Source organism: Oceanobacter kriegii DSM 6294 (assembly GCF_000422845.1).
GTDB classification, from domain to species: domain Bacteria; phylum Pseudomonadota; class Gammaproteobacteria; order Pseudomonadales; family Oceanobacteraceae; genus Oceanobacter; species Oceanobacter kriegii.
The window spans coordinates 172,495-230,165 of the sequence record NZ_AUGV01000008.1; the positions used below are offsets into that span (position 1 = coordinate 172,495).

Here is a 57,671-nt window from a genome sequence, read left to right on the forward strand (position 1 = left end):
AACAGGTGGTTGGCCAGCTGAAACAGGGGTTGGCGGTTGCCAATGCATTCCACCATGGCCTTGTAACAGGCAAAGCCGTTGTCGTCTTTTTGCAGTGGCTGTTCGTCAAACCGAACCACCTGCAAACAACTCATACCGGCAGAGCTGGCCAGAAAGCTGTCGAGCTGCTCGAATTGCTGATGCTGGTCTTTCATCGCCAACCAGTCGCTGTAATCGCGCCCGGGGTGATGGTCGGTGGCGGCCTCAAACACGCAGATGCAATAGTCGCGGCTGACCGAGCTGATGGCTGCCCACATGGCGCAAGGCTGGCCATTGTGGGCGTGCAGACTGAAATAGCCCAGCCAGGAATGGCCAGCTTCAACCTGGCGGGTCAATTCGGTTTCCAGCGCCACCGGCATCTGGCTGATCTGGTTGCTGAACAGGTTGCGGCCAACCAGATTGCTTTCGGTTTCGCCCAGCAATTCACAAATGGAGTCGTTGGCCAGTCGGATAACCCAGTTGCGATCGGTCAGCAGGGTGCACATATCCGGCTTGATGGAGGTCTTCAGCCGAATCAGCTTGTGCAGCAGTGACGCCTGACGGGCGCCTTCCTGAATGTCGCGCAAGAGGCTGTTGGGCAATACCGGGCTGACCACAAACTTGTGCAGCAGGCCTTCCTGGCGCGCAGCATGTACGTGTTGATAGTCGAGGTCATTGGCCATCAGCATGCGGTAGCTGGATGGACTGATGTCACGCAGGTGACTGGCGATCTGACGCCAGTTAGCCTTGCCGTTAATGGCGCCAAACACCACAACCTGAATTTTGTAGGTGCTGAATATCGACTCGGCTTCTTTCAGGTTGTGTGCAAGATGCACATCAACGTCCCGGGATATCAGCGCCTGATAGGCTGTGTGCAGTGAGGCCGTGCCATCGTTTATGAATAACACTTGTTGAGCCATGCCGGTTAAATCCTCCCTGGCCACCGGTTTCTGGTTCATATGTCATGCGTTGGGTACAGCACTTACACAGAGAATACTGTTTTGGACTTGCAAAGGCCAAAGGCTATCTATACTGAGTTTAAAGTATCAGACAGGCTGGGCGGTGTCGTGAGGGGAAAACAAGCTCTTACCACAGGCGAAGTTGCCAAATATTGTGGTGTTAATTTCAGAACAGTCATCCGTTGGATTGAGCGCGGTCATCTGGAAGCATACAAGTTGCCGGGACGCGGGGATAACCGCATTCCATTGCCGGGATTCATCAGTTTCCTGCAAAGCAACCATATGCCGGTTCCGGACGAGTTGCGCCAGCACGGCCGTACCCTGTTGATTCTGGCAGAGCCCGAAGATCTGGCCGCCGAGTTGGCCTCGACGGCGCGACGGGCAGGCTGGGAACCCATGGTGGCCAGTGATGCGATGCAGTTTGGTTATGTGTTCTCGGAACAACAGCCAACCGCGGTGGTGGTGTCCAGCGAAGAAATGGTCGCGGCTGTGAACCGGGTACGACGGGAATCCGAAAGTCAGGATATTCTGTGTATTGTGGCCGGTGGCGATATTCCGACCGGGGTCAGCACGGATGGCTGGTGTCGAATACAATGGCCGGTGGAGCAAAAACGCTTTGTCGGGCTACTGGATTTGAGCGAAAGTCACACCCAGCGCCCGGTATAAGGTACGCCAACCGGGCCTGTTGAGCCGGGCCAATACGATGACCCGAAAGGCCGCCAACCGGAGCGCAAACATCGGACGTTATGGCAGACCTATTTACCTATCAATGGCTACAGGCGTTGTTCATTCTGGTTGTGGCCGGCATGTTTCTGATGCTGTTGTCGGCCCTGCGAGTGACGCGGGCAGAAAACAACCGCCTCAAGCGCGCCAACCGCAGTCGCAATTTGTGGTGGTGGCAACACCCCGACGTACTGGTCAGTCTGGACAGTCGCGGCCGGGTGGTGGAAGCCAACCGCCCCTTCTTTGATCACGATCTTGCTCCCGAATCCGAATTTGCCATTCTGTTCCCGGTGGCATTGCGTCAGCAGTTCTTGCAAGCGCTGGAAACCACATTGGCCGGTGGCGACGCCGGGGTTCTGGAATTTGAGCTGCCGGAATTGGAGGCCAGTGGCCGGATTCGGCTGAGCCGGGACACCAGTAAACCCGGCTACGTGATGATGTTCATTCAGGACACCAGCGAACGGTTTGAGGAGTTGCAGCAACTGCGCCAGGACAAACTGGCGGCCGAGCAATCGAATAACGCCAAAAGCCGCTTTCTGGCTAATATGAGTCACGAAATCCGCACTCCTATGACCGGCTTGCTGGGCATGGTGTCATTGATGGAACAGACGCCGCTGGACGAAGAGCAACAGGGTTATCAGCGGGTGATTCACAGCTCCTCCGAACACCTGTTAGCGATCATCAACGACATTCTCGATATCTCCAAAATCGACGCTGGCAAACTCAGCATCGAGCAGGAAGAATTTGATCTCCACGAACTGGTGCAAAGCCTACTGGACATGGTCTCAGCCAAGGCGCAGGAAAAGCGTCTGACGCTGCAATCCTTTGTGGATGACAAGCTGCCGCAACAACTGATTGGCGATCCGATGCGAATTCGCCAAATCCTGATGAACTACCTCAACAACGCCATCAAATTCACCGAGCAAGGCCATGTGCTGTTGCGAGCGGTGCTGGTGCGCGATCACGACAGCAACGTTGCCATCCGGTTTTCGGTCGAAGACACCGGCATTGGCATTGGTGCCAGTCGCGCGGTGGCACTGTTTGAAGAGTACAGCTTTGCTCATGGCCGCATTTCCACCGAAGCGGGCGGAACCGGTTTGGGGCTGAGTATTTGCCAACGCCTGGCGAAGCTGATGGATGGCAAGGTCGGCGTGGTCAGCACCCCGGGCTCGGGCTCGAATTTCTGGTTTGATGTGAGCTTGCCTGTGGCATTTCGGGCCGATGTGCCACGACCATCGGAGCCGGGCAGTGTCAGCGGTGATATGTGGATCTGTGACGATCAACGTGTGCATCGCACCTTGCTGGCATCGGTGGCCCGTAGCATGAACATGCTGGCGCGTGAATTCAGCAGTACGGCCAAGGTGCTGGAAGCGCTGCAACAGAATCCGCCGCCAGCGTTACTGGTGATGTCGCAGCAATGCTGGCGCGAGAGCGACGACAACTTCCGGCTGCAGTTACGTCAGCGTCGCTTGCTGGTGGCGATGACCTCCTCGGATGGCATCTGGGAGCCGCGGGACGTGTTGCTGCAACAGGGCATTCGAGCCTGTTGGGAATGGCCAATGAGTCAGGCCAACGTCAAATCGCTACTGCGACGGCTGCTGGTGGCCGCGCCAGAGCAGTTGATTACCCGCGTTCATCTGTTCAATGGCGGTGAGCGCAGTACTTCTTCGCCAGCGGCAGAGCCCGGTATGGCCATGCAGAAATCACTGCCGCTGGATCAGCCGCAGCAGGCACTCGTGCCGCATTCGGCTGCGCCTGTATCAGACGCCGGGCTGCTGGAAGGCTGTCGGGTGTTGCTGGCGGAAGACAATCCGGTCAACCAGAAGGTTGCCAGCCAGATGCTCAAACGCCTCGGTTGTGAGGTTGAACTGGCGGTGGATGGTTTGCAGGCGGTTGCGATAACCGCCGAGCAGTCGTTCGATCTGGTGTTGATGGACTGCCATATGCCGAACATGGATGGCCTCGAAGCCAGCCGCAAGATTCGCCAGCGGGAACAACAACAGGATCAGTCGCCGCTATTGATCGTGGCGCTGTCAGCCGATGTGATGGCCGACCGCAAAGGCGCTTGTGAAGCAGCCGGGATGAACGGCTATTTGGCCAAGCCTATTCGGCTGGAAGACCTCAAGCGTGAGCTGCCGGTGTTTTTGGCAGCCCATAATCCCCGTAACAATCGCTGAAGCGGGTCGCTTTAAAGTACGCTGATTTACAGCACGCTGCCGTAAGGAATAAAGCGGTTGTCGGTCAGTTTCTTGATGGCCTTGATCTGATCTTTGGGCACCGGTGTGCCACGCTTTTTCAACATGCGGAAGACCCAGATGGCCGGGTTCTTGTCGGCCAGTTGCCAGTCGTCCAGCTGTTGCTCGGCCAGTACGTAAAACAGCGCAATGTTCCACAGCGTCTGGTCGTCCAGCTCGCCCCAGCCGTCCGCCCATTGTTCTTCGTTTAATTGCGTCCACAGCTTGGCCTGTTGCAGCAGGGCGGCGTCGAGGGCGCTTTCATTGATTGAAGGCTCGGCGCTGTCGCTGTTAACCAGAGCCGCAGGCAGTTGCTGTAACTGGTCGGCTTTGGGAAGGGAGGCGTTGCTGGCGCTGGCCGGTTGCCATTGTTCAATCATGGGAGTTCTCTCAACAGGACGGTTGCAGGCTATGTGGGGGCAAAAGCCCGACTTTTAAAGAGGCTGCGGTCAATTTCAGCCGACACGGTAACACAGTCCTGAATTTGCCTTAAGGCGGCCAACTCAGGCATCATCCCCGCCGCCGATGACTACCCAGACCCTGAACCCTCCATGCAAGATTTATACGCCGACATCCGCCCTTATCAGGACAGCGAAGTTGCTGCCGTTCTCGACCGCATTTGTCAGTCCGACACCGTTCACCGCGCGCTGTTGAAGTATCGTTTGCCGCTGCTGCCAGGCTGGCTGCGTGAGTTGATGTTGCCGCTGGCCAAACGGGTGCTGATCAAGCAAATGGCCGATGTCCACACGGTGCAGGATTTCCAGATCTGGATGGAAAACTGGATTGGCCGCTTGTTGGCCAAAACCGCCACCGATGTGGTGGTGCGTGGTCTGGATCAAATGAACCCGCAACAAGGGCACCTGTGGATATCCAACCACCGTGATATCGCCATGGACCCGACCCTGATCAACTACTCGTTGCACAACGCAGGTTGGCCAACCAGTCGCATTGCCATCGGCGACAACCTGCTCAGTCACCCGGATGTGGGCGACGTGATGCGCTTGAACAAGTCTTTCATTGTTAAACGAAACATTACCAACAAGCGTGAGAAACTGGCGGCTTTGCAACAGCTGTCGAACTACATTCGCCATACCCTCGATGAGCAGGAATCGGTGTGGATTGCCCAGCGTGAAGGGCGCGCCAAAAACGCCATCGACATGACCGACACTGCGGTGCTGAAAATGATGGCGCTGCACGGCCGTGAGCGGAAGGAAAGCTTTGCCGAGAGTATGGGCCACTTGCGTCCGGTGCCGGTATGCATTCAATACGAATGGGACCCTTGTGATGTGATGAAGGCCCGTGAACTGGTCGCCAAGGCCCGTTACGGTACCTACAGCAAGGAAGAAGGCGAAGATACCCGCAGCCTGCTGACCGGCATTACCGGCAACAAGGGTGTGATTCACATCGACTTTGGCCGGCCGCTGACGGACGAGGAAATGGCCAGCGCCGACGTGATGGCCGCCGCCATTGACCAGCAGCTGCGTGACATGACTGAAATATTACCCGTGCATCATGCGGCGCTGGGGTTGTTGCAGCGGCAGTTTGACTGTCACACCGACCTGCCTGCGGAAGCCGTCAGTGCGGAACTCGAACAACAAATGCGCGACCGCTTTGAATCCGAAGAACGTGACGTTCAGAAACAGGTGCTGCTGGCTTACGCCATGCCAATTCTGTTGCAACACGGACGTTCTGAATAACCGAATTGACCGCGCCCCGGGCGCAACGGAACACCATGTCTGCAATCATCAAACGGCTGTTAGGGCTAACCCTGTTGGCCAGCACGGCTCTGACTCTTGTTGCCTGCCAGGGGCTGGGTCGTCATTGGGATGACGAAACCACCACACTCTACATCGACTACTACAAACAGCAGTGCGATGACGAAGACAGCAGCCTGTGTTTCCGCATTCGGGAAGATGAAGACGACAGTTGGGAAGTGGCGGATGTGCCGTTTTCCAACTTTGATGATTTCCAATGGGGCTACCGTTACACCGCCACGGTGACCATTTCCTATGACGACAGCGGCGACCCGGACAGCTACAGCTTCGACAGCACGCAGTCGATGGAAGCGGTGAGCGCCAGTGAAGAAGCTTTCTCTCTGACTCTCTACACCAACACCGGCATTCTTTACGCCCTTGACGACAGCAGCTGGAACCTGGGTGGCGAAATCGACTTCGACTGCAGTGCCAGCAGCAGCTGTGAGGCGCTGGATGCGGCGGTGGCCAACAGCTACGAAACCGAGCTGCAATTTGTGGTGGATGGCAGTGGCGGCATTGCCCTCGACAGTGTGATTTGTGCCGCTGCCGAAGACGACTACGCCAGCGACTGCGAAGGCGAAACCGATGTGTCCTGGTACATTGCTCCGGTAATGAGCGACTGCGGTTTGTCGGAAGCCATGTTGTGTCAGCTGTTCAAGGTGAATGCATCCGGCGATTACGAGCTGCTGCAACTGGAAGACGGCATCAGCAACTGGAGTTTCAGCTGGGGTTACCGTTACCACATTGATGTGGTCAAAACCGTCAGCAACGGCGGCATCATCACGGCCGTCGACCTTGATGAGGACGACGACAGCCCGGACGACCGCTTTGGCTCCTCCTACAAATTCCGCATTGTGCTACGCGCCAGTGCCTTGCCGTCGCAAAACAGCAACTTCACCCTTTACGACACCATTGCCCTCGACTGCGAACAGTACTCCCAGTGCGACGACATCGAAGACGTGGTGGAAGACTACGAAGACGATGACGACCGCGCCGAGCGTTACCTGCTGGTGCGGGTTTACGTGGACGACGATGGTAGCCTGATTGCCGATCGGGTGGATTGTGAAGACGAAACCACGCTGGATGCCTTCCGCAGTTGCGTTGAAGACGACTACGACGATGTAAACTGGATGTTCTGAACAATTCCCTGGGCTCGTTTCCGAAGGACATTTACCGCTACAATTCTTTACTCCAATCGGTGGCCAGACGGCCGATTGGCAGCCGTTTGGAGACAGCGGTTAACCCGCTGTTAACCGCTTTGTAAGATAATATCGCCCTTATCATCAGGTGGAGTTTTCAGAATGCCGATCCGGCCCGTCCCGCTGTCTGCTATCCCATGTACCCGGAGTGCCCTTACCACACCGTACACGCGTTCCCAAACGCAGGCCGCCGGTCGTCGTGCGTCCTTGCTGATGGCTGCCGCTGCGGTGCTGCTGTCCGGTTGTTCGGCCTTGTCCGGCTCGCAGCAAAGCGATAAGCAAGCACTGTTGGATGAGCGCAATGCCCTTCGCCAATGGCAAGTCGATACGGGCCAATGGCAGGTAGACAGCGCTGCTGCTTCGGAAACCACAGATACCACCAACACCAGCCTGCTGGATTTACTCGGCTCCGATCAACTGGAACAACTGGTTGACGCCAGCCTGAGCGCCAACCCGGGCTTGCAGCAAAGCTGGTTCACCTTGCGACAGCTTCAGGCTCAGCGTCTGGGCACTCGTGCCAGCCAGCTCCCCTCTGCAGATGTCTCCTTCCAGGGCTCCCGCTCTGAAAACAACGGCAACAGCTTTACCAGTTCTCTCAATGTCAGTTGGGAGCTGGACCTGTGGGCCAAACTGGCCGACAGCAACAGCGCTGCCGAGCTGGACGTTGCCGAACAACTGGCGGTGTGGCAGCAAACCCGCGACACGCTGGTGGCCGAAGTGATGCAGGGTTGGCTCAACCTGATCAATCTGAACAACAGCATTCGCCTGCAACAACTGCGTCTGGACGCCCTGCGCAAAAACGAACAGGCCATTGTGCAGCGTTACAAGGCCGGTATTGGCTCGCTGGACGACCTCGACAGTGCCCGTACATCGCTGGCCAGTGGTGAGGCAACGCTGGCCAACAACCACTATCAGTTGAAAGAAGCCTGGCGTGCCCTGCGTACTTTGCTAGGTACCGCCGACAACCAGCAACTGGTCGCACTGGGGTTGGGCAATCCGGAGGCAATGCCAGAAAACTATCCACAGGTGCGCATGCCGCTGGTCGACTTGCCTGAGCAAACTTTGGCTCGTCGTCCTGACCTGAAAGCCGCCTGGAATGCCTATCAGGCGTCCAGCAAGCGCGTCGACATTGCCTACAAGGACATGCTGCCGAGCATCAGTCTGTCGGCATCGCTGAGTGACTCTGGCTCAACGCCGGGATCGTCGCTGTTTACTGACCCAGTCTGGTCGCTGGTCGGCCAGCTGACCCAACCGCTGTTTCAGGGCGGCCAGCTCAAAGCCGCGGCCAATGCCGCTGAGTTCAGTGCGGCGGCATCGGCGCAGTCTTACCGCGATACCTTACTGACTGCCGTCAGCGAAGTGGAAAACGCCCTCGATAACGAGAAAGCGCTGGCGATGCGGGAAGACGCGATCGAGCGTGCGTTAGGCACTGCCAAAAGTAACGAAGCCCGCTACCTGCGTCGTTACCGTTCCGGTTTGGCGACCTTGCTGGAACTGATCTCGGTGCAGCAATCCCGCTACGATCTGGAAGATAACCTGAACAGCTTGCGTTACGAGCGTCTGAGTAATCGTATCGCGCTGGGATTGGCCCTTGGCTTGCCGGGCATTACCAACGAATCCATGACCCCTTCAGCAACCCCGTCGGAGACCCGCTGACATGAGTGACAACACCTCCACTTCCTACAAACGCGCTGCCATTGGTATTGCAGCGGCGCTGATTTTTGTAGCGGGCGCAGCGGTTTATACCCTCAGTCAAATGGGACCTTCCGGAGGTCGCCCGGGTGCTCCTGGCTCAGCAAGCTCTGGCGCCGCGGGATCAGCCTCTGCCAATAACCAGAACCCTGCAGCGGGCCAGGCCCGTAAGGCCGACCTGGCTGCTGCGTCTTCCACCCGCGTGGTGCAAGCCCGCCGTGGTACCTATCAGGCCAGCCTGAGCGGTTATGGCTCGGCCGAATCCCACTACGAACTGGCGCTGACCGCACGGGTTGGTGGCGTGGTGGAAGGCTTGTCGGCCAGTTTTGAGTCGGGCGAACTGATCAAAAAAGGCAGCTTGTTGGCCCAGCTGGAAAACAGCAGTTATCTGGCTGCGGTAGCGGCGGCCGAGCAGTCCGTAGCGGATGCCAAGGTGACCTTGCTGGAAGAAGAACGCGAAGTCGAGCAGGCCCAAACCGAATGGAAAGCGGCTGGCCTATCCGGTGACCCGGATTCGCCGTTGCTGCTGCGCGAACCGCAATTGGCGGCTGCTCGTGCGGCATTGAAAAACGCCGAAGCCGAGCTGGTATCGGCCCGCAAGGAACTGCAATGGACCCGTCTGACCGCACCGTTTGATGCGCTGGTGGTCACGCGTGACCTGATGCCGGGGGCCTACGTCAGTGCCGGTGGTGCAGTTGCGACCCTGTACAGCACCGACAAGGTGGAAATTGCGGTAGCGCTGTCCGAGCGTGAATGGGCCATGCTGCCGTCCGAAGCTGACATGCAGAAGCAGCACTGGCCCGTCGTTCTGACATCGGTGGAATCACGCGGCCAATGGCAAGGATATGTCAGCCGGGTCGAAAAGCATCTGGATGAAGAAACCCGCCAACGTTCGTTGATTGTGGCGGTGGATAAGCCGCTGCAACAAACCCCGGCGTTGCAGCCTGGCACCTTTGTGAAAATGACCATCGAAGGCAAGCCGGTGGATAACGTCTGGAAACTGCCAACCTCGGCGCTGAGCCAGCGCGGTTACATCTGGTACCTGAACGAGCAGCAGCAACTGCAAAGCCAGCTGGCGGATGTGTTGTTCAGCGATGCCAGCTCCATCTATGTGCAAGTGCCAGAGGGTCTGGCTGCTGAGCAACTGGTGGTGATGCAGCCATTGTCCAGCTACGCCGAAGGTGCGCTGGTCAGCCCGCGCATTGTGGCCGATGGCGACAGCGGTCTGATCAAGGATTCCAGTGACGGAGCAGCCAACTGATGAGCACTCCGCAGCATTCTAATGGCGTTGGCGGCGGCATCATTGGCTGGTTCGCCCACAACCCGGTGGCGGCCAACCTGCTGCTGCTGTTGGTGATTGCGCTGGGCTTGTTCCAGATGGGCGATATTCGCCGCGAAGCCTTCCCCAGCCTTGAGCCGGATTCGATCTCCATTTCGGTGAGCTACAACAGCGGTTCTGCCGAGCAGTCGGAAGAAGGCATTGCCATCAAGATCGAAGAAGCCCTGCAAGGGGTGTTGGGGGTGGAATCGGTCACCTCCACCTCCAGTACGACCGGTGCCTCGATTACGGTTGAACGCCAGAACGGCTACGACCTCAATGAACTGATGCGCGACGTGCGTGCCGCGGTGGATGGTATTTCCAGCTTTCCCGCTGATGCCAAAAATCCGGTGATATCCAAAGGCCAGCGGGAAGAACACGCGCTCTGGATTCAGCTGTACGGCGATGTGGATCGTCATACCTTGCAGATGTTCGGGACCGAACTGAAATCCGACTTGCTGGCCCAGAGCAATATCACCAGCGTCAGCGAAACCGGCTGGCGTGATCCGCAAATGGTGATCGAAGTCGATGAAGGCCGTTTGCAAGCCTATGGCCTGACGCTGTCCGACGTTGAAGACGCGATCAACGCCGGTTCAACCTCCAGCATGACGGCGGTGCTGAAAAGCGAGCAGCTGTATTTGCAATTGCAGGCCTCTGAACAAGCTTACGAAACCACCGATTTTGCCAGTATCCCGCTGATCAGCTTGCAGTCCGGCCAGCAACTGTTGCTGGGCGATGTTGCCAGTATTCGTGATACCTACGACGACAGCAGCGCGGTGCTGGCGCGCTTTCAGGGCAAAAACAGCATTGCCTTGCAGGTGATCACCACCGGTCAGGACGACATTGCCGACACCGTAGTGGCGGCTCAGGCGGTGGTGCAGGAGTGGATCGACGATGGTCGTTTGCCGCAGTCGGTGCAGCTGGAAACCTGGAACGACCGCAGTGAATCCATTCAGAGCCGATTGGAATTGCTGGTGAAAAACGCCGCCACCGGCATCTTGCTGGTGTTCTTGCTGTTGGCCTTGTTCCTTAACCTGAAAGTGGCCTTCTGGGTGGCTGCCGGTTTGCCGTTTATTTTCTTCGGCACCCTGTATTTCATGGGTGATAACTGGACGGGCCTGTCGCTTAACTACCTCACCACCTTCGGTTTTATCATGGCGCTGGGGATCGTGGTCGACGACGCTGTGGTGGTCGGCGAAAGTATTTATACCGAACGCAGTCGTCACGGCGACACCGTTAACAACACCGTACGTGGCACCATGCGCGTGGCAGTACCGACCCTGTTCGGGGTGCTGACCACGGTGGCAGCGTTTGGCGCATTGGCCAATGTCGAAGGCCGCATGGGCGAAATCTACAGCCAGTTTGCCGGCATCGTAGCCATTTGTTTGCTGCTGTCGCTGGTGGAATCCAAACTGATCCTGCCATCGCATCTGGCCCACCTGAACACCCATCGTCACGGTGCCCAAAACCCGCTGGCGCGTGGCTGGGCCAAGGTCCAGAACGGCTGTGACGCTGGCCTGCAATGGTTTGGCGAGCGCCTTTACAAGCCGGTGATCGACTTCGCTCTGCTGAACCGCTACGCCATGGTGGTGCTGTTTATCGGCATCTTCGTGCTGGTGATTGGTATGCCATTCACCGGCGCGGTACGCATGAGTTTCTTCCCGGAAATCCAGGGCGATACCGTACGTGCCAGCCTGACCATGGAGCAGGATGCCAGCTATGGCCTGACCCACAGCCACCTGATTGAGCTGGAACAGCAAGCCTACGAGGTGGATAAAAAACTCGGCGGTGACGGCATTGCCTATTTGCAGGTGATTTCCGAGTCTGATCAGTCCGGCAATATCCGGGTGGAACTTCGCCCTGACGCGCCGTACACCCTGGTCGATTTCAGCAACGCCTGGAAGAAAATGGCCGGTACACCGGAAGGTGTGCGCAGCCTCAAGATCCAGTCTCGTCGTGACGATGTATCGGCGTTTCGGGTTGAACTGCGTGCCAGTGCCGATGACGTGCTGACGGCTTCTGGTGATGCCTTCCGCGAAGCCCTGATGCAGATTCCGGGTGTCAGCGGTGTCGAAGACAACCTTGATCCGACCCAGCCGCAGGTGAGTCTGAAGCTTAATGCCCAGGGTGAAGCACTGGGCTTCACCACCGGTATGCTGGCCGAACAGGTGTTGCAGGCGTTCAGTGGTCAGGTGGTGCAGCGTTACCAGCGCGGTGCCGATGAAATTGAAGTGAAGGTGCGTTATCCGGAAGCGGATCGTCAGAATCCGGCCGACGTACTGGCCGCTCGGGTTCGTACGTCTGACGGCACCGTGGTACCGCTGTCGGCGGTGGCGACCATCAGCTACGGCTACTCCCGTAATGCCATTGCCCGTATTGATGGCAAACGCGCGGTGTACATGACGGCGGACGTCGACAAGGATCAGATCAGCTCCAATGAGCTGGTTAACCTGCTGCAAACCGAACTGGTACCGCAGCTGAAGAAAAGTTACCCCGGCCTGGATATTCACTTTGCCGGTGAAGCAGAAGAGCAGGAAGAAGCCCAGAGCAGCATGATTGGCCTGTCGTTGCTGGCGCTGTTGATCATCTACATGTTGCTGGCGATTCCGCTGAAGTCCTACGTGCAGCCAGTGATCATCATGACGGCGATTCCGTTTGGCATTGTTGGCGCTATTCTGGGTCACTGGGCCTTTGATATTGCGCTGGGTATTCAGTCGTTCAACGGCATCATTGCTCTTAGCGGTGTGGTGGTTAACGACAGCCTGTTGCTGGTATCCCGTTACAACGACCTGAAGCACAGCGACGGCTTTGAAAACACCTCTGCCGGTCGTAAGGCGGCGATCAATACCGCCTGTCGCGACCGTTTGCGAGCGGTACTGTTAACCTCGTTCACCACCTTTGCCGGTTTGATGCCACTGTTGGCAGAAACCGATATTCAGGCCCAGTTCCTGATTCCGGCAGCGGTATCGGTGGGCTGCGGCATTATGTTTGCCACTGTGATTACGCTGGTTTTGATCCCGTCCCTGATGGCGATTCAGGACGACGGCGACCGCGGCCTGGGCAAACTCAAGCGCCGCCTGTTCAAGCAATCGGAAGGTCAGGAGAGCGCCCCATGCTGAATGTGTTGTTGGTGGAAGACGATCTCGATCTGGCCAGCACCCTGATCGACTATTTGTCGCTGGAAGACATCGAATGCGACCACGCCAGCAATGGCGTGGCTGGCTTGAATCTGATGAATGAAAACCAGTACGACGTACTGTTGCTGGATCTCAACCTGCCGCGTCTGGACGGCTTGAGCGTGTGCGAACGTTTGCGTCAGGGCGGTGACAATACACCGATTCTGATGCTGACCGCCCGCGACCAGCTCGACGACAAGATCGAAGGCTTTCAGGCCGGTACCGACGACTATCTGGTCAAACCCTTTGAAATGCAGGAGTTGGTGGTGCGGGTTGTGGCACTGTCGCGCCGTCGTAGTGGTCAGGTGACCCGCCTCAGCTGCGGTGATCTGGTGATGGATCTGGACGGCCGTACGGTACAACGGGCAGGTGAGCATGTGCATCTGTCGCCGACCGGCTGGAAACTGCTCGAAGCCTTGCTGCGGGCGTCCCCGGCGGTGGTCAGTCGCGAAGCCTTGGCACGTGCGGTGTGGGGCGATGATCAGCCCGACAGCAACAGTCTGAAAGTGCATTTGTTTAACCTGCGCAAGGCCGTCGACCGCGATGGCCTGCCTGCCATGATTCAGACCCGCTCCGGTCAGGGCGTGGCGATTGTGGCGGCCTCGTAAGGCGGAGTTGTTGATGACCTTTCCCCGTTTCCGGTTACGCCTGAAAACCCTACTGATTGCAGCCTTCCTGTCGCTCGGAATCCTGCTGGCGGTGGGCTATTCGATGTTGACCGCGGACTACATGATCCGCGGTATGGACGTGGTGCTGAGCCGTGATATGGAAGCCACCGTCCGGCATTTGGCCCAGCGTGGCATGCTCAGAAGCGGCCCGTTTGGCGGCTATTACCTGGCCGATGAATGGGAAGACTTGCCGGAAAGCATTCGTCAGCACTTCGACAAGCAACCCAAGGGTAAGGGCTCCATCCACAAAGCCGAAGTGAAGGACGTTACCGGACGCCCGGAAATGCTCTACTTCGTGATGATTTACCCGGTCAGTAAACGCTTTACCGAACGCGACTTTGGCCGCTTCGGCGGTGATCCCAGCCAGTTTGAAGGCGACGAGCGCGGCAATGGTAACGGAGACCGCGACGCCGACCGAGACAGAGACGGCGAACGGGACAAGGACCGCTCGGCAGAGCGTAAGGACGACAAGAACGTCTGGTACATCGCTACTACCTTCCGACGCCCGCACGAGCGCAGCATTGTGTCGCATCAGCTGGAAGACAGCCGCCGGGATATCTGGATTGTCGGCGGAGCTTCCATTGCCATTGTGCTGCTGATTGCGTTCTTGCTTTATAGCCTGGTGGCTCGCCCGGCCGGTCGTCTGGTGAACTGGACCCGCAAACTCGATTCCCACGATCTGAAGCAGCCGGTGCCGGACTTTGGCTATACCGAGTTGAACGAATTGGCCTCGCTGGTGCACGGCAGTGTCTGTCGTATGCACGAGACGCTGGAGCGGGAAAAGGCTTTCCTGCGTTTTGCCAGCCACGAACTGCGCACGCCGATTGCTGTGGTGCGTAACAACACCGAACTGCTGTCGAAAATGGCCGCCCGTGGCATCGACCTTCACGACGATCGGGTGGTGGCAACCTTGCACCGTCTGGAGCGTGCTGGCATCACCATGTCGCAGCTGACCGAAACCTTGCTGTGGCTGAGCCGCGACGACATTTCCCAGTTGCCACGAAAGCAGCTGTCACCGGGCTTGCTGGCCCGACAGCTGACCGAAGAACTGGCGTTCCTGCTGAACAACAAGCAGGTAGAGGTAGTGGTTGAGGTGGACGACAACTGGACCGCAGAATTCCCGGCCACGCCGCTGCGGATTGTGTTGGGCAACCTGATTCGTAACGCCTTCCAGCACACCTGGGAAGGGCGGGTCGAAATCCGCCAGCAGGGCGGCACCATGCATATCGACAACTTTGAGCAACGCACGGCCGACAGCGACAGTCAGGATGACATCGAAGAGCAGAAGCAGGATCGCGGCGATCAGGGCTTTGGCCTGGGCTTGCAGCTGACCCAGCAACTGACCGACCGTTTGGGCTGGCGCTACAGCAATCAGGCGGAGCAGGATGGTCACCGGGTTTGCCTGGTACTGGACGCGTCAGAATAACATCTGTCGCTTCGCCAACCCCTTCGCTACAGTTGTTATAGCCCGTCTGGCATACTGACTGGCAGTCGATGGGGATAATCTATGACAACACAGCCACATGCTGTTCTGATCAAGCGCGCTGCTACGGCCTCGATTGTGGTGGCGACGACCTTGCTGATTGCCAAGCTGGCGGCCTGGTACGCCAGTGACTCCACCTCGGTGTTGTCTTCTTTACTGGATTCCCTGATGGACATCGCCGCCTCGGTGGTGAACTTCTTTGCCATTCGCTACGCGTTGATGCCCGCCGATGACGATCACCCATTCGGGCATACCAAGGCCGAGGGACTGGCGGCGCTGATTCAATCGGCGTTTATTCTGGGTTCGGCCGCCGCTTTGCTGATTTACGTGGTCGACCGCTTGTTGAATCCCCAACCTTTGGCAGCCCTGCCAGAAAGCATTGGCGTGATGGTCTTTTCAGCGCTGCTGACGACCGCGCTGGTGATGTATCAGCGCTGGGTTGCCAGAGTCACCCATTCTCTGGCGATCAAAGCCGATTCTGCCCATTACTACGGCGATATTCTGACCAGTCTGGCGGTAGTTGTGGCCTTGATAGCCGCCTGGTTTGAACAGTTTTGGCTCGATCCACTGGTGGCCTTACTGATTGCCGGTGTGCTGCTGCACAGCGTGTACGAAATCATCCGGGAGGCACTGGCAGTACTGATGGATCAGGCGATGCTACCGGAAGACGAGCAGGCGCTGAATGCGTTGATTCATAGTATTGACGGGGTACAAGGGTTCCACGATCTGAAAACCCGTCAGGCCGGTGCCGTGCAATTTATTCAGTTTCACCTCGACCTCAAGGGCGACCAAAGCCTGTACCGTGCCCATCAAATTGGTGAGCAGGTAGAAGCCGCCATTGTGGCGCAATTCCCCCGCGCCGAGGTGCTGATTCACCATGACCCGGTCTGACCGCTGATATGCGCTGGCTATCTGCTTTGCAGCTGTTGCCGTTGCTTCATGCCCGCGGTGTTGTCGTGGGGCTTTGCCTGTCTGGCTGGTTACTGAGTCCGACGGCTATAGCTTTGAGCCTGTCGCAACCAACCCCGGTGTATCGTCAGGCCATTGCGGTGCCTATGAGCCCGGTGCAACAAGAAGCAGACGAGTCGGACTCGCTGGATGCCGACGCCTCCAACAGCGACGATCAATACTCGGAAAACCAGCCCATCGATGCCAGTGATGGCATGGTGAACCGTTCACGCAAATGGCTGGCGGGCTATCTGGATAACCTGTCTGGGGATATCGATTCGTTTTTTGTGGATACCTTCTTCAGTGAAGACATTCTTGAAGATGACGTCGGTGGAAGTCGCGCCAAACTGTCGTTTTATACCCGCCGGGAAGCGGGGCAGCCGGTAGATTACAAGTTCGGTGTCAGCGTCAATCTGGAGCTGCCCCGCATCAGTGAGCGGCTGAACCTGCTGTTGGAATCCAGTGACGAAGAAGCCCGCGAGGCAGACCCGCTGGAAAGTGTGGAAAACAATAACTACTCGGCGGCGCTGCGGTTTATTTTCCGCGAAACCGACCGCTGGAAAACCAGCCTGGATTCCGGAGTGCGCTGGGGCATGCCGCCAGACCCGTTTACCCGTTTTCGGGCCCGTCGCTATGCCTGGTTTTCCGAGTGGGAAATGAAGGCCACGCAAACCCTCTACTGGTACAGCTCGAAAGGCTGGGGGGAAGACACCAGCGTGCAGCTGAACTACCCGCTGAATATCGAAAAGCTGTTTCGGATTAACGCCAAGGCGGGCTATTTGCTCGACGACGATTTCTTCAAGCTCAGTTACAGCGCCAGCTTGTACCACGAGCTCAGTTCCAAAGCGGCACTGGCCTATGTCGCTGGTGCCTCAGGGGATACCGAGCTGACGCCGACCTTCTATTCCTACACCGCCAGCCTGCGCTATCGCCGCAAGTTGTATCAGGACTGGGTGTTTGGGGAAATCTCGCCGGAACTGATCTGGGAACGCGACAGCAACTACGAAACCACTCCGGTGATCATGTTCCGCATTGAGACGGTGATATCGCGCTAAACCTTAAACCGCAGCCGTGTCTTGAATCAGTTGCCGAAAGGTCAGGTTGATACGGGCCGATGCGATTCCCGCACGCTTCGGCAGGGCATGTTGCCAGCGTGACTGCATACCGGCTTTCATCACCAGCACCGAACCATGTGACAGCGGCAGCTTGGCAAACATGCGAGTCTCGCCTTTCTTGCGCAGGGCAAAATCGCGCTCGGCACCCAACGTCATGGATACCACCACAGGCGCAGGCCCCAGTTCGGCCTCGTCGTCGCTGTGCCAGCCCATGCTGTCGTTGCCATCGCGGTACAGATTGCACAGCACTGAATTGTTATTCAGCCCCAGTGCCTGATTAAGCTGCTGATTCAGTTGTTGCAGTACGGGATGCCACGGCAGGGTATGGAGGGTTTTACCGGAGTAGGTATAGGCCAGACCGGCATCGCCGAGCCAGCATTGCAGACGCGGAATCCGGTGCTCCTTGCCGTACACCGTGATGGTATCGCTGTGCCAGGGCAGTTGCTGATGGAGAATATCGAACAGCGGATCGGGTTGAATAACGGCGGCTGGATAGAAATCCAGCTCGCCGTCCAGCAGGGATTCGCCATTGTGCAGATGCAACATCGACATGGCGTTACCCGCTTACTTGTCGAAGAAGCCTTCGAACAGTGGAGAGGTCAGGTAGCGTTCGCCGGAGTCCGGCAGCACAACAACGATTTTCTTGTCGGCAAATTCCGGTTCGGCGGCCAGACGCAGGGCTGCGGTCATGGCGGCACCACAGGAAATACCAGCCAGAATGCCTTCTTCAGACATCAGGCGGTGGGCCATTTCCATGGATTCTTCGTTGCTGACCTGTTCAACGCGGTCAATCACGCTGAGGTCGAGGTTACCCGGAATGAAGTTGGCGCCGATGCCCTGGATCTTGTGCGGTCCCGGCGTCAGGTCTTCGCCAGCGCGTTTCTGGGTGATGATTGGTGAGGCCGCCGGTTCAACCGCTACCGAGGTAATGGCCTTGTGCTGTTTGATGTAGCGGGAGGTACCGGAAATGGTGCCGCCGGTGCCAACGCCTGCAACCAGTACGTCAACTTCGCCGTCGGTGTCGTTCCAGATTTCCGGGCCCGTGGTTTTTTCGTGAATGGCCGGGTTGGCCGGGTTCTCGAACTGTTGCAGCAGGATGCGGTTTTCCGGGTCTTCGGCCAGCAGTTCAGCGGCTTTATCCACAGCACCTTTCATGCCTTTGGCGCCTTCGGTCAGTACAAGGTTAGCGCCCAGAGCCATCATTACCTTGCGGCGCTCGATGCTCATGGTTTCTGGCATGGTCAGGGTCACCTTGTAACCGCGAGCGGCACCCACGAAGGACAGTGCAATACCGGTGTTACCGGAGGTTGGCTCAACGATTTCCATACCCGGCTTCAGTTTACCGTCCTGTTCGGCTTGCCAGATCATGTTGGCACCGATGCGGCATTTTACCGAGTGGGCCGGGTTGCGGTTTTCCAGCTTGGCGTAAACGTGGGGGTGATCGGTGATTTTGCTGATGCGAACCAAAGGGGTATTGCCAATCGATTGGCTGATGTCTTCATATACCTTCACGGAAAACTCCTGTATTCAACGGACTCGAACAAATTAGGGCTTTTAGATACACCAATGTTCCAACGAACAATAGTAATTCTCAGTTATTAGCTTATGTGTTCGAGTGATATTTGTCTGCCAGTCGTTCGATCAGCGCGTCTTTCTCTTCCCACAATGTTTGTACCCACTGTTGCACCTGTTCCCGCTCCTGTGGGTTGTTCTGGTAGTCGGCTTTCAGTAGCTCGGCGGGAATATCGAATTCACGGATCTCAATATGGCAGCGACGCATCTTGCCTTGCAGGAACGACCACATGCTCGGAGCGCCGTCGGGGTAGTAGATGGTGACGTCGATCATCGAGTGGAAGGAATCGCCCATCACACTCATGGCAAACGCCAGACCGCCTGCACGGGGTTTCAGCAGGTGCTTGAACGGCGACTGTTGTTCGGCGTGTTTTTCCGGGGTCAGGCGGGTGCCTTCGAGAAAATTCATCACACTGGTGGGCAGGTACTGGAATTTCTCGCAGGAGCGGCGGGTGGTTTCCAGATCCTGGCCCTTTTTCTCAGGGTGCTTTTTCAGGTAGGCCTTGCTGTAGCGCTTCATAAACGGGAAATCGAGCGCCCACCAGGCAAAGCCCATGATAGGTACCCAGATCAGCTCTTGCTTGAGAAAGAATTTCAGCAGTGGAATGCGGTGGTTGAGGCAGTACTGCAACACCATGATGTCGACCCAGCTCTGGTGGTTGCTGACCACAAAATACCAGCCCTTGGGGTTGAGGTTGGCGGGGGCGTTGATGGTCCACTGCGTCGGTTGGGCGTGGCGCATCCAGAAGGAGTTGCATTTGATCCACAGGTCGGCAAAGGCGTTGACCAGCCCACCCAATGGCTTTTCAAACGGACGCAGGGTGAATTTCAGCAAGGCCGCGATGATCAGCATCGGTGCCCAAAAGAATGTGTTCAGCACCAGCAGGATGGCCGCCAGCAGTCCCGTAAGTAATGACATGGGTGTTTCTTCTTGTTGGTCGGGAGTTTAAAAGAGCGGCATAAAACCGCAGCTGGCCAACGGGGTCAAGGGCTCACCGCGCCGTCCAGTATGGCGGTGCGGGCATTGGTTGCATGAACGCCCCCACGGCTGTGCTCCAGCGTGGCAAGCAAGCGTGACAGCATGATTTCAGCACTGGCCCGGGCTTGCTCGGGAATTTTCTCGAAATTGAAATGCAGGCCGTAGATAAAATCGCCGTCCCGCAGGCTCTGGCGCACAATCCGGGCAGGAATGTGGCGCAGGCTGTGGTCACGGTTGCCAACACTGAGCCGCACCGACTGACCGGAACGGAATTTCAGTGGCGACAGCACCGCGATACCGCCCTTGGCGATATCGATGGCGATGGCACGATTGGGGGAGCGCCACCCTCCCAACAGGGTTTTCAGCTGCATTTCGACTTGCAGCGGAGCGGCGTCGTAACGTTTGGAGAAGCGGCGTTCCCGTGAGTCCAAATTAACCTTCCTTCGCGGTGCCCTGGATGTCCGCGAGCATTGTCGGATCAAGCTTGTCTAATTTGTTATAGCTGATCATGCTGCGAATTTCCTTCACGTACTCCATCCGGCGCTCGGAATAGTTGATCAGGCCGGCGGCCAGATTCAAACCGGTGGCGTAGCCCTGTTTCTTGATTTCCTTGGCGCGCAGGTCACGCAGGTCGTCGTAGGTGTAGTGACGATTCAGGTTCAGGATGTAGCTGCGCACGGAGTCCATCGGGTGGTCGAAATCGGCCACTTCGTGAACGGCACCGTCGTTACGCTGTTGCGGTACCAGGCCACAGCCTTTGACGTAACACCACTGGCCGAAGTAGTTGTTGCCCTGCTTGGCAAAGCGGGAGGTGCCCCAGGCACTTTCGTTGGCACCCTGAGCCAGTACCAGTGACGCCGGAATCACCTGCACACGCTTAAGCAGTTCACTGCGCGCGTCTTGCGGGGACAGTTTTTCATCAATGCGGTACTTCTCCATCAAGTCGGTGATGGCCTGGCTGGCGCCTTTGTCCGGGTTCCAGCTCTCAATCACGCTGCGTTCTGCCAGGACTTCGCGGTTGGCGCGTTTCACCAGGTTGTAGAGGAAGTCGAAGAAGGTTTTTTTCTTCTGTTTTACGTCCGTAATGCTGGCGAAGTCGGGCACCGCTGGCAGCTCTTTGCTGACGTTGCGAACCTTGGGCTTGGCGGCAGCAGCTTCTTGCTTGGCTTTATTGGTTTGAGCAGCTGCTTGTTCGTTGTTGCTGGCCGCTTCGTCTTTGCTGTCGCAAGCGCTCAGGCTGAGTGATGCCGCCGCAATCAGAGGTAAAAGAATACGCTTGCGCGGTCGATATTGGGTAAGTGACATCATGATTGAACGCTCCCTGATGGTTCTGATGGCCAGCACCGGGACGATCCGGGCTGACGCTATTTTGTCGGTGACGATTTATACGTTAGGGTGACAGAAAATAATACGCCGTCGTCAGTATGGCCCGAATTTCGTGCGCTTTCCGCTAATAAGGTTCCCTTATGGATCAACCTCTTACTGTTTTGTTGGCCGATACCAGTCTGGTTCGGCAGGCGTTTATCGGGGATTTGTTCCCATCGGCTTGCCGTTTGATCAACCTGACCTCGTTGGCGGAACTGGAAGACTGTTTGCTGAACGGCGAATTTCAGCCCGATGTATTGATGCTGTCATCGGCGCTTCCGGGGTTGGATATGGGGCAGTTTATGGGGCGCTGGCAGCACCAGTTGCAGCGCTCGGATGCGGATCTTGTCGTGATAGGGCCGGACGATGCGGTGCTCGAAACCCAAGCATTGGTGTCGGGGGCGTCGCTGTACTTGCCGTTGCCTTTGAACACCGGGCTGGTGGAAGCCCGGCTGGGCGTGTTGCTGCAAAAACGCACCCGCATCAGCACGCTGGAGGCCTTGTCGGTGACGGATGGTCTGACGGGGATTGCCAACCGTCGCCGCTTCGACGAGGTGTTCTCTCGTGAATGGCGCTGGGCCCAGCGTCACGGCCAGGGCATTGGTGTCTTGATGCTCGATTTGGACGCCTTCAAGGGCTACAACGATACCCTCGGGCATCCGGCCGGAGACAAGGTACTGCGACGCATTGCCAGTATTCTGAATGGTCAGGTCAATCGTTCCCACGATCTGGTGGCACGCTACGGCGGTGAGGAATTTGCGGTGATTTTACCGGCCACCGATCAACACGGGGTTGAGGTCGTCGCCCAGCGCATGCTGAATGCGGTGCGGATGGCGCGTATGCCGCACCCGCAATCCCCATGCAGTGAATACGTTAGCGTCAGCATCGGTAGCAGCTGGCAGCAACCGCAGTTGCGGGATCGGATGGAAGCGCTGCTGGAAGACGCTGATCAGGCCTTGTATCACGCCAAGGAAACGGGCAGAAACCGTATTTGTTCAGCAGCAGCGGTAGAGTAAGAAGAGCAGACTAGCGGCTGTCAGAAAAACAGCTATCAAGATAACGACTATCAATAAAACAACAAAGGCCCCGTTTTGCCAGTCAGCAGCAAATCGGGGCCTTTGTTTTCTGGCTGTTGTGTATCAGCCTTCGGTTTTGGCGAAGTGACGCAGGTAGCGTTGGTTGATGTCGTCACGATTCAGCAGAATCAGCGCATCGGCGACGTTGAAGTCCTTGTCCAGGAACGGCTCACCACACACTTTTACACCAATGCGCAGGTAGGCTTTCAGCAGTGGCGGCACCAGACGGGCACCGTCCATGTCGGTGTCGATGGTCGGCATATGCACACGTGGCTCGGCACGCAGGTGCTCTGGGGTGTAATGCTTTTCGCGCAGGTGGTTGATGATGGCAACCGCACGGCTGTAACCATCGTTCAGCGGAATGCTGGCGCAGCCCATCAGGAAGTCAATGTTGTGGGCTGACATAAACTGGGCAATACCAGACCACAGCAAGCCAATCACAGCGCCACTGCGGAAATCCGGATCAACGCAGGTGCGGCCAATTTCCATGTAGGTCTTGCCGGATTCGATGATGTTGCTGAGGTCGAATTCGCTGGCGGAATAGAAGCCACCGGCCTGTTCGGCCAGGTCATTGGTCAGGATGCGGCTGTAACCCACCACCTGGTCGTTGTTCACGTCCTTGACGATCAGGTGCAAACACACATCGTCGAAACGGTCGCGATCGATACCGGCTTCACCGCTGTCGATTTTGGCGCCCATGCCTTCAGCAAATACACGGTAGCGCAGTTCCAGCGCCTGACGAATTTCGATGGGGTCCTGCGTGATTCGGGCCACGAGGGGTGCGTCATTCTGGACGGCACGCTGAGGAGCAGTGGCTTGTTGCATGTGAGTACCTGACTGTTGAAATTATCCGGCCGAATGTACTGGTGAGCTATGACATTTGGGTGACATAGCGGGCATTTGGCTCAGGAGGCGCTATGGTATTGATATGGACAGTATTCGTGAACCTTTGTTACAAAAATATTTCCCGGTGATGGCGGATCAGGGCGTGAAATCGCGCCCGATTTCCCGACGCCACGATACTGCTGTTGCTAAATTGATCAGTGGTCCGGGCAATCCAGGTAACACCATTCAACACCGCTGGCAGCGGTGCTGGATAGGACTGTGTTTGTTGTGCTCACTGTGCTTCACAACGGCCGCACATGGCTGGACCGCGCCGCCTGATCAGCCGTCATTGTCACCGCAAACCGTGGATGCGCTGTTGACACGGGTCACCGCCGAGCAAGCGATGCTGTGGCAAGAGCTGCATTTTCCGTTAACGATGGCGCGGGACGATGGCAGCCAGCAAGCGCAGCTGTTGCAGGTGCTGATGGATGAAGGGGTCGTAACCCGGCGGGCTGCGGTGGAGCAGCGCAAGCGGGAAGGCGGAGGCTCGCGGATTGAAGCGATCTGGCATTATCGGTTGTCGCAAACCGCAGACTGGCGACTGCTGCCACATGGCCGAGAGCTGGTGTATGGCCGTCCGGCGATCAAGCAGGTGATCTCGGTGTCTCCGGCGTACTGGGTCGACGATGCCTGGTATGCCGAAGTGATTGTGGAATGGTACGTGGCCGATTTGGCCGAGTGGGCCAAGCACCCGAGGTTCCGTCAGCTGCGACTGTTCCGCCGCAGCTATGAGTCGTTCGACAAACCCTTCACCCGAGCGGTGAATCTGCAATTTACCGAACAGGGCTGGGTCATCTGGCGGGGTATGCCGGGTTAGCCGAGCCAATCCTGCAAGCGCATCAGCTTGATGCGCAACCAAAGTCCCACTGGTGTGGTCAGACCGCGGTCGGCAAAGCGAATTTGACCGTTGGCGTCGACCAGATAGTAACTTGGGTAACCATCGATTCTGAGCGATTCTCGCAGCGCGTTGTGATCCAGAACCACCGGGTGCTGGAAATCAATCGATTCAACCATTTCCGCCACTTCGGACTTTTCCTGCCAGTCCATGGCAATAGCGATCAGCTGGGTCTGGTCGTCCAGCGCCATGTCCAGACCCGGCATACTGACCTTGCAGATAGAGCACCAGGGAGCAAAGGCATACACCAGAGTGACGGGTTGTTGATACGACCGTTGCGACGCCTGAATAGTCTGATGCAACGTCAGTCCATGAGGTGCCGGATTGTCATCGGGATTGAGGAATTCCACAGGGGCGTCGGGCAGCGGGGTACCGCTGTCGAGCATATGGCGGCTGAGCCATAGACTCAGCACCACCATCAACAGCACCAGAATCAGTGCTTCGATGCCCCAGCGCATGGGGCGCGGCAAGCGTGACCAGGCGCTGGAATGGGCTTGCGGTACAGGTTCAGATTGCTTTGGAGAATCGTTGTTGCTCATGCTGGTGCAGGTACTCGTCGAATGCCATACAGGCATTACGCACCAGTAGCCGGCCTTTGTCACGTATCCGCACGCCTTGGGCGCTGATGTCGACCAGTTGATCCTCCACCATTGGCTGCAGTCGGCTCAGGCTGTCGGCCAGAAACTGGCGGCTGTCGATGCCAAAGCGCTGGTCGATGACATCAAAGTCCACTTGCAGGTGGCAGAGCAGCTCGGTGATGACATAACGAATCACCTTGTCATCGGCGCTGGCTTGCAAGTGTTTCATGGTCGGCAGATAGCCTGCCGCGACGGCACTCTCGTATTCGTTCATGACCACCTGATTTTGCAGATAGTAGTCGCCAATCTGGCTGATGGATGAAACACCAAAACCAATCAGATCGCATTGGGCGTGCGTGGTATAGCCCTGAAAGTTGCGGTGCAGCTGGCCTGCGGCCTGGGCAACGGCCAGCTCGTCGTCAGGCAGGGCAAAGTGATCCATGCCAACGTAGTGGTAGCCTGCGTCGGTCAGCTTCTGGATGGAATGGCCCAGAATTGCCAGTTTTTCCTGTGCTGATGGCAGGTCATCGCCGTTGATGCGGCGCTGTGGTTTGAAGCGTTCCGGCAGGTGAGCGTAGTTGAACACCGACAAACGGTCGGGCCGCATGGCGATAATGGCATCCAGCGTTTCGTCAAAGCTGGCCAGTGTTTGATGAGGCAGCCCGTAGATGAGGTCGATGTTGATGGAACGGAAGCCGAGAGCACGGGCTTCGGCCATCACGCTTTCAATCATTTCCCGTGGCTGAATGCGGTTCACTGCGGCCTGCACCTTATGCACCAGATCCTGTACGCCGTAGCTGATGCGGTTGAAGCCAAGCTTGCGCAGTAACACCAGCGTGCCGGTGCGAAGTTCCCGCGGGTCGATTTCGATGGAAAAGTCGGCGTTTTTGGCGCGGCTGAAGGTAAACAGGTTTTTCAGGTAGTTGACCAGTTCTTCCAGTTCTTCGTCGCTGAGGAAGGTGGGGGTGCCGCCACCCAGATGCAGTTGCTCTACTTCCGCGACTGGCTGCGTTCCATGCTGGCTCAGCAGGTCGTACTTGGCGCGGATTTCCTGTTTCAGCAGTTGCAGGTAGGGCGCGGCCTTGCTGGTGTTTTTGGTCACAATCTTGTTGCAGCCGCAGTAGTAGCAAACATGGCGGCAGAACGGGATGTGCAGGTACAGCGACAGCGGCCGTGATGGGTCACGGGCAGCAAAGGCCTGACGCTCAATGGCATCACGCTGCTCGGTCTGTGCGCTGACAGGCTGGAACTCAACCGCGGTCGGGTACGAGGTGTAGCGCGGGCCCGGGCGGTTATAACGTTGGATCAACAAAGGGTCCCAGCATACCTGTTCTGTCATGGTGCTAACTCACTGCCTTGATAGTTGGTCTGACCATTTTACGTGGCTGCGATAGGACCAGAATTGCCCTGTATCAAGGGTTGTCGTAGAGCTTTGGGATAACGAACGTATAAAAGCGTCGATCAATAGACAAAAAATGGTGATTGGCCTTGATTTCAGCGGCCTCGGGAGTAATCTCGAAAAATTGTAGAACAATGATGTTCTGGCGGATTCAGGGGTACAAGGAGCTGTTTACCTCGTCCGCGCCGAGAGCAACGACAGGAGCCGTCATGCCCAAAAAACCTTTCACTCCGGAAGAAATTGCCTTCCAGCGTGAGCGCATAATGGATAGCGCCGCGACCGTCATGTCCCAACTGGGATTCCATTATCTGTCCATGCGCAAACTGGCCGCAGAACTGGATATGACGGCCAGCAATATCTACAACTATTTCCCCAGCAAGGAATCCCTGTTACTGCACATTCGACGCCGTGGCTTTGAGTTGCTGTTCGAGCAAACCCGCCTGACGTCGATGGATTCCAGCGACTCTCTTGATGCCCTGTACCGTTTGACGGCACAGCTGGTGGCGTTTGCCGGTGAACGTGCTGGTTATTATCAGCTGATGTTCCAGCCGCCGGTTATCAAGCCGGGCCAGAGTGACGACCGCGACGACAACGCGGTAATGAACCTGGATCGTTTGGTCGAAGAATGGCAGCAGCATGTTCAGAGTTTGCTGAGTGATGCGGTGGATGCCATGCAGCAGAAGCCGGACGCCGAGCGTCGTCGCCTGACCTTGTATTTCCTGACCGCCATTCATGGCCTGATCGACAGTTATCATCACCGTTCCTTGCCGCTGCTGCTGGAAGGTGTCGATCTGATCCCGCAAGACATGGTGCAAACCCACACCGAGTGGTTGATTCAGGCCATTGAAACCCGGGTGGCTGCGACCGCTTGATTACCGTCTTTACCGCCGAGCTCAATGATCAGGCGTACGGTTCTGAATACGGTACACCACCGCCAGAATCTCTGCGATCACCTGATACAGCTCGGCGGGAATTTCATCCCCGATTTCCAGTTGCCCCAACCATTCGGTGAGGCTGGCGTTTTCGTACACCGGCACCGAGTGGGCTAATGCCAGTTCGATGATGGCCTGGGCGACGTCGTCTTCGCCTTTGGCAACCAGCGTCGGGGCATCGTGCTGGTCGGCAACATAGCTCAGGGCAATGGCCTGATCGGCCAGTTTCAGGGATTCCGGAATACTCATGTGTGCAGGTCCACCAGCCGTTGCTCAATGCGGTTCTGTTCGTTGTCGGGCAGCAGGCCGTGTTTGACGTCCAACAGCTCAACGCGCGCGCCCAGCTGCCCCAAGGTGCTTCTGAGCCCAGCCATTTGCTGACTCAGTTGCTGACGTATCTGGGCTTGTGGCGACCAGAAGGTCACCGAAATATCGGGCCAGCCCATCACCACTTGCACATCCAACGGGCCGGTTTGCTGCAGATCAAAATGTAGGTTCAGGTGCCAGCGGCTGGGGCGATGTGCTTCGCCGCGTTGGTCTTTGGTTTCTGTCTGGGCATGGCCGTTGTCACTGGCGTTGTTATGGTCGCTGCTATTGCCACTGAGTCTGGAAGGGAGCGGCTCCTGCTCTGGGCTTTTTTCCGACGTGCGTTCTGACGCGCGGTCTCCTGCCAACTCCCGCAACGGCTCCGTTTGTTCTTTCCTTAAATCCAGTGTCGCCTGCTGCAACTGGTCGTTCTGATTGAACAGCAACAGGCTGCGTAGCAGCGACTCGCCCTGACTCTGCGCCTGACGCATCTGTATTTGCTGGGTTTCTATGTTGGCCAACGCACCTCTGAGCTGTTGTACCAGAGCAGCCTCTGCCGAACCGGATAAACCGGTGGCGCTACCAGAAATAGCTGTGCCGGTCTGAGTTGGCGTCGGGGCTTGGGCCTGGGTTTGGCTCTGACTTGTAACACTGGCCCAGCTGGTGGGTAATTTGGTGGACAAGGTGGCAGGCAAGGAGGTGGGCAAAGAGGCAGACAAGGGGGAAGGACTGCCAGCTCCTTGTTGCGCTAGTCCGCCGTGCTCTGCCAGCAAACGGGTGAGCAGGGTTTTCAGGTTGGGAGGCGTCGCATTGTCCAGGGCGGCCTGAACATTGGCACTCTGACGTTGGCTGTATTGCGCGCCTATGCCGTTAAGCTGTTTTTGCAGCTGTGTGGCGTCAGACGCTGATTTGTGTAGGGGCTTGTGCAATGGTGGTTGCAGGGGCTTTTGTAGCGTTTTTTGTAGGGAGGGCGACAGTGACTCTGTGGCCTGCGGATTCGTCTGTGCAGTCCCGGTTTGGCTGCTCGCTTTGGACTCTGAAAGCGTTGTGGATACGACAGAGGCCTTGGCAAACAGTCGCCCCGCAGCTCGAAACAGTTGGCCAGCCAGATCCTGAGAAGTGCTTTCGGCACTTGAGTCTGGCTGGGCGTTCAGCTGTTGCATCAGATCGGCTTCGTGAAAAATACCGGATTGCAGGATCGCGTGCTTCACCTGGTTGGCGGTTGGGGGCGTGCTGTTGGATGAATTGGGAGTGAAAGCACCGTCTGCTGTTTGCTTGGCAGTCGGCTGGCTTTGGGTTGTCCCCGAGCCGCCTAATTGAGGCAATTGCTCAACAAAGGAACGCAAGGCTTGTTGGTTATTCGAGCTCTCAAGGCTGCCCAGCAACTGTTGTAACAGCTGGGCGGTGGCTTGCGATACCGTTTTATTTGCAGCAACTGGCCCTGCCTGTGACGCATAGCTTTGAATCTGGCTGTGCATACCGCCAGCTTGCGCATTGCCCGCAAATGCTTTGGTGGCGTTGTTTGGCGATATGGAAGACGGCGCGGGCTCTGCCGTTTGTATCGGCAGTCGTGAGCGCAGCAGTTGTTGTACTGCTTGTTGTAGAGGAGCGGCGCCGGACTGCGATGGTGTGGCTGGGCTGGTGCCGGACGGCGGCGGTTTTACCGACAGTACCTCAACGGTCGGCACCGGTTTGGCACTGCTGTCGATGGCCAGAGTCAGCTGGCTGCCTTTGGCAATGGGGCGCTGGCTGCTGACTTCAAAGGTGTCGTTGCCGGACTTTAATTGCAGCAGCTGTTGGCGGCTTTGCTGGTCGACCCGGGTGGCTACCACGCTGGCATGAATGATCTGCACATCGCGTTTGGCCGTTGCCGCATTCATGCTTGTATGGGCAACTTCGCTGCTGCCCGCTGTCCCGTTGCTGGATGGCGAGCTGGCGGACTGGCGTTGCGGCGCGGTTAATGCGGCGGACAGCAAGGGCTGCATTCGATCCGTCATAGCGCCGATCCTGCCGGGTGGTTACTTATGAGGCTGGAGCGACTGACGTGAAATAACATGGTATCGCTCCTGTGGTGATGGCTATGTCTCTGTAACAGCGACATAGCCTTGGTTACAACGGCCAGGTCTGGCTAAAAAGCACCGATTGTGTGTCGGACGCTACTGGTCCATGATCAGGCCCGCAGTCAGCCAGACCCGTCAGCCAGCTCTCAGTCAGTCATACAGTGCTTCTCTGGTTATCGGCAGCGGCCGTAAAAGCTTGAAAACACGATGTAAATAACCCGCTGGTATCAGAAAAATTGAACCAGAGACCTATCTGGGTCAAGCCACTGCATGGTTTGTTTTTGTATATAATGTGAGGCCTTTTGAGCGACTGGTCAGAACGTCGTTGGCCACTGGCGTATGAAATAACAGGCATCCGGAGTTTGAATGCTCGATCGTTACGACAATAACAGTGTCTCTCTGGCCGCCACAGACTTGTTCTGTGAGCGCGATGACCGGGTGTTGTTCGAATCTCTCTCCTTCGCCATTGGCAATGGTGACCTGTTGCAACTGGCTGGCCCCAACGGTGCGGGCAAAACTACCTTGCTGCGTCTGCTGGCGGGCCTTAATCGTGACTACGACGGCGAACTGCTGTGGCACGACGAACCGCTCGATGATGTGTTCTCTGAATACGCCGCCCGGCGTCTGTACCTTGGCCACTCGGCCGCCATCAAACGTGCACTAACCCCGATTGAAAACCTGCGTTGGCTGGTGAGCCCCTGGGCCGAGCAAGCCAATATCAGCGACGATGAGCTGTGGCAGGCGCTGGAGCAGGTGGAACTGGGTGGCTACGAGGAAACCCCTTGTAATCAATTGTCTGCCGGGCAGCAGCGTCGGGTGGGGTTGGCACGGCTGGACGTGGTTCCGGCACCGCTGTGGATTCTGGACGAACCTTTTACGGCGTTGGATGTATACGGCGTTGAATGGCTCGAGCAACGCATCCAGCGCCACGTTGAACGTAACGGTGCTGTCGTGATTACCAGTCACCATGCCTTGCAGAACATTCCATCGTTGCAACGACTCGACCTCGGCCTACTGGCAGCCAGTCCGTCGCGGTCAGATGCTGTTAGTGATGCTGAAGAGGGCGCGTCATGAGTCTGGTGGCTGCTACTATCAAGCGCGATCTGTTGCTGGCTGCCCGCAATCCGGGCGAGTGGCTTAACCCGCTGATGTTTTTCCTGATGGTGGTGGCGCTGTTCCCGTTGGCCGTTGACCCTGATCCCAAGTTTCTGGCTCGTATCGCCGGTGGAGTGATCTGGGTGGCTGCCTTGCTGGCAACGCTGTTGTCGCTGGACGCGCTGTACAAATCCGATGTTGAAGACGGCACGCTCGAGCAGTGGCTGGCGTCGGGTGAGTCCTTGTATTTGCTGGCGTTGGCCAAGGCGCTGGTGCACTGGCTGTGCAGCGGTTTGCCGTTGACGCTGATGGCTCCAGTGCTCGGCGTGATGATGGCGCTGCCACAGGATGCCTATTGGGCCATGATCCTGAGCTTGCTGGTGGGTACGCCGGTGCTGAGTCTGCTGGGTTCGGTAGGCGCGGCACTGACGGCGGGTGTTCGTAGCGGTGGGCTGCTACTAAGCTTGTTGATTCTGCCGATGTACGTGCCGGTACTGATTTTTGCTGCCAGTGCGGTTTATCACGCCGGTATTGGTATGGATTACAATGGCCAAATCGGCTTTTTGGGTGCCATGTTGGCATTGGCCGCTTGTCTGACCCCTTTTGCGGCGGCGGCAGCATTGAAACTGAATTTATCGCGCTAGCGAGATGTAGTCAGAGGTTTGTTTATGTGGCAAAAGCTGGTTCGCCTGTATCACCGTCTGGGTTCGCCCAAATGGTTTTATGAAATCACCTCCGGCTGGATCTTCTGGCTGACGCTGGTGTCTGTGATCGGCTGTGTTGCCGGTCTGGTGATGGGGTTGCTGTTTGCTCCGGCGGATTATCAACAGGGTGACAGTTTTCGCATCATTTACATTCATGTGCCAGCGGCCATTGTGGCGCAGTCGGCCTTTATGATGATGGCGGTTTCCGGAGCGGTGTATCTGGTCTGGAAAATGAAAATGGCGGCCTGGGTTGCCCGTGCGGTTGCGCCATTAGGGGCCAGCTTCTGCCTGATTGCGCTGTTTACCGGGGCTATTTGGGGCAAGCCAACCTGGGGTACCTGGTGGGTGTGGGACGCGCGCCTGACGTCGATGTTGTTGCTGCTGTTCCTGTATTTCGGGGTCATGGCGTTGCAGCGGGCGATTGAGTCGGAAGAGGCCAGCCACAAGGCCGGTGCCATTTTGTCGCTGGTGGGCGTTGTGAATATTCCGATCATCAAGTACTCGGTGGAGTGGTGGAACACCCTGCACCAGCCAGCAACCCTGAAACTGACCGAAAAACCGAGCATGGCTCCGGAAATGCTTTGGCCGTTGCTGATTATGATTGTCACCACCTACGTGTTCTTTGCCCTGATGGTGATTTTGCGCACCCGCAACGAAATCCTCTGGCACGAACGCAAGCGCGGTTGGGTGCAAGAGCTGCCGGAAATGCTGGGAGGAAAACGCTGATGGAATTCAATAGCTTCAGTGAATTTCTGGCGATGGGACGCCACGGTTTTTACGTCTGGTTGTCCTATGGTCTGGCGGCGCTGGTGATTGCCGTCAATGTGATACTGCCCATGCTGCAACGTCGGCGCCTGATCCGCGAACAGGCTCAGCGCGTACGTCGTCAGCAACGGCCCAATAAAACGGCAGCAGGCAATGCATCTGCTTCCGAATCAGCTGCCCCAGAGGCGGCGACCGTGAAAAGCCGCCCGTAAGGAGCTGTTAGTGATGAGAGGTAACGCATGAATCCCAAACGTAAGAAGCGCTTGCAACTGATTATCTTTTTGGTGATTGGATTTGGTGCTGCGGTTGGATTGCTGATGTATTCACTCAGCCAGAACATCAACCTGTTTCATACGCCGAGCCAGATTGCCGCTGGCGAAGTGCCGCAAGGGCGTACCATTCGTGCCGGCGGCCTGGTGGTCGAGGGCAGTGTCAAACGCGACAACAGTGGCCTTGGCGTGACCTTTGAAGTCACCGATGGTGCTGCCAACGCAACCATCTTCTACGAAGGCATCCTGCCGGACCTGTTCCGTGAGGGGCAGGGCATTGTGGCCATGGGCCAGCTCGATGCTAACGGCGTGTTGCAGGCATCGGAAGTGTTGGCCAAGCACGATGAAAACTACATGCCGCCGGAAGTGAAAGAGGCGCTGGAGCAAGCCCATAAGGATGGCAAGCAATCCATGCAAGAGGCTGCCAATGGCGGTTACGGCACGGATTCCGAGACAAACAAGGCCGGAGCGTACTGATGTTGGGTGAAGCCTACGGCGGCTTGTCGTCGCTGCCTGAGTTTGGTCAGCTGGCGCTGATCATGGCCATGATGGTGGCCTTCCTGCAAGCGCTGGTGCCCTTGTGGGGCGTTGCTGCTAACAATGGCGTAGCGATGACCTACGCGCGGCCGTTAGCGGCGGCGCAGGCGCTGTTCCTGTTGGTCAGTGTGGTGGTGCTGGCGCTGTGTTTCGTTAATGACGATTTCTCGGTGGCCTATGTGGCAGCCAACTCCAACACCGCACTGCCAACCCCGTACAAGATCAGTGCGGTGTGGGGCGCGCACGAAGGCTCGTTGCTTTTATGGGTTGCCATGCTGGGCTGGTGGGGACTGGCCGTCGCCTTGTTCAGCCGCTCGTTACCGTTGCCGATGCTGTCGCGGGTGCTGGGCATCATGGGGCTGGTGTCGTTCGGTTTTATTCTGTTTACCCTGGAAACCTCCAACCCGTTTGAACGCATTCTGCCGTCGGTGCCAAGAGAAGGGGCCGACCTGAATCCGCTGTTGCAGGACTTCGGCCTGATTGTGCATCCGCCAACCTTGTACATGGGCTATGTCGGTTTGTCGGTGGTGTTTGCGTTTGCCATTGCGGCCTTGCTGGGCGGTCGTCTGGACGCGGCCTGGGCGCGCTGGTCCCGTCCGTGGACCACAGCGGCCTGGGTGTTCCTGACCATTGGTATCGCTTTGGGCAGCTGGTGGGCCTATTACGAACTGGGCTGGGGCGGCTGGTGGTTCTGGGACCCGGTTGAAAACGCCTCGTTGATGCCCTGGCTGGTTGCAACTGCCTTGCTGCATTCATTGGCAGTGACGGAAAAACGCGGCCTGTTCAAAAGCTGGACCGTGCTGCTGGCGATTTTTGCTTTCTCATTGAGTTTGCTGGGTACCTTCCTGGTGCGCTCCGGGGTGCTGACCTCGGTGCATGCGTTTGCCTCAGACCCTGAGCGGGGTGTGTTTGTACTGGCGCTGCTTGGGCTGGTCGTCGGCGGTTCGTTGCTGATCTACGCATTGAAAGCGCCAACGGTGGCGTCGGTTGGCCGTTATGAATGGCTGTCGCGGGAAAGCTTCTTGCTGATGAACAACCTGCTGCTGCTGGTCGCTGCGTTTGCAATCCTGCTGGGCACCTTGTATCCGCTGGCGATTGATTTCCTCGGTATGGGCAAGATTTCGGTCGGTGCCAGCTGGTTCAACCTGATGTTTGTGCCCATATCCGTTGTACTGACCTTGATCATCGGTGTCGGGGCCATGTCGCGCTGGAAACAGGACAAGGCCAACCGTCTGACGCGGGAAACCTGGTGGGCTGCTGTGGCGGCGTTGCTGTTGGGCATCGCTGCACCTCTGGTCGCCAGTGGTGAGCTGAACTGGTCGGTGGTGATGGGCATTGGCATATCGGTTTGGCTGGTGGCAGTGAGTTTGGCGGATGTGTGGAAAAAGTGCCGCGGTCAGCTGTCGCGTATTCCATCCCTGAGTCTCAGTTTCAACGGCATGATTCTGGCGCACATTGGTGTCGCCGTAACCGTGGTGGGCGTCACCATGGTGGCCAACTACAGCATTGAGGAGTCCGTGCGTATGGCACCGGGGGATTCCTACGTCGTGGATGGCTATCGCTTTGAATTCGAGCGTGCAGGCCACATTGAAGGACCGAACTATGTGTCGGATGCGGCGCAGTTTGTGGTGTACGACGGCGACGATGAAATTGCTGTATTGCGCCCTGAAAAGCGTCGTTACCTGGCCCGCAACACCATCATGACCGAAGCCGCAATTGACGTGAACCTGCTGCGTGATGTCTACGTCTCCATGGGTGAGCCACTGGACGACGGTGCCTGGGGCATGCGCATTCAGGTGAAGCCGTTCATGCGCTGGGTCTGGCTGGGTGCCATCTTTATGGCCGTTGGTGGTGTATTGGCGATGTTCGACAAACGTTACCGTCAGCGTAAGCAAACGGCGGATGCTCAGGAGGCTTTGGCATGAAGCGGTTTGTGTTGTTCGTTCCCCTGGTTGGGGTATTGGCACTGGTCGTGCTGTTCTTCCTCACCCTTGATCGGGAAAACAAGGATGCCCTGCCATCGCCCTTGATCGGCCAGGCATTCCCGGCCTTCGATATGGTGGCGCTGGAAAGCGGTGCCGCTGTGACGGCCGAAGACCTCAAGGGCCAGAAGCTGTTGGTCAATGTGTGGGCCACCTGGTGTCCGACCTGTAAGGCCGAGCACGCGTTTCTGAACAAGCTGGCCGACCAGCAAGGCATTCGCATTATCGGCATCAACTACAAGGACGAGGACATCAAGGCCCGTCAGTGGCTGGAGTCGTTCGGCAATCCGTATGAAGTCAATGTCTCTGATCCCGATGGCAAGTTGGGGCTGGAGTTGGGTGTGTACGGCGCGCCGGAAACCTTTCTGGTGGATGCCAATGGTGTGATTCGTGGCAAGCACATCGGCGATTTGAACACCGAGGTGTGGAAAAAACTGCAACCGCAATTTGAGGCCATGCCATGACATCGATGAAAAGCCTGCTTGCGGCTTTCCTGTTAGCGCTGACGTCTCTGTTTTCTCTATCAGCCAGCGCTGTGGTGGAAGGCTACAAATACCAGTTCGACAGCGAAGAAGAAGTACAGCGTTTTAACGGCCTGGCCGAGGTGCTGCGCTGCCCCAAATGTCAGAACCAGAACCTCGCCGACTCCAATGCACCGGTAGCCAGCGACATGCGTGAAAAGGTCTATGAGCTGATGCTGGAAGGCCAGAGCGATGACCAGATTGTTGATTATCTGGTCGCTCGTTACGGCGATTTTGTGCATTACAAGCCGCCGGTTCGGGCAGAAACCTGGTTGTTGTGGTTTGGTCCCTTGATCGCCTTCCTGATTGGCTTGCTGGTGTTGCGTCAATTGCGTCGCAAACAAACGGTTGAGCAAGCCCAACCTCTCACCGAAGCAGAACGCGCGCAGCTGGAACGTATGAAATCCGGCGCCGATTCCTCTTCCAACTGACAAGGCTGTAGCGGGATTTTCCATGATCTGGATGTTATTGATTTTACTGGTACCGCTGGCGTTGCTGTTGCTGAAGCCGAGCTGGTACAAACCGACCGAACACACCCAGTCGGAAGAAAACCGACTGCTGTATCAGGAGCGAACCAGCGAGCTGGCGGCTTCTGATCTGGACGAAGACGAAAAAGCGGCGCTGCAACTGGAGCTGGACCGCGAGTTTTTGGCCAGTGCCACTCAAGCACAGAATGGCCAGTCTGCCAGTCGTGGTAACTGGATGATGCTGGGCCTGATGCTGCTGATTTGTGTGCTGGGCAGTGTGTTGCTGTACGGCTTCTGGGGCGCCGACAACGAGCTGCGCGCAACGGCGCTGCTTAACAAGGGTGGCCAGGTTGAACTGACGGCTCACGAGCGTGCCGAGTTGATGGAGCGTATGGATACCGCCGCTGCACGCAATGGCGATAACCTTGAATGGTCTTACCTGAATGCCCGTTTGTTGATTGCCGATGGTCAATACCAGCAGGGCGCTGAGGCCTTCAAGGCGATTCTGGCCGAGCTGCCGGAAGAAGCTAGCGCCGATCGTGCCGCAACCTTGACTTTGCTGGCCGAAGCCCTGTTTTACGGCGCCAACCAGCAAGCGACGGACACTATGTACGCTTACTTGCAGCAGTCGCTGGAATTGAACGCCGACAGCCGCCAAACCCTTGGTCTTGCGGGCATTATGGCGTTTGAGTTGGGTAAGCATCAGCAAGCCATCGAGCACTGGAAAGCGCTCTGGCAGGGGCTGCCTGCCGGGCAGGAATCCCAGGTGTTGGCTCAGGGCATCCGTCGTGCTGCGGCTGAGCTGGAGCGACAGGGCCAGACAGTTGATCTGTCTTGGTTGGAGCGCACAGGCATTCAGGTGGTTGTGGATCTGTCACCACAGGCTCGTGCGGCGGTTCAGCCAAGCGATATCGTCTTTGTGTTGGCCAAAGCCGTGGCAGGGCCACCGGCACCGCTGGCGGTACAGCGTTTGACCGTGGCTGAATTGCCGGTAACGCTGACGCTGGATGATTCGATGGCGATGATGCCGAGCATGACGCTCAGCAGCGTTGATGAAGTGACGCTGGGGGCTCGGGTTTCCGTGTCGGGTCAGCCAGTGGCGCAGCCGGGCGATTGGCAGATTGAAGTGTCGCCAGTGCCAAGTGATACCCGCGAGACTATTCGTTTGACGATTCAGAACCGGGTTCAGTAACGCGTTCGATTCAGACCGTTTGTTACTGCTGTCTGCTTACTCATTTCTCGTTGGCGGGTGACAAGCCGACGTTGTTTAAACCCAAACTCCACTTATACCCCGCTGGCATTCAGCGGGGTATCTCATACTGGCCCGGTGCGTACGCCGGGCCGTCAGATCAATCGAAGTTCCAACCGATCGACAAATACGCCGCGTAGGCTTGCAGGGTGTTCTCTGGCAGGGTGGTGGTATCCAGCGCGTTGTAGCGCTTTACGATTTCATCCCGATGGCTGTAGTGAGCGGTCAGTAGCAGCATGGTGCTCAGGTGGGTACCAAACTGATAACCCGCGCCAATTTTGCCGGTCACATCCAGGCCACCGCCAAAGGTGCGGTCTAGGGTTTCGTTAACGCCACTGTTCAGCACCCGCTCGTAAATCGGCGTGCCGGCTTCCAGTGAGAACTGATAGCGCGGACCGCTGGTCTGGCGCATAAAGTAGCTGTCGTAGGCGATACCTGCCATTACGCCAAAGTTACTGGCGTCTTCATAAACCACCGTGGCGTTGGCTTCCGGGTCGTTGGCGATGTCGTTGAAGTAGTCGTCGCGGCTGTTGATATCAGCGTTCCTGCCGGTGTCGTCAGCCACTTTGGCATCCACCACCGCCATCATATCCGGTTGGCTTTCGATGTAACTGCGCATGGTGCTGTTGAGAGCGTCGTTCGCCGTGCCCATGGTCCAGCGGAAACGCGAGAACGAGGTTTTCTGGTAGTGCATGCCACCGGTGGCGTACCAGCCGTTCTGGAAGTGATAGGACAGGTTGATGTCGAGGCTGGCAAAGTCGAGCTGGGTGGTGCTCTGCTGAACGTAGCCGTCACTGCCCGCCAACTTCCACTCTTCGTCGTTTTCAAAACCGATCAGTGTGGAGGTGGAGATAATGGAAAAACCAATACGATCGTTGACCGCGGTATAACCGCCTGAGCGCTGGACGAAGTTAACCGTGGTGAACTTGGAGTCCATATCGACGCCGTACCAGTCCTTCAGGCTTTCCTGGTAGTTAATGTGCTGCATGCCTGCGGCACCAAAGACGCTGAAAGAGCGGTTTTCGTATTCGGCATGGGCGCTGGCGCTGAATACCAGGCCAGAAGTCAGAATCAGGGAAAGTGTGCTGCGGTTCATGGTCACGTCCTGCTGTGAGGGAAGATGACGGAACTATACAAAACTTACTCTGTCAGCAGTAGGTTTGTTTAAATTTTAGTCTGGGGTCTGGGGTCTGGGGTCTGGGGTCTGGGGCAAGAGAAGAAAAACGCTAGCCCAAAAACAAACAAGCCGCTGTAACAGCGGCTTGTGTGTTTAGTTGAAGGAGCTGCGCATGCCGGACAGCGAGTTTTGGTCTGCCTTGATGCGAATCTTGATGTATGGGCCTTTGGCGGTGAAGTTGGCGGCTGAGAAGTCGTCGTCAACAAAACCGGTGAAGTTGTAACCCACACCCAACCAGGTGTTGGTCTTCGGAATCCAGCCAACCGACAGGCCAGCACCGTGGCTGGACTGGCCTGCTTCGTAGGAGTGCAGGCGGCGGCCGTGAGCACCAATATCCCAGCGCTTGCTGATGTGGTGACGCCATTCGGCAGCCATGAAATCAACGGTGGCAGCGTAGTTCTCATCATCAAACTGGCTCAGGGTACGCTTGATGCCGTACTGGCCAGTAATCTGATCGCGGTCGGTCAAGGCAAAGTTGCCGTGCACGTTGTTGATCAGCTTACGGGTACGATCCGGCGCGCTGGAACCGTCGCCGGATGCCGTCTGAACCCAGCGGGTTTGCAACAGTACCGCGTAACGGGATTGCTGCGGGCGAATGGCCAGGTCAAACATGGCGTCCAGTTGCTGATCGTAGCCGGTCGAAGCAATCGAACGGAAGTAGTCGATGCTGGCACCGGTAGACAGGGTGTCACTGATCGGGTGGTACAAGCCACTGGAGCCAACCCACTTATCAGTTTCTTCGCCGTCGCGGTATTCCACCCGGTTGTTCCACTGCCAGGCGACGGTGTTGTAGCTGAAGCCGGTGTACACCGCGTAGTACTCTTCGGTGGTGTCGGACGACTCGGCCGGCGCGTTGGATTCCAGGTTACGGGCCTGGTCGAAACCGAGGCTGGCGGTCCAGGCGTCGGTAATCGAGAAGTCCTGTACCAGACCGGACAGTGCCATCAGCTGGTAGGCATCGTCCTGCTTCACTTGTTCGATGCTCTGCTCGGCGGTAGCGCCTTTCCACGGCAGGGTACGAATACCAATGGTGGTACGCATTGGCGCTTCGCGGCTGAAGCCGGTTTCAAACGCCGAGAACAAGCTGGTGCGCTGGGTAAACTTGTAGTCGGCACCCAATACCAGTTGGTTGTAGGCATCGCTGCGGCTGGTCACGTTGGCCAGTGCCGTGGCCGATATTTGCAGGCGGTCGTTCAGCAGCTGGTGACTGATACCCGCGGATACCTGATCGGTGTAGAGGTTTTCTTCCGCCGCTTCTGATTGTGCCGTTACCAGACCCAGGGCTGTCTGGGTGTCAGGAGAAACCGTGTGGTTCCACTCAATCTGACCCTGGTAAGTGTCGTAACCGGTTTCGAGGGTATGGTGATGGAAGGCCACACCATTGATGCGGTCTTTATCGCCAAGGAACAGGCTGGCCTCAATACCTTCCTTACGGGTACCGTTTTCGCTGTCTTCGGTTTGGTCGACACCGTAGTTTTCGCCACGACGGCTGATGTAAGCCCGTGCCTGAACCTTCTCGGAACGTTGGTTAACCTCCAGCAGGTAGGCGGAGTCTTCAAATTCACCGGCGGTGTTGCTCTGACGGCTCTTGCCCACTTCAGCCTTGATCTGGGTTTTGCCCAGTTCAACGGTGGTATCCACTGCGGTAATACGACCTTGCTGATCCGGCTGGTTCTGGTTAATCACAGAGACACCGGCTTTCACCTTGTTGTTCATCAGCTTGACGCCCGCACGACCACCGGCCACGTAGCCCAGCTCGTCACCGTCGACTTCGTATTCGGCAACGATGTAGCGCGGATTGAAGTTTTCGTCAGTGGCGCGAATCGGCTGTTTGAAGTAAATGGTGCCGTCGTAGTAATCGATCACGTAGTCGTAATCTTTCAGCAGCGGCGTTGAGCTAACGACCACTTCGCTGCGGTAACGATCACGAACTTCCAGAGTGATGCTTTCAGACGCCGAAACAATGTCTTCTCGGCTCAGGCGGTACAGGCCGGAGGTGCCATCACCCTGAATCACATCGCGCACGAAACCATTGTCGGTCTGTGACACAAAGGCACTGGCTTCGAAGTGCTCGCCCTGGAATTCGGATTTGATCGCGGTCATACGACGGTTGTATTCGGCCAGCTCGGTCTGGTCGAGGCCGGTGTCGACATCACCGAACATGGCGTAGAAACGGTCACGCTCAATACGTACGTACAGCTTGCGGCCTGAGCTGGCATCCAGATGCTGTTCGCTGGCATCGCCATACAGGGTGTAGTACTGATCGGCATTGATCATATGGGCGAAGGCTTCGGAACCTGGCTTGGCGCTGTCGTAGGCAGCGGTCAACAGCCAGTCACCGGCAACCGCACCCTGCGCGTAGAAGGCTACGCGGCCGTCGTGGTAGATGTTGTCGTCAACATCTGCAGCACGGGCGTTGGTCTTGTTGCCTTTGGTCTGGTTGTAACCCAGCGTCATGTCACCGATACCCACCAGAATCCACTCACGCGGCTCCGGTTTCAGCCAAACGCGGATTTCATCGGTCTGGCCGTTGGCGTAGTTAAAGGTCAGCGTGGCCTCACCGGCTTTGTTGGTTGGCGCCAAGCGAATTTTGGCAATACCGTCCTGGCCAATGGTGTACATCGGCTGGGCGTCTTCCAACAGCGGCGCAGATTCGGTTTGCTGCTTCTCGGAGTACAGCGCATACGGAGAGGCAACGGACACCGCACCTTGCAGGTTTGGACGCAGTGGATAGCCGTCCTTGTCGAACAGCTGTACGGCGACCACCGGGGTGTTGATACCGTCGGCCAACAGGATGCTCTGGTCGCTCACCAGTTCTGCACGGGATGGGGTTTCCGCCAGCTGTACGCGGGAGTTGATGGTGTCTACCAGAGTGTCGTTGGCATCGTACACTTCAACGCGGAAACGGTTGGCGCCGGCTTCAATACCCACACCTTTCCACTTGGTTACCATCAGGCCATTGTCGCGGCTACGGAAAATCTGGTCGATGTTCAGTGCCGATACGGGCTTGTCGTCCAGGAACAGTTTTACCTTCTGGCTCTTGTGGTACTTGATGGCAATGTCGGTGGCCGAAATTTCCGGGCTACGATCCAATGGTGGCCATACCCAGGCAGGCTGGTTGTCTTGCTGCTTGAACCAGTTTTCGTCGAAGTCCGGCATCTTCGGCGCTTCGTAGACTTCGTCCTTGATATCCAGGCGACGACGGTTCTTGAAGCGCATGGAGTCTACCGACATCTGCACTTTTTCGGTTTCGATCTGAGCGCCGAGGGATTCCAGCTTCACCTTCGGATCAGCACCCAGCAGGTTCACTTCAACACGGCGGTTTTTGCTGCGGCCTTCGGCGGTGGCGTTGCTGGCAATGGGGTCGGTTTTACCGCGACCTGAGGCGGCAATCTGCTCGTCCTGAAGGTGCAGGCGTTCTTTCAGATAGCCGGCAACAGCACCTGCACGAGCTTCGGACAGCGCCTGGTTATCCGGGAAAATGTGGCGGCTGCGTGGTGCAATACGAGTGGTATCGGTATGGCCGACCACTTCCAGTTGCAGGTTTTGCAGATCGGCCAGAGTGGTTACCACACCGTCCAGAGTCAGCTTGTCTTCTTCGGACAGTTCGGCGAAGAACACTTCGAATTTCGGTTGTTCTGGCTGCTCAATCACACCTTCCGCAGGTGGAATTTTCAGCTTGGCCAGAGTGGTCACCGGGTTAACCTTGAAACCTTTCTGGTCGTCGACGTCGAACATGGTGACCGACTTGGTCAGCAGTTCGCCCTGTTCGGTATCACCGGACACCACGCCATTGAAGGTAATCACCTGTGTCCATTCTTTTGGCTTGTCGCCAAGGCGGAACAGCAGGGTAGTACCGAAACGTTCCGGGTCCATGGCTGGCTGACCATCGATCAGTACCGAACCGGTGCGATAGACAACGCCCTTCGGCAGAGAGATCAGCTGCTGAACGTTTTGTACTTCCAGTTCACCTTCACCGGTCAGCTTCAGTTCGTAAGCCAGTTGTTGATCAACCGGGGAGTTCAAGGCAATCGATACCGGGTCCTTGCGGTCCAGTGGTGCCAGAGTCTGGGTCAGCTGCTGGGATACTTCACCGGAAGGCGGCGTTTTGCGCTTCAGGGTGTAATCAACGCGCCACAGGGAACCAGGCTGGATATCAACAAACTGGCTGAAGTCACGGCCAGCATGGAAGCCCAGGTTGTCACAGGTTTGCAGTTCCAGGTCGCCCGGCAGGGTGACGGTATCCAGTTGCACCACATGGGCACCAGCGGTGACGTTTTCGATGTGCCACTCACCGTTTTCATCGGTAACAACGTAGGTGCCGTCTTCCATAAACAGACGTACATCCGGCACACCTTCCTGCTCGGTTTCATTCTCGCAGTCGCCAATGTAAACGCGGCCGTAGAGACGGGATTTTTCACGGAAGAACTCGTCTTCGATCTTCACCCGGGCATTGGCGACGTTCGCGGTCAGCAGGTCGTCAATCAGCTCGACCTTGTTGGTCAGCAGGCCTTCGGCACCGGTGCCAATTTGCACAACGTAAGTCAGTGACAGAGTGGCACCTGCTTCCATATCAGGAATAGAGAACAGCAGGGTGCGACCGTCGGCACTGATTTCCGGTTCATCGATGAGTTCGCCAGCAAAGCGGGCGCTGCCAGCCTGATAACGCATACCAACAGGCAGTTGGTCGCGCAGTTGGCCGTCGTTCAGTTCCACATCGGCCAACGTCAGGGTCACGGTGAAGCGAATAAAATCACCCACCGCAGCGGTGGTGGAGCTGGCGCGTTTGCTCAACAACACACCGGTATCCAATGGGTCGGCCGGTACATCGGTCTGGAAAATATGATCGGTAACGCTGAATACGCCGCCACGGGAGGCGCCATTGATGAGGAAATCGCCGTTCAGGGCAGCAATTTCGGCATCGCTGGTTTCGCCTGGAATCAGGTAGTTGCTAGGGCCTTCAAATTCCAGGTAGTAGCTGCCGTTTGGCAGGTACGGGAAGCGGAAGCTGCCATCCGGGAAGCTTTCGCTGACGGCCAGTGCTGCAACGTCGGCGCTGTTGGCTGGGCCTGTGGTCAGTTCTGACGGGTAGGCGGTGACGCCATCGTCGTCATAAACCGTGGCTGGCTGACCGGTTGCCTGATCCATGATACGAACCACTACGCCATTCAGCAGGGCGCCGGTGGTGGCATCGAATACACGGCTGAACGGGTCAAAATAACCGTCGTCATCGGCGGTGTCGGTCGGGTCCGTCGGGTCGACGTAAGTTCCCACGGCGATTTCGCCAGTGGTAATGGACAACACGCAGTTGTAGTTCTGCATGTCATCACTGATGTCGGTGGTGTTGATTACACCATAGAAGATACCTGTGTCGACATCAGACTCGGTCAATCGAACAGTCTCGACATCGGTACCATTTTCGTTCTGCAAATCCACATCCAGCTGGTCTACGCGTACCGGATTCAGGTTCTTGTCCTGATCCTCGACACGGATAACCACAGGTTCACCCACTTTAAAACCGTAGTCCTGGGCATTGATACCAAAGCTGCCTGGCAGGCTTTGGCTGGCGCCGGTCAACAGGGTGAATTCGTTGTTTGCAGTAAAGTTGCCACTGCTGTCGGAGCATTCGGAAGCGGCAATGTTGGCGCTTGCGGCACCGCTGGCATTGCTCAAATGCAACAGTTCGAGTGTGGCGGGTGTGGCTATTGGCGATGGGTTGGCTTCGCTGACATCCTGTACGGTAAAGGTTACCGAACCGGATTGACGCATGGCAGCCGCACCAACCTTGTAGTTGGCAATAGCGTGGTTGGTGATTTCAGTATCGGCGGGTGTGGCCGCGTGTGCCCACCCACTAATACCAATAATGACTGTGGCCATAATTCCCTGGCGAAACGACAGGCAGGACAGTGCCCGGGGCGTTGCCCCGTGCACTGTGTTCCATGCTCTATTCAACCTAGGAAACAGAGTCATGGCTTAGTCGATGGTTACCGAGATGAACACGGTTTCTTCAGACTTGCCCGCGATGGTCAGGTCGTTGACCACGATGGTGCTGCTGTAGGTAGTGCCGTCAGGGGTGTTGCTGTACTGGTCAGCAGAACTGCCTGCATTAATTGCAGTTGCTGCATCGAAGTTAGCAGTGATGGTGGATGCATCGGTCAGAGCGGTCGTTTGCAGTTTCACCTGGTTAGCGGAGTAATCACCGGTTGCGGTTTCGTAGAAAGTTACGTCCAGATCCAGTGGGTCGGTTACGTCAATGCCGGAAGCATCTGCGCGGCCGGTGTTTTTCACTTGCAGCTGGTACACAACCACAGCGCCCGGGATGGCGTATGGAGAGCTAGTGCCGTTCAGTGGGTCAGAGTAAACCGCGCTGGTTTTGATCAGTTCCAGTTGTGGCAGGAACAGTTCAACAGCGTCCTGATGGGTTTCGGAGTTGTTGCCATCAGCGTCAGCGTAAACGACTTCAACGGCGTCGTTGTCGTTGCCGTCAGTGTCTTCAGTCGTCAGGCTCACACCAGAGGTACCGCTGTAGGACGCGGTAACGCCAGTCACTTCAGTTTCAACGATACCAATGGCCGCATCGTCACCGATGAAGTTTTCATCGTCTGCTACAACAAAGATGTAAACCTTGTTGTCTAAGTTGGTGTTGGCAGTGCCTGTGTCGTCAGCTGAAATGTAACCGGTCAGCTTGTCAGTAGTGATTTCGGTATCAGTAGATGTGTCCAGAGCATCGTCTTCGCTCAGGTAGTACTTGAACGTACGAGCGGTGCTACCGGAGCCGTAAGTGGTCACGTCGAAGTTATCAACCAGGTTGGCAACGTTGGACGCGTTTTCAACGTCGGTATCGGTCATGGCAGTACCGGTTACAACGTCAGCAATGGCGCCAATGTTGAAATCGACGGATGCGTTGCTCAGGTTACTCAGTTGGAAGCCCAGTACAGGGTCGTCGGTTGCGCCGTCGTTCTGCTTGGTCAGGGTATCGTTATAGATACGGGACAAGACGAAGTTGACCTTGATATCCACCAGGAAGGTCGTCGGCGCGTCAGCGTCGTTACCGTTCTTGGAAGAAACGGTTTCCTGAGTTGTGTTACCGGAACCTGAGCTGAAAGTCAGGGTTGCACGGTTGGCAATAGAGGTGCCCGCTTCGGTGCCAATGGCAGCAGCATCCAGGGATGTCATGCCCAAGGCAGCAATCGCAGGAACCCAGAGGGCTTTTTGCAATTTCATGGAAGTTCTCTCCTAGGTTTTAGTTGACGCGTACTTTGAATTCCACCGAGCCTTCAGAGCCCGGAGCAATCGCATCCAGGTTCCAACGGATATTGGTGATGTCTTCAGGACGAGCCAGTTGTTGTTTGCCATCTTTGATAACAAACAATTCAGCAGCGCGGGCAAAGGTTTGGCCCAGGTCTGCGGAATAGGTGATCTGGCTATTCAGGCCTTTGGCGCTGTTAGCCACATACGTGGTTTTCTTGGGTACCGGGTTGTTGATCGCAACGGAGGTTGCGGCATCCGCACCGGTATTGCTGTAGCTGATGCGATAACCAACGATATCGCCCGGTACCACTTTTTCGAGGCTCTGCCATTCTTCGGCCAGAGAACCGTCCGCCTGCTCAATCACGACCACCTTATAGGCGGTATTGATCAGACTGACTTCTGCGATTGCGGCCAGTGGCATCAGCAGCAGGACTGCGATCAGGGATTTGAACATGCGCACGGTATTTACCTCTCTTCTTACTTGATTTCAGCTTGCAGCTGGATAACGAAAGTATCGCCGTCGTTGCGAGTACCCAGGTCTACATTGACAGTACCGCTAACGCCGGTAGCGTCATCGAAGTCACCTGCGTCAGTGTCGTCGGCGTCAGTCAGCGCGGCGCTGTCGAGTACCAGAGTACCTTCAACGTATTCCATGCTGGCTGGCAGTTCATCGCTTACGACCAGGCTGTCGACAGTGCCGTTAACCACTTCAACGTCGATCTGGTAGGTCACGATGGAACCAGGAACACGGGTGCTGCCGCCGAATGGGTCAACGGTGCTGACAATGCTCTTGGTGATTTCAACAGTGGCAGTACCACCGCCGGTACCAATTTGCAGGCTGCCGTTAGCGTCGTCGGTGTAGCTGGTGCCAATAACGGCATCCGGAGCGCCACCGCTACCAACGCCAGAGATCAGCTCACCAGCCGTTGGGGTGGTGTCGCCGTGCTCGTCAACGGTTTCAGACAGTGCGGTCAGGGTCAGCTGGCTCAGGTCGTCCTGAACCAGGGCAGCACCGCCGTCACCGGTAGATGGAGTGTCGGCAACGATGAACAGGGTAGCGTCTTCGTCAGCAGCCAGACCAATGGAACCGGTACCGGAAGCGATTTCGGTATCGGCAGAGTTAAAGGTGCCGTTGCCATCGGTATCGATGTAGATACGAACGTTGCTCATGTCGAAGGCGTCGCCACTGGCGTTTACTGCTTCCAGTACGAAATCTTCAACGCCGTTACCGGTGTTGGTAACAACGAAGGTCAGAACCTGGTCGGTAGCACCAGCGGTGGTGGATACGGAACCGCTGTTCTGGGACGTTACGTTAACGTTGATCAGTTCCAGAACGGTCAGCTCTACCTGGCTGCTTTTGGTCAGACCAGTAGCGCCACCTGGCAGGTCGTAGGTCGCGGTCGCGGTGTTGGTAATGTCCGTACCGGCTGGTGTGCCGACGGCCAGGGCAGCGGTGCTGGCCAGAGCAAATGCAGCTCCGGTAACCAGACGCGTTGCGTTTTTGATCGTCATCATCGGGTGTCTCCTACTCGACTTTTACTTTGAATTTGAGCGTGAACTCTGGGTATTGCGTCCCATTGGCAGCATTCATGGTGCCTTTGGGGGTAAAACGAATGTGGCTGACATTGGCGTTGAATCCTTCCGCGTCAACATCGGCACTGGGGTCGTACGTGAAGTCATTTCCGTCTGTGGAAAAATCGATATCGTCCGAGTTGTCGTCCAGCGTGTTAAAGCTGAATGACAAACCACTGGACACAGCACCATCGGTGAACACAAACGGCGCAGAACTGGCTTGGTCGAGGTTACCCTGCACAAACAGCGGTACCAGGTTTTCGATAGGGTCGACCAGAGAAATGGTGTCCGCTTCGATTTCGCCGTCACCTTCGTTGCGAACGGTCAATGTGTACACCAGATAGCTGCCTGGAATGGCCTTTGGGTTATCAAACAGATTGACCGGGTCCCACTGGGCTTCGACGGTTTTGACCACCACAGGCTCTGGACGGCCGACAACTTCAATGACGGCTTTGCGCTTGGCCGTGACCATGCCTTCGCTACCTTCGTCCGAAGTAACGGAGATGGTCCATTGGCCAATGGCTGTATCGTCGGCCACGTTGAACGGACCAAACTGATAAACACTGATCGCACCACTGGAGCTGACCGGTGTAATGACCTGGTTATTGATGATGTTGTTGCCGTTGTTGTCGGTAACGGTCCAGCGGGTTTCCGAGATATCCTCGTAACCGAATGGATCGGATACCACGATACGGAAATAAATAGCGCTGGTTTCCATCACTTCGGTCAGTTTGCTGCCGTTTGGATAGGCATCGCTGTAGGCACCCAGTTGTTCAATCTGAATAACGGTTTTTGAGTTCAGACGTACCTGCGAGTTGGTGCCGTTTGCAGTACCGTAAACGCGCATACGGTTATTTGTGTTGCCGTACTGAACCCGTACCTGAATTGTGTCTCCGGCGGAGATGGTGCCCTGATTTATGATCCCCATATCGACGTTCACTTCGGTGGTGGTACCACACTGCAGCCAGAAGTTTTCATACTGGTAAAACTCCGCAAGCAGGGTGTCCGTCGTGGCGTTGTAGAGACTGAACCAAACGCGGTCGTAGCGCTGCCAGTTGCAGTTGCCATTGTTGGGGCGCAACTGCAGGGTGGTGGATATGGTTTTGCTGTAATCCAGTTCAATGGCTGTTTGAGGATTTGGGGTCAGCGTCCAGGCGGCGACTTCCCACTGCGGGATTGCGTAGTAAGTTGCTTCGTCAGAACTGTTGTCCGCAGATCGGCTGGCAGTCAAATTGGCTTCGCTGTTGGCTGAGTGCAGGTAGATTGGTTTGTTACCTGTGGTATTGGTAGCTTCACCAATGACAACAGGTGATGACGTCACCGTAGTGTCAGGGTTAATACCGTCGCTGATGGTGGCAGAGTTGGAGATCGATGTGCCATTACTGATGTTTTCAGACAGTGTTGCCTGAACCGTGATCGAAGCACTGCCACCTGCGCTAACCGTAAATCCGGACACAACAAAATAACCGGCGTTATTGTTACCCGCAGGCTTTGCATAGCTACTGACCGAGGCGCCCGCTGGGGCTGAGATCACGGTAAAACTGTCCATCTCCGCAGGCAAGTGATCTGTAACAGTCACATCACCATCGGCGTTCCCCGAGTTATTGACAGTAATAACGTAGGTCAGGGTGTCGCCCGCACTTACGGATGAGCCAATATCCGTCGTATCCAACTCTTTGGTAGAGCCAGACAGGTCTGGTGCACCAATGGTCATGGCCAGAGTGGCTGTGTTATTGCTGCTCTTGTTGTCGAATTCCACACCGTTGACCGTAGCGGTCAGGTTCAGGCTGGTTTGTGTGGTTGCCGCAGTGCCTAACGACAGCGTCAGGGCAGGAGCCGTACTTTCATCGCTGATGGAGCGGTTTAACGTACAGGTAATCAGGCTGGTCGTCGCAGAACAGTTCCAGCTGTTGCCGGAGAACGAGTCCAGAGTCAAACCGTCCGTCAGTGGAATGGTAATGACGGTACCACTTGGCGCATTGCTCGGACCGTTATTGGTGGTGGTCAGCGTGTAGGTAGCGGTATTGCCGCGCACGACGCCGACGGTACCGGAAGACGTTAACTGCAGGTCGGCAACATCGCGGTTTGGAACACTCAGCACTTCTGCTGTGAGGAAGACCCTGTCTCCGCCTGATGAATACAAGGTATTGGCGCTTGTATCACCCGCATTCATATAAGAACCGACCTCATAGCTATCTATGTCAAGGCCGTTGGTATTGCCAATCTCATTTGAATAGGAGTTGAACTGCTGATTCGCAGCATTGCCGGACCCGGTGAGCTCTACGTTGTTGAAAAACAGATCTTCAGAGAACCCGTTGTCTGGATCAGAGTTACCCTCATCGCCTTCCCAGGTAATGTGAGCATGATGACCTTGTTTTGATGCCGGATTGTCATCAACAACAAAGTTGTTTGGTACAAGGCTGATCGCACTGCCCTGAAACATTTGAAAACCATCGAATACGTTAACAACGCGAAGCGGCTCACTAGGGGCTTCATAAATGATCACCAAGGCCCAGCCACCAAACACCGTGTTGTTGCCACAGTAGATGTTGTTCTCAATGCCTGTCTGAAAATTCAGGCCACTGACTGTAAAGGTCAACGTACCGGAGCCAGAAATGCGGTTAGTTACATCTGCCTTGGCACCGAAGTACTCGAAGTTTTGATTGTTTGCACCATTGATGGTGTATTCATTACCGTTTGCGTAATAGTTAAAAGTAACTGTGTCACCGTTTACACTAGATGTGTCAACTCTGTCTGCAGTGACTGTTTGCCCGTTAAAGGTAACTGTGCTGTCAGGAGAACCGTTGCCAGCCCAATAAAGAAAGGCGGCTTCGATATCTGCATTACCCGGTAGCGTAACAGAGTCACTTGAAGTGCTATTTGCTGCGCTGCTTCCTGTAGGCTGGCACTCTTCTTCCCTGTAGCTCCACCCCTGACCATTCCAGTAGTAAATGTCTGTACCATCTCTGCGGAAACTTCCACCTGCTAGAACAAAATCCATGTTCCCCGCAAAGGTTTCCGTCAGCGTTACTGGCGTATCTGCCTGTGCACTGGAAACGGTAAGGATACTGAACACCATCCATGCAAATACAAAACGCAACAAAGCCCCGATGCTGAGCACCGGAGCCTTCATTGCGTTTGTAAATAATTTGCACTTCTTATTGCACATGGCGATTTGTATCTGCTTGAACCTGTTACGGAGTTATAAAAATCGGCAGGCAATAGTATGTAATGTAACGAATCGTAGTCAATTGGTTGGCAAGATTGTCAGTAAGCGATTCTGAGCATGTAAAACGTTACATTCGTAATATGGTCGGACAATCCAAAAAAGATTGAATGGTGGGGTTAGACAATGGTTCTTTGATGACCTTATTGTTCGTCTGATAGTGCTATTGAGCCGTAAAAATGAGACATGTGAACTGGTTGGCACTTTTTCCCGTTGTTGGGGTTTAAATAGTAAAGAAGTGTCAAGATGGCCGATTTTGAGCCATGAAGGGCGAGCTTTGTCATGGCAATTGGAAAGATTATCAGACTATTTAGTTTGCTAAGTATTTTGTCAATTGATCGGCGTCAAAAAATTGTTCCTGTGATATGAATAATTAACACATGATAAGTAGGTGTTTAGTTGGTGGTTAATGGCGCTTTAATCACTCACTGAACGCATGGAATTATTGTTAAATGATATTTTACGCAATGTAACGGTTTTATTTTTCCAATATGTGAATTGCGTCCATATCCTGTATATCAGAACTAATATTTATCGAGTGTTTTTTATATTAATCCGATACCAAAGTACTGGCTCTCTGGCTGCTTGGTATAACTACTTAATACGACCCGAATCACCTGAAAGGCTGCTACAGATCTGACCGTTGGCAGTGCTAATCTCGTTCTTAATTGAGAGTGAACAGGCGTTGTTTGCCGCTGTTCAGGAATGCGTGGCGTTGAGGCGTGTGCATTTTGACGGTTTCTGTTGGCTATCGTGCGTTCGATTTGAAAACTCTTTCTGAATCATGGGCTTGGAGCTGTCAGAAAGGGGATTTTTGCGGTGGTTTTGGGGCGTCCCCAAGGCCGCACGCGCGAATAGACCATCGTCTAATGTTGCCGACCGGTAGCAATGACCAATATGAATGCAAAGCGGCTGGCGACACCGTCCTGCGTATATGGATTCGCGATTACACATAATAAGTAGAGGGGAGAACGCGATGAGCGACCAGAAGGTTTATCCGGTAATGCCGGAGTTTGCCGACTCGGCCTGGATCGATAACGACAAGTACCTGCAAATGTACCAGCAGTCTGTAGTCAACCCGGATGGGTTCTGGCGTGAGCAGGCGCTGGAGCGCATCGACTGGATGCGTCCTTTCACCAAGGTTCGCAACGTATCCTTCGACGATCACAACGTCGACATCCGTTGGTTTGAAGACGGCGCCACCAACATGGCGTACAACTGTCTTGACCGTCATCTCGAAACCCGTGGCGACCAGACGGCGATCATCTGGGAAGGCGATAACCCGGACGAAAGCAAATACATCACCTATAAAGAGTTGCACGAAGAAGTATGCCGCTTCTCCAATGCTCTGCGCAGCCAGGGTGTGAACCGTGGTGATGTTGTCTGCATTTACATGCCAATGATTCCAGAAGCCGCAGTTGCCATGCTGGCCTGTACCCGTATTGGTGCGGTTCACTCGGTTGTGTTCGGTGGTTTCTCTCCGGAAGCACTGGCTGGCCGTATTGAAGACTCCAACGCCAAGGTTGTGATCACTTCCGACGAAGGCGTTCGTGCTGGCAAGAAAGTGGCTCTGAAAGCCAACGTTGACGAAGCCCTGACCAACCCGGCCATCAAGTCGCTGGAAAAGGTCATCGTCGTCAAGCGTACCGGTTCTGACGTTGCCTGGCATGGCCACCGCGACGTGTGGTACCACGACCTGATCGCCGTTTCTTCTGAACACCATCAGGCTGAGCCGATCGACTCCGAAGATCCACTGTTCATCCTGTACACCTCCGGTTCCACCGGCAAGCCAAAAGGTGTGGTGCATTCCACTGGCGGCTACATGGTGTGGGCATCGATTACGCATCAGTACGTGTTCGACTATCACGATGGTGACGTGTACTGGTGTACTGCGGATGTGGGCTGGATTACCGGTCACACCTACCTGATTTACGGCCCGCTGTTGAACGGTGGTATCACGCTGATCTCTGAAGGCGTGCCAAACTACCCGGCGATCAACCGCTGGAGCCAGATTGTTGACAAGCACAAGGTCAACATCCTGTACACCGCGCCAACCGCTATCCGTTCCCTGATGGCAGAAGGCACTGCGGCGGTTGAAGGCACTTCCCGTTCTTCCCTGCGTTTGCTGGGTTCCGTGGGCGAGCCAATCAACCCGGAGGCCTGGGACTGGTACAACAAGACCATCGGTGAAGAGAACTGCCCGATCGTTGATACCTGGTGGCAGACCGAAACCGGCGGCATCATGATTACGCCGCTGCCAGGTGCAACAGCACTGAAGCCGGGCTCTGCAACTCGCCCATTCTTCGGTGTGCAGCCTGCGCTGGTGGATAACACCGGTATGATTCTGGAAGGTGCCACTGAAGGTAACCTGGTGATGATCGACAGCTGGCCGGGTCAATCCCGTACCGTGTACGGTGACCACGAGCGTTTCGTTCAGACCTATTTCTCCACCTTCCGTGGCATGTACTTCACTGGTGACGGTGCCCGTCGTGACGAAGACGGTTACTACTGGATCACCGGCCGTGTGGATGACGTGATCAACGTATCCGGTCACCGCATGGGTACCGCAGAAGTGGAATCGGCACTGGTTGCTCACCCGAAAGTGGCTGAGGCTGCTGTGGTTGGCTACCCGCACGATATCAAGGGTCAGGGCATCTACGTATACGTAACCCTGAACTCTGGCGAGGAAGCGAGTGACGAGCTGGCGCAAGAGCTGCGCAAGTGGGTTCGTACCGAGATTGGCCCGGTAGCCACTCCGGATCTGATTCAGATCACTCCGGGACTGCCGAAAACACGCTCCGGCAAGATCATGCGTCGTATTCTGCGCAAGATTGCCGCCAACGAGCACGATGCGCTGGGCGATGTGTCCACGCTGGCTGACCCGTCTGTTGTTGATGTGCTTGTTGATAACCGCAAGAACCGCTGATCCATTCCGCGTCTTGTGAGTATCCTTTCAACGCCGGTTGCAGATTCTCTGCAACCGGCGTTGTTTTTTGTAGAAAATGCTACTAGTGTCGGACGTCAGCAACAGAGACGTTGCCAGGATTAAGTAACGGCCTTTTGCTGTTCGCTCTGGAGGACCAATGCAGTTAGCCAATAAAATAATAATTGCCGATGACCATCCCTTGTTCCGCACTGCCATGCAGCAGGCGGTAAAGCAACTGGTACCCGACGCCGAAATACCTCAGGCAGAATCCCTGCCAGACCTGCAAAAGCTGGTTGAAGAACACACCGACGCCGATCTGGTGCTGCTGGATTTGCAGATGCCGGGTGCTCACGGTTATTCAGGATTGGTGTTTTTGCGCTCGCACTACCCGGAAATCCCGGTGATTGTGGTTTCCGCGGCGGAAGACCCGGCCATTATGTGTCAGGCCATTGACCATCAGGCGTCCGGTTATATTCCCAAGTCAGCTCCGCTGGAAGACATTGCGGTGGCGATTCAGAAGGTGCTGGAAGGCGATATCTTCCTGCCAGAAGCCGCGCGTCGTCATCAGCACCAGCCAAACCAGAGTGCACTGGATCTGGCCGACCGTCTGGCCAGCTTGACCCCACAGCAGTTCCGGGTGCTGACCATGATGTCTGAGGGCATGCTGAATAAGCAGATCGCATACGATCTGGACGTCAGTGAAGCCACCATCAAGGCCCACGTGACGGCGATTTTCCGCAAGCTGGGGGTACGTACCCGCACGCAGGCCGTGATTGCCGTTCAAAGCCTCGATATTGAAAAGCCAGAACAACAGATCAGCGCCAGCCAACCGGCCAGCTGAGCGTTGTTTGACATGGGGAGCAGTATAGCTCCCCAACCCCTCTTTCTTTTGCCAATTGCGTCCCTTGAGGGTGACTACTGGCTCACCATCTTGCGAATCACTGCTCGCAGAGCCGCCGGACGAATCGGTTTCTTGAGGAAGTAATAACCCAGCTCTCGTGCCTCGTTAGCAACCGAATCCCGTGGATCGGCGGAAATCAGGATGCCGGGCAGTTGTGGATCGTTGAAATGCTCTCGCAGCCAGTTCATGGCTTGTAAGCCGGTCTCGTCGTTATCCAGCTGATAGTCGGCCAGCATGATGGCAGGCTTGAACGGGATATCGCGGGCGCCTTGCAATGAATCGGTGGCGTAGAGATCACATTCCCAGGTATTGAGCAGCGCTTCCATGCCGGCCAGCACTTCGGGGTCATTGTCGATACAGAAGGTTGGCATGCCGGTGAAGCTGCTGCTCGCCATCGGGGTTGGTGTCGCAGTTGCTGCAACGCTGGCCTGCGGCTCTGCCAATGGCACTATGATGCTGAAGCAGGTGCCTTTGCCGGGTTTCGACTGCACCTTGATCTCGTGCCCCATGCGTTTGGCCATGCGTTCGACAATCGCCAGTCCCAGCCCTTTGGTGTCCTGCTTGCCTTCGTTCAGGCGTTTGAACTCACCAAAAATATCCACCAACTTGTGTTCGGGAATACCAATACCGGTATCCCACACCTGAATCATGACGTTGTCGCCGCGCTTGCGGCAGCCGACCAACACCTTGCCATGCTCGGTGTAGCGCACGGCGTTACTGATCAGGTTCTGAATGATGCGGCGCAGCCAGTGGGAGTCGCTGCTGACCCAGAGTCCTTGCACCGGCCGAACCGTCAGATTCAGACCTTTGTCGGCGGCCAGCGCGGTAAATTCATCGGTCAGTGGTTTCAGCACCGACGCCAGCTCAATGGGGTGTACGCCGGGTTCCATGGCGCCGGCATCCAGTTTGGCGATTTCGACCAGCACCGACAGCACGTCTTCGGAGGATTGCAGCGCGCCCTCCAGGTGATCGAGCAACTGCTGCTGCTCGTCGTTCAGCTGCTTCTGCGCCAGTGTGGAGGCAAACAGCTTGGCGGCGTTCAACGGCTGCATCAGGTCGTGACTGGTGGCGGCCAAAAAGCGGGTTTTGGAGTGGTTGGCTTCAATCAGTCGAGCGGTCAGGTCGTCGAGCTTGGCGGTACTTTTTTCTACCCGTCGTTCAAGCGAGGTATTGGCTTCCCGCAATGCCTGTTCCGCCTGACGGTGAACGGTAATGTCGGTGAAACTGGTAACGAAGCCACCGTCCGGCATCGGATGGCCTTGCATGTAAATGACCTGCCCGTTGGGTAACGAGCGTTCGAACGCATGGGCCGAGCCATGGCGCAGAAAATCCATCCGTCGGCTCACTTGCTCCTCAATCTCCCCAGAGCCACAAAAGCCACGGCCAGCGTTAAAGGCAATCACTTCCTGAATGGGTTTACCGGTGTGGATAAAACCCGCTGGGTAATTGAAAATTTCCAGATAGCGGCTGTTCCAGGCGACCAGATTGAGGTCGCGGTCGACCACGCTGACCCCTTGTTGCAGGTGCTCTACCGCGGCCTGCAGCTGGTCACGGCTCATGGCAAACGCCTGGCTGGCTTCCGATGCCAAAAAGGCCAGATCGCGGATCTGGATGCGTTCGCCGCCCAGTAGGGTAGAGAAGATTACCCGAGCCGAGGACGATCCCATGATCGATGCCAGCAGCTTCTCGGCTTCCTGCAACAAGGAGGCGGTGGCGTGGGCGTTGTTGTACTGAATGCCATGGCGGGATTGGTAGTCGTTGAAAAAGTCTTCCGACTTGCTGAAACCAAGAATCCGCTCCAGCACCACCCGTACGTCGTCGACCTTGCAGTCGAATGCCGGCGCGAGGTCGTCGGGTTGACTGAGCGAGCGGGCTGAGGTGAAGTCACCAGCCAGCATGCGTTCCCGCACCGAGGCATTGGTGACGATGGAAAACAGAAAGTAGAAAAACACGTTGGCGGCAAGGCTCATCAGAACGCCGACACTGAAGTCATCAATGTCTATACCAACGGCCATTTCGGTCAGCTGGCGGCCTTCCATGCCCGGTACGGTTTGGGTAATGAATGGCCACATCAGACCGTAGAACCACACACTGGTGCCTGCCAGCAAACCGGCAATGGCTCCCTGACGGTTGCCTCCCTGCCAGAACAAACCACCGATCAACGGCGGAGCAAACTGGGCGGCGGCTGCAAACGACAACATGCCAATGGCCGCCAGTGAGTCGAACTGGCCAACCAGCCGATAGAACAGATAAGAGCCCAGCATCATCACCAGAATCACCAGTCGGCGCACGGTCAGAATCAGGTTACGTACCTGACTCGAGCGTTGCAGGTCTTCCTGCCCCCGTTGACGGAACAGTGCTGGCAGTACCATTTCGTTGGACACCATGGTGCTGATGGCAATGGTGGCGACAATGATCATGGCGGTTGCGGCACTGCCGCCGCCAATAAAGGCCATGATCGCCAGTGATTCATGGCCCAGCGCCACGGGCAAACTGAGCACATAGGTGTCGGGAGAAAAGCCGATGTCCTGCATAAACAGATGGCCGGTGAGTGCTACTGGCACCACAAAGATCATCATCAACAGCAGGTACAAGGGGAACAGCCAGCGGGCGGTTTTGATGTGGCGGATGGACTCGTTTTCAATCACCGACACCTGAAACTGTCTTGGTAGCGCCAGCATGGCAAAACCGGCCAGCAGGGTTTGCAGCATAAACGACAGGCTGATCAGGTCGCTGTGCATCAGCGGGTGGTCCGGCAGTACTTCCTCGGTTAGTTCCAGCAGGTCGGCGGGGGAGTCGTACAGGTAGCTGAAGACCCATAAACCGACGGCCACAAACGCCACCAGTTTCAGCAGTGATTCAAAGGCGATGGCCAACATCATGCCGGGGTGCTGTTCACTGGCGTCGATGTCGCGGGTACCAAAGATAATAACAAACGACGCCATCGCCAGACTGATGTAGAAGGCGGTGTCTTCCCAGAAGGTTTGTACCCCGTCGGGCTCGCGCCCAAGCGGCAGGGTTAGCAGCTCAAAGGTGGTTGAAATGGCTTTCAGTTGCAGCGCGATGTAGGGCACCACGCACAGAATGGCGACCAGGGTTACCAGCACCGCCAGGGTGTGGTCACGGCCGTAGCGAGTGGCAATAAAGTCGGCAATCGAGGTGATGCGCTTTTCCTTGGCGATACGCACAATCTTCGCCAGCAAACGCCAGAACACCGTGATAAAAATGATCGGCCCAAGATAAATCGACAGAAACACCCAACCGTTCGATGCTGCCTGACCTACTGCGCCATAAAAGGTCCACGAGGTGCAGTACACCGCCAATGCCAGCGAATAGATAAACCCGGTGTTGTGAATAGGGCGGCCACATTGGGCGCGGCGGTCGCCATACCAGGCAATACCAAACAGGGTGGCGATGTAGAGGGCCGAGATAATGACCAGTTGCCAAACGGGTATCATGCAAATCCTTCTTGCGCTTTGGGAGGTTGGGGCGGCTTGACGTCCTTATGCGACAGGCTGTCAGCTCGACCTTGAATGCCGACATCATAGCAACATCACCCTGTGGGGTGTTTGCTTTGCTTGCTCCGTCTGCGGATTGGTCGCTATCGCCATATTCTTTGGTCATATGGTGTTTGGCCAAGGGCTGGATGAGACTGGAGGTTTAGGGACTAATGAAAATAATAAAGATGGCTAAAA

At 56.3% G+C, this 57,671-nt stretch carries 44 protein-coding genes (1 of these 44 running past the window's edge); 25 read left to right on the forward strand and 19 right to left on the reverse strand.

What is annotated here, in order from left to right; translation table 11 throughout:
- Positions 1-938, reverse strand: partial view of a hypothetical protein gene (locus G516_RS0107180; protein ID WP_156878980.1) — the 5' portion only. Its footprint begins 898 nt before the window's first position; only the first 938 of its 1,836 coding nucleotides appear in the window; its start codon is at positions 936-938; its stop codon lies beyond the left edge, outside the window.
- Between the two features lie 147 nt (positions 939-1,085).
- On the opposite strand from G516_RS0107180, the gene G516_RS24310 reads away from it, so the two are divergent.
- Positions 1,086-1,643, forward strand: a complete 558-nt coding sequence (locus G516_RS24310) for a helix-turn-helix domain-containing protein (RefSeq protein ID WP_211225077.1) — start codon at positions 1,086-1,088, stop codon at positions 1,641-1,643.
- 80 nt (positions 1,644-1,723) lie between these two features.
- Positions 1,724-3,877 carry a response regulator gene (locus G516_RS0107195; RefSeq protein ID WP_028293072.1) on the forward strand — a complete coding sequence of 718 codons (2,154 nt, stop codon included), beginning with the start codon at positions 1,724-1,726 and terminating at the stop codon, positions 3,875-3,877.
- 26 nt (positions 3,878-3,903) lie between these two features.
- Here G516_RS0107195 and G516_RS0107200 read toward each other — a convergent pair whose 3' ends face one another.
- A complete protein-coding gene (locus G516_RS0107200) occupies positions 3,904-4,314 on the reverse strand; it encodes a hypothetical protein (RefSeq protein ID WP_028293073.1) in 411 nt (136 codons plus the stop codon).
- 171 nt (positions 4,315-4,485) lie between these two features.
- On the opposite strand from G516_RS0107200, the gene G516_RS21490 reads away from it, so the two are divergent.
- The 9 genes from G516_RS21490 to G516_RS0107245 all read left to right on the forward strand — a co-directional run bounded on the left by G516_RS21490 (position 4,486) and on the right by G516_RS0107245 (position 17,227).
- On the forward strand, positions 4,486-5,631 hold the full coding sequence (locus G516_RS21490) for a 1-acyl-sn-glycerol-3-phosphate acyltransferase (RefSeq protein WP_036535070.1): 1,146 nt from the start codon (positions 4,486-4,488) through the stop codon (positions 5,629-5,631).
- Between the two features lie 35 nt (positions 5,632-5,666).
- Complete coding sequence (locus G516_RS0107210; protein ID WP_028293074.1) at positions 5,667-6,827, forward strand: hypothetical protein; 1,161 nt, start codon at positions 5,667-5,669, stop codon at positions 6,825-6,827.
- A 162-nt stretch (positions 6,828-6,989) separates the two neighbouring features.
- Positions 6,990-8,543 carry a TolC family protein gene (locus tag G516_RS21495; RefSeq protein ID WP_084644929.1) on the forward strand — a complete coding sequence of 518 codons (1,554 nt, stop codon included), beginning with the start codon at positions 6,990-6,992 and terminating at the stop codon, positions 8,541-8,543.
- 1 nt (position 8,544) lies between these two features.
- Positions 8,545-9,840, forward strand: coding sequence for an efflux RND transporter periplasmic adaptor subunit (locus G516_RS21500; RefSeq protein WP_051219041.1), 1,296 nt, complete (start codon positions 8,545-8,547; stop codon positions 9,838-9,840).
- Positions 9,840-13,016, forward strand: a complete 3,177-nt coding sequence (locus G516_RS0107225; RefSeq protein ID WP_028293075.1) for an efflux RND transporter permease subunit — start codon at positions 9,840-9,842, stop codon at positions 13,014-13,016. Before G516_RS21500 ends, G516_RS0107225 begins: the two co-directional genes overlap by 1 nt.
- Entirely contained in the window at positions 13,010-13,681 is a 672-nt protein-coding gene (locus G516_RS0107230) for a response regulator transcription factor (RefSeq protein WP_028293076.1), read from the forward strand. Before G516_RS0107225 ends, G516_RS0107230 begins: the two co-directional genes overlap by 7 nt.
- Before the next feature lie 13 nt (positions 13,682-13,694).
- Positions 13,695-15,167 (forward strand): sensor histidine kinase, encoded by a 1,473-nt coding sequence (locus G516_RS0107235; RefSeq protein WP_028293077.1) that lies wholly within the window; start codon positions 13,695-13,697, stop codon positions 15,165-15,167.
- Between the two features lie 81 nt (positions 15,168-15,248).
- Entirely contained in the window at positions 15,249-16,115 is an 867-nt protein-coding gene (locus tag G516_RS0107240) for a cation diffusion facilitator family transporter (protein WP_028293078.1), read from the forward strand.
- A gap of 113 nt (positions 16,116-16,228) precedes the next feature.
- On the forward strand, positions 16,229-17,227 hold the full coding sequence (locus tag G516_RS0107245; protein ID WP_028293079.1) for a hypothetical protein: 999 nt from the start codon (positions 16,229-16,231) through the stop codon (positions 17,225-17,227).
- A gap of 3 nt (positions 17,228-17,230) precedes the next feature.
- On the opposite strand, the gene G516_RS0107250 is transcribed toward G516_RS0107245, so the two are convergent.
- The 5 genes from G516_RS0107250 to G516_RS21505 all read right to left on the reverse strand — a co-directional run bounded on the left by G516_RS0107250 (position 17,231) and on the right by G516_RS21505 (position 21,146).
- Positions 17,231-17,839: an alpha-ketoglutarate-dependent dioxygenase AlkB family protein gene (locus tag G516_RS0107250; protein WP_028293080.1), complete on the reverse strand. Its 609-nt coding sequence runs from the start codon at positions 17,837-17,839 to the stop codon at positions 17,231-17,233.
- Positions 17,840-17,851: 12 nt separating this feature from the next.
- Complete coding sequence (cysK, locus tag G516_RS0107255; protein ID WP_028293081.1) at positions 17,852-18,799, reverse strand: cysteine synthase A; 948 nt, start codon at positions 18,797-18,799, stop codon at positions 17,852-17,854.
- Between the two features lie 91 nt (positions 18,800-18,890).
- Entirely contained in the window at positions 18,891-19,778 is an 888-nt protein-coding gene (locus G516_RS0107260; RefSeq protein ID WP_028293082.1) for an acyltransferase, read from the reverse strand.
- 65 nt (positions 19,779-19,843) lie between these two features.
- On the reverse strand, positions 19,844-20,269 hold the full coding sequence (locus G516_RS0107265; protein WP_028293083.1) for a PilZ domain-containing protein: 426 nt from the start codon (positions 20,267-20,269) through the stop codon (positions 19,844-19,846).
- A 1-nt stretch (position 20,270) separates the two neighbouring features.
- Positions 20,271-21,146 carry a glucosaminidase domain-containing protein gene (locus G516_RS21505; protein ID WP_051219042.1) on the reverse strand — a complete coding sequence of 292 codons (876 nt, stop codon included), beginning with the start codon at positions 21,144-21,146 and terminating at the stop codon, positions 20,271-20,273.
- Between the two features lie 158 nt (positions 21,147-21,304).
- Between G516_RS21505 and G516_RS21510 the strand changes: the two genes are divergently transcribed.
- A complete protein-coding gene (locus G516_RS21510; protein ID WP_051219043.1) occupies positions 21,305-22,219 on the forward strand; it encodes a GGDEF domain-containing protein in 915 nt (304 codons plus the stop codon).
- Between the two features lie 123 nt (positions 22,220-22,342).
- On the opposite strand, the gene G516_RS0107280 is transcribed toward G516_RS21510, so the two are convergent.
- Complete coding sequence (locus G516_RS0107280) at positions 22,343-23,053, reverse strand: GNAT family N-acetyltransferase (RefSeq protein WP_211225078.1); 711 nt, start codon at positions 23,051-23,053, stop codon at positions 22,343-22,345.
- Positions 23,054-23,207: 154 nt separating this feature from the next.
- Here G516_RS0107280 and G516_RS0107285 point away from each other — a divergent pair, with 154 nt between their 5' ends.
- Positions 23,208-23,981 (forward strand): hypothetical protein, encoded by a 774-nt coding sequence (locus G516_RS0107285; RefSeq protein WP_028293085.1) that lies wholly within the window; start codon positions 23,208-23,210, stop codon positions 23,979-23,981.
- Here the strand turns inward: G516_RS0107285 and G516_RS23795 are convergent.
- Complete coding sequence (locus G516_RS23795) at positions 23,978-24,598, reverse strand: redoxin domain-containing protein (protein WP_051219044.1); 621 nt, start codon at positions 24,596-24,598, stop codon at positions 23,978-23,980. The two genes, G516_RS0107285 and G516_RS23795, sit on opposite strands and share 4 nt — an antisense overlap.
- A complete protein-coding gene (gene hemN / locus G516_RS0107295; protein WP_028293086.1) occupies positions 24,567-25,976 on the reverse strand; it encodes an oxygen-independent coproporphyrinogen III oxidase in 1,410 nt (469 codons plus the stop codon). The genes G516_RS23795 and hemN overlap by 32 nt, the downstream gene beginning before the upstream one ends.
- A 269-nt stretch (positions 25,977-26,245) precedes the next feature.
- On the opposite strand from hemN, the gene G516_RS0107300 reads away from it, so the two are divergent.
- Entirely contained in the window at positions 26,246-26,908 is a 663-nt protein-coding gene (locus G516_RS0107300) for a TetR/AcrR family transcriptional regulator (RefSeq protein ID WP_028293087.1), read from the forward strand.
- 21 nt (positions 26,909-26,929) lie between these two features.
- Here G516_RS0107300 and G516_RS0107305 read toward each other — a convergent pair whose 3' ends face one another.
- Together G516_RS0107305 and fliK are read right to left on the reverse strand one after the other, a co-directional pair.
- On the reverse strand, positions 26,930-27,217 hold the full coding sequence (locus tag G516_RS0107305) for an EscU/YscU/HrcU family type III secretion system export apparatus switch protein (RefSeq protein WP_028293088.1): 288 nt from the start codon (positions 27,215-27,217) through the stop codon (positions 26,930-26,932).
- Positions 27,214-29,271 carry a flagellar hook-length control protein FliK gene (gene fliK, locus G516_RS0107310; RefSeq protein ID WP_028293089.1) on the reverse strand — a complete coding sequence of 686 codons (2,058 nt, stop codon included), beginning with the start codon at positions 29,269-29,271 and terminating at the stop codon, positions 27,214-27,216. The genes G516_RS0107305 and fliK overlap by 4 nt, the downstream gene beginning before the upstream one ends.
- A 429-nt stretch (positions 29,272-29,700) precedes the next feature.
- Here fliK and ccmA point away from each other — a divergent pair, with 429 nt between their 5' ends.
- From ccmA to ccmI, 9 genes are read left to right on the forward strand one after another with little or no spacing between them, the layout of a single operon-like run.
- Positions 29,701-30,408 (forward strand): cytochrome c biogenesis heme-transporting ATPase CcmA, encoded by a 708-nt coding sequence (ccmA, locus tag G516_RS21520; protein WP_051219045.1) that lies wholly within the window; start codon positions 29,701-29,703, stop codon positions 30,406-30,408.
- Positions 30,405-31,073, forward strand: a complete 669-nt coding sequence (ccmB, locus tag G516_RS0107320; protein WP_028293090.1) for a heme exporter protein CcmB — start codon at positions 30,405-30,407, stop codon at positions 31,071-31,073. The genes ccmA and ccmB overlap by 4 nt, the downstream gene beginning before the upstream one ends.
- Before the next feature lie 24 nt (positions 31,074-31,097).
- Positions 31,098-31,859: a heme ABC transporter permease gene (locus G516_RS0107325; RefSeq protein ID WP_028293091.1), complete on the forward strand. Its 762-nt coding sequence runs from the start codon at positions 31,098-31,100 to the stop codon at positions 31,857-31,859.
- Positions 31,859-32,110, forward strand: a complete 252-nt coding sequence (ccmD, locus tag G516_RS21525; RefSeq protein WP_084644932.1) for a heme exporter protein CcmD — start codon at positions 31,859-31,861, stop codon at positions 32,108-32,110. The genes G516_RS0107325 and ccmD overlap by 1 nt, the downstream gene beginning before the upstream one ends.
- A 27-nt stretch (positions 32,111-32,137) precedes the next feature.
- Complete coding sequence (gene ccmE, locus G516_RS0107335) at positions 32,138-32,644, forward strand: cytochrome c maturation protein CcmE (protein WP_028293092.1); 507 nt, start codon at positions 32,138-32,140, stop codon at positions 32,642-32,644.
- Positions 32,644-34,629: a heme lyase CcmF/NrfE family subunit gene (locus tag G516_RS0107340; protein ID WP_028293093.1), complete on the forward strand. Its 1,986-nt coding sequence runs from the start codon at positions 32,644-32,646 to the stop codon at positions 34,627-34,629. The genes ccmE and G516_RS0107340 overlap by 1 nt, the downstream gene beginning before the upstream one ends.
- Positions 34,626-35,150, forward strand: a complete 525-nt coding sequence (locus G516_RS0107345) for a DsbE family thiol:disulfide interchange protein (RefSeq protein WP_028293094.1) — start codon at positions 34,626-34,628, stop codon at positions 35,148-35,150. The genes G516_RS0107340 and G516_RS0107345 overlap by 4 nt, the downstream gene beginning before the upstream one ends.
- The gene (locus G516_RS0107350; protein ID WP_245582631.1) at positions 35,147-35,638 is read left to right on the forward strand and encodes a cytochrome c-type biogenesis protein; all 492 of its coding nucleotides are present in this window, start codon (positions 35,147-35,149) and stop codon (positions 35,636-35,638) included. The genes G516_RS0107345 and G516_RS0107350 overlap by 4 nt, the downstream gene beginning before the upstream one ends.
- Before the next feature lie 22 nt (positions 35,639-35,660).
- Positions 35,661-36,866, forward strand: coding sequence for a c-type cytochrome biogenesis protein CcmI (gene ccmI / locus G516_RS0107355; RefSeq protein WP_028293096.1), 1,206 nt, complete (start codon positions 35,661-35,663; stop codon positions 36,864-36,866).
- 157 nt (positions 36,867-37,023) lie between these two features.
- Here ccmI and G516_RS0107360 read toward each other — a convergent pair whose 3' ends face one another.
- From G516_RS0107360 to G516_RS0107385, 6 genes are all read right to left on the reverse strand, one after another.
- Positions 37,024-38,019, reverse strand: a complete 996-nt coding sequence (locus G516_RS0107360) for a hypothetical protein (protein ID WP_028293097.1) — start codon at positions 38,017-38,019, stop codon at positions 37,024-37,026.
- 174 nt (positions 38,020-38,193) lie between these two features.
- A complete protein-coding gene (locus tag G516_RS0107365) occupies positions 38,194-43,977 on the reverse strand; it encodes an OmpA family protein (RefSeq protein ID WP_028293098.1) in 5,784 nt (1,927 codons plus the stop codon).
- A gap of 96 nt (positions 43,978-44,073) precedes the next feature.
- Positions 44,074-45,324 (reverse strand): DUF11 domain-containing protein, encoded by a 1,251-nt coding sequence (locus tag G516_RS0107370; RefSeq protein ID WP_028293099.1) that lies wholly within the window; start codon positions 45,322-45,324, stop codon positions 44,074-44,076.
- 19 nt (positions 45,325-45,343) lie between these two features.
- A complete protein-coding gene (locus G516_RS0107375) occupies positions 45,344-45,805 on the reverse strand; it encodes a DUF11 domain-containing protein (RefSeq protein WP_028293100.1) in 462 nt (153 codons plus the stop codon).
- Positions 45,806-45,828: 23 nt separating this feature from the next.
- Complete coding sequence (locus tag G516_RS0107380) at positions 45,829-46,866, reverse strand: hypothetical protein (RefSeq protein WP_051219046.1); 1,038 nt, start codon at positions 46,864-46,866, stop codon at positions 45,829-45,831.
- Between the two features lie 10 nt (positions 46,867-46,876).
- Positions 46,877-49,522 (reverse strand): DUF11 domain-containing protein, encoded by a 2,646-nt coding sequence (locus G516_RS0107385; RefSeq protein ID WP_028293102.1) that lies wholly within the window; start codon positions 49,520-49,522, stop codon positions 46,877-46,879.
- A gap of 1,603 nt (positions 49,523-51,125) precedes the next feature.
- Here G516_RS0107385 and acs point away from each other — a divergent pair.
- On the forward strand, positions 51,126-53,075 hold the full coding sequence (gene acs / locus G516_RS0107395; RefSeq protein ID WP_028293104.1) for an acetate--CoA ligase: 1,950 nt from the start codon (positions 51,126-51,128) through the stop codon (positions 53,073-53,075).
- Between the two features lie 157 nt (positions 53,076-53,232).
- Positions 53,233-53,916, forward strand: coding sequence for a response regulator (locus G516_RS0107400; RefSeq protein ID WP_028293105.1), 684 nt, complete (start codon positions 53,233-53,235; stop codon positions 53,914-53,916).
- Positions 53,917-53,990: 74 nt separating this feature from the next.
- Here G516_RS0107400 and G516_RS0107405 read toward each other — a convergent pair whose 3' ends face one another.
- Positions 53,991-57,434: a PAS domain-containing hybrid sensor histidine kinase/response regulator gene (locus G516_RS0107405; protein WP_028293106.1), complete on the reverse strand. Its 3,444-nt coding sequence runs from the start codon at positions 57,432-57,434 to the stop codon at positions 53,991-53,993.
- Positions 57,435-57,671 lie beyond the last annotated feature (237 nt).

Excerpts from the sequence above, each read along its gene's own strand:
- G516_RS0107305 (WP_028293088.1), bottom strand. The coding sequence starts at position 27,217 with ATGAGTATTCCGGAATCCCTGAAACTGGCCGATCAGGCCATTGCCCTG.
- G516_RS0107360 (WP_028293097.1), bottom strand. The coding sequence starts at position 38,019 with ATGAACCGCAGCACACTTTCCCTGATTCTGACTTCTGGCCTGGTATTC.
- G516_RS0107380 (WP_051219046.1), bottom strand. The coding sequence starts at position 46,866 with ATGATGACGATCAAAAACGCAACGCGTCTGGTTACCGGAGCTGCATTT.
- G516_RS0107340 (WP_028293093.1), top strand. The coding sequence starts at position 32,644 with ATGTTGGGTGAAGCCTACGGCGGCTTGTCGTCGCTGCCTGAGTTTGGT.
- G516_RS0107375 (WP_028293100.1), bottom strand. The coding sequence starts at position 45,805 with ATGTTCAAATCCCTGATCGCAGTCCTGCTGCTGATGCCACTGGCCGCA.
- G516_RS0107210 (WP_028293074.1), top strand. The coding sequence starts at position 5,667 with ATGTCTGCAATCATCAAACGGCTGTTAGGGCTAACCCTGTTGGCCAGC.
- ccmD (WP_084644932.1), top strand. The coding sequence starts at position 31,859 with ATGGAATTCAATAGCTTCAGTGAATTTCTGGCGATGGGACGCCACGGT.
- G516_RS0107225 (WP_028293075.1), top strand. The coding sequence starts at position 9,840 with ATGAGCACTCCGCAGCATTCTAATGGCGTTGGCGGCGGCATCATTGGC.
- ccmB (WP_028293090.1), top strand. The coding sequence starts at position 30,405 with ATGAGTCTGGTGGCTGCTACTATCAAGCGCGATCTGTTGCTGGCTGCC.
- G516_RS21490 (WP_036535070.1), top strand. The coding sequence starts at position 4,486 with ATGCAAGATTTATACGCCGACATCCGCCCTTATCAGGACAGCGAAGTT.
- ccmE (WP_028293092.1), top strand. The coding sequence starts at position 32,138 with ATGAATCCCAAACGTAAGAAGCGCTTGCAACTGATTATCTTTTTGGTG.
- G516_RS21495 (WP_084644929.1), top strand. The coding sequence starts at position 6,990 with ATGCCGATCCGGCCCGTCCCGCTGTCTGCTATCCCATGTACCCGGAGT.
- G516_RS0107260 (WP_028293082.1), bottom strand. The coding sequence starts at position 19,778 with ATGTCATTACTTACGGGACTGCTGGCGGCCATCCTGCTGGTGCTGAAC.
- G516_RS0107370 (WP_028293099.1), bottom strand. The coding sequence starts at position 45,324 with ATGAAATTGCAAAAAGCCCTCTGGGTTCCTGCGATTGCTGCCTTGGGC.
- hemN (WP_028293086.1), bottom strand. The coding sequence starts at position 25,976 with ATGACAGAACAGGTATGCTGGGACCCTTTGTTGATCCAACGTTATAAC.
- G516_RS0107195 (WP_028293072.1), top strand. The coding sequence starts at position 1,724 with ATGGCAGACCTATTTACCTATCAATGGCTACAGGCGTTGTTCATTCTG.
- G516_RS21505 (WP_051219042.1), bottom strand. The coding sequence starts at position 21,146 with ATGATGTCACTTACCCAATATCGACCGCGCAAGCGTATTCTTTTACCT.
- fliK (WP_028293089.1), bottom strand. The coding sequence starts at position 29,271 with ATGACGGATCGAATGCAGCCCTTGCTGTCCGCCGCATTAACCGCGCCG.
- G516_RS21510 (WP_051219043.1), top strand. The coding sequence starts at position 21,305 with ATGGATCAACCTCTTACTGTTTTGTTGGCCGATACCAGTCTGGTTCGG.
- G516_RS0107300 (WP_028293087.1), top strand. The coding sequence starts at position 26,246 with ATGCCCAAAAAACCTTTCACTCCGGAAGAAATTGCCTTCCAGCGTGAG.
- acs (WP_028293104.1), top strand. The coding sequence starts at position 51,126 with ATGAGCGACCAGAAGGTTTATCCGGTAATGCCGGAGTTTGCCGACTCG.
- G516_RS21500 (WP_051219041.1), top strand. The coding sequence starts at position 8,545 with ATGAGTGACAACACCTCCACTTCCTACAAACGCGCTGCCATTGGTATT.
- G516_RS0107200 (WP_028293073.1), bottom strand. The coding sequence starts at position 4,314 with ATGATTGAACAATGGCAACCGGCCAGCGCCAGCAACGCCTCCCTTCCC.
- G516_RS0107365 (WP_028293098.1), bottom strand. The coding sequence starts at position 43,977 with ATGGCCACAGTCATTATTGGTATTAGTGGGTGGGCACACGCGGCCACA.
- G516_RS0107235 (WP_028293077.1), top strand. The coding sequence starts at position 13,695 with ATGACCTTTCCCCGTTTCCGGTTACGCCTGAAAACCCTACTGATTGCA.
- G516_RS23795 (WP_051219044.1), bottom strand. The coding sequence starts at position 24,598 with ATGAGCAACAACGATTCTCCAAAGCAATCTGAACCTGTACCGCAAGCC.
- ccmA (WP_051219045.1), top strand. The coding sequence starts at position 29,701 with ATGCTCGATCGTTACGACAATAACAGTGTCTCTCTGGCCGCCACAGAC.
- G516_RS0107285 (WP_028293085.1), top strand. The coding sequence starts at position 23,208 with ATGGACAGTATTCGTGAACCTTTGTTACAAAAATATTTCCCGGTGATG.
- G516_RS0107240 (WP_028293078.1), top strand. The coding sequence starts at position 15,249 with ATGACAACACAGCCACATGCTGTTCTGATCAAGCGCGCTGCTACGGCC.
- G516_RS0107400 (WP_028293105.1), top strand. The coding sequence starts at position 53,233 with ATGCAGTTAGCCAATAAAATAATAATTGCCGATGACCATCCCTTGTTC.
- ccmI (WP_028293096.1), top strand. The coding sequence starts at position 35,661 with ATGATCTGGATGTTATTGATTTTACTGGTACCGCTGGCGTTGCTGTTG.
- G516_RS0107350 (WP_245582631.1), top strand. The coding sequence starts at position 35,147 with ATGACATCGATGAAAAGCCTGCTTGCGGCTTTCCTGTTAGCGCTGACG.
- G516_RS0107230 (WP_028293076.1), top strand. The coding sequence starts at position 13,010 with ATGCTGAATGTGTTGTTGGTGGAAGACGATCTCGATCTGGCCAGCACC.
- G516_RS0107405 (WP_028293106.1), bottom strand. The coding sequence starts at position 57,434 with ATGATACCCGTTTGGCAACTGGTCATTATCTCGGCCCTCTACATCGCC.
- G516_RS0107345 (WP_028293094.1), top strand. The coding sequence starts at position 34,626 with ATGAAGCGGTTTGTGTTGTTCGTTCCCCTGGTTGGGGTATTGGCACTG.
- G516_RS0107325 (WP_028293091.1), top strand. The coding sequence starts at position 31,098 with ATGTGGCAAAAGCTGGTTCGCCTGTATCACCGTCTGGGTTCGCCCAAA.
- G516_RS0107250 (WP_028293080.1), bottom strand. The coding sequence starts at position 17,839 with ATGTCGATGTTGCATCTGCACAATGGCGAATCCCTGCTGGACGGCGAG.